Source organism: Pseudoalteromonas sp. QJM3NY_22, assembly GCF_056173065.1.
In genome coordinates this window covers 2,534,099-2,591,769 of sequence record NZ_CM149655.1, presented here as the reverse complement: position 1 = coordinate 2,591,769, position 57,671 = coordinate 2,534,099, and the positions used below count along the sequence as shown (strand labels likewise).

Below are 57,671 nucleotides of genomic sequence, written 5' to 3'. Positions count from 1 at the left end.
CATGGTATTTTCCCAAAGTTGAATACCACGGCGCTTTTTATTTTTCGCGTGTATTTTATTTAGTCGTAACAATAGTAATGCTAAATTTTAATAAAGTAAGGAATAGCAACCAAAATAGCGCCTACAATCAACAGCATGCTCACACTGCTCATAAAATACGGAAATACCAATAGCGATAAACCAATACAAAGTGGCACTACGGCTTTTTTTCTTCGCCCGTAAGTAAGGTAGCCAATACCAATGCCGCCAAACAAAACACTCCACGCAATTATTGATGCACTATCCATTTGTAAATTACCTATTGTGAAATACTGATTTAAATTACGACCGACATAGCCAGCTTCTCAATACCATGTGAAGGAGTCCATCTTTTAAATTCCACGAAGCCATGCTTTTTATATAAATTTATTGCAGGAGTATTAGCAACCGCAGTCTCCACTATTGCATGAGATAAATCACCCATTGCTAAAACATAACTTATTAGCTTACTTGCGATACCTTTTTTAAAATGATTAGGATCAACGGTTAAACTAAAAATATCTAAACACTCGTTGTTTGTATCTACTTCAATAACGGCTGCTAAACATTCATTTTCGCTGTAGCCATAAAAAGTTGTTTCTGACTTTTTTATACCTCTTGAATTCAAGTATTACGCGCTAAAGGAGGAAAGTTATGCGCGCCGATCAGTTTAGCCTCCATAGCATAGGATTTTTGAAAGACAGCAAAAATTTTATTTGCAGTATCGTTATTCTTATTATTAAGTTTGTTTATCATTGTCTTCTTTTTTAGAAAATAAAGTATGAATACCATATGCCGTAATAAAACCTCCGGCACCAATTGTGAAAAAAAGAAATAAATAAAACTTTTTCGGGTTATTTTCTAAAGATGCCACTGCCGGCTCATTGTATCTCTTATGAATGACACCACTTTCGTAATTAAAATAGCTGCGTAAAAGAATAAACAAACCTAAAACAATACACAGGAGCGCTCAGGGCGCGAGCATACTTTGTTAAAAATGTTAACCAAAAAGAAGTTCTTCTCTAAAAGCATCATCATAACAAGCTCTTACACACTTACTTCTTATTGACCCCTTGCTTTTCGTATGCTGCTTTATCATGTTCCTAACGACGCGTCTAAATAGTGCCATATGTTGCGCACTTAATGGCTCATGTATTTGACAGGCATCTTCTTTAAATACGACATCCAGTATCCAGTGTTGCTGATTTTCTATCAGCCAATGTTGTCTTATTGCTTTACTTATCAATATATTGTCTGTCAACGATGTTAGGTAGTAATGTGTGTCAATACTCGTTCTATTACCCTTCGTTCGCTCTCGCTGCACCGCAACGATTGTTCTAACTGATGGCCAGCTCTCTTTAATTTCACTCGGTAATAAACGCGCATCAAGACAATCTATCGTGCGTACTTCTTTTCGCCCATGCCCTTCATCTTGTGTTACATGACTAAGTATCTCTGAGTTTTCAGATTCATACTGGTGTGTAAATGCATCTTGAATCGCGCTATAAAGTTTCTTTTGATTACCCTTTGCTTGCACTAGATAATCTGCATGTCTGCTAATTAGCTGTTTTAGCGTTTCTTTTTGGCAGTGCAAAGCATCAAGTGTAATGACGGTGTTATTGATATCGAGTATTTTCAATAAATCCCGAACTGCCGGTATTTCATTCGTCTTACTGCCAACTGTTTGGTGGAATAATGTGAGACCTGCTTCACAATCAAATGCTGAGACGAGATGTAATTTATCAGCAATGTGTTTACTTGCTCCGCGAATAGTTTTGCCATCGAAGGCAATGACAGGATGCGCTGACTTAACGCGGTTTTGATTGACCCAGCTATACATCGCGAGTAGTAATGAGTCAGTATCAACGGTTCTAAAAATCCGAGCAATACTATGTCGAGTGGGTATGCCATTTTTGAAAGAACGAAATCCTCTTAACCAATTAAGCTTACTTTCGCCATAGACTTCAATGTCTTGCCAGTTTTCACACCCTGATGTAACGGCAGTAATAATAAGAAAAAGCACATCAACTAAGTTATGGTGCTGATTTATATGTGAACGATTATCTTTGACGAGTTCTAAATGTGAGAAGAGTGACATAATAAGTTTAAGGTGATGAAATTTATGGTATTAGATCATAAAATTTGTTTATTTACAAAGTGTGATCCCGCCCTGCAGGAGCGCTTTACTTATTTTCTTAGTGTTATTTTCAGCTATTACTATTTGTTGCGCAGATTTCGGCTCGTTACGATTTGGTTTAGCTAATTCATCTTTAAGTCGTTTGTAGTTTTCGGGATATTTATGCGCATCAATACTTTCAAGTGCTTCGTTTAATTCACTAAGTGAATAAGTAGAGTAATCAATATTTATAAGAATGCGTCCTTAAGTTTTTATTATATAGAGTTGGTGTTTGATTTAATGACTGTAAGCAGAACTTCAAACGATTTAATCAGAGTCCAGATTATTTAATAATTCTACTGATTAACTGTAGTGTTAACAACTGGGGTCTGTTGATCTCTGCGGATAAAAATTTGTTCAAACTAGGGTCTATTTAAGTACGGCGCGAGATTTGTAACCTTGTGGGTGAAGTAAAAGCCGAGCAACAATGAGTAAATAGCCCCTTAGTAAATGAATAAACAATTCATATTTAATTACCTATCTGCAATTGTTGTAGCAAACGCTAATAACTCACGCCTTAACCATTGGTGCGCTGGCGCATGGTGCAGCAGTGGGCTCCATATCATTTTCACTTCAATAGGCACTATTTGAAATGGTACAGGGCTGATTACTAAATCAGTATGAGAGGTTAATAACTTAGCTTGCCTGCGCGGTAGGGTGGCAATAAGTTGCTCTGATTGGCAAAGCAGGCTTGCGACCATGTAGTGGCGAGTAAAAACACGTATTTTACGGGTTTGTTCTAGTTGCCAAAGCGCTTCATCTACCCAGCCTAATTTTTGCTTTCCTGATTTATTAGTAACAGCGGCTTCAGGCCCCCAGCCGGCACGATTTACCCAAACATGCTCTTTTTTTAAGTAGTCGTCTAACCCTGATTGTTGTAAAAATGTATTTTTAGGATGCGTTAAACAACAGTAATTATCGCGCCAAACACTGGCTTGATGAAACGAGCGTGGCAGGCCATTAAAGCGATTTATTGCTAAATCTATAGTGCCTTTTTCCATGTCTTGCAGGTTTACGTCGCTTGGACTTAACACATCAAAATTAATACCGGGGTTTTTACTAAGCTGCGCCGTTATAAAAGGGGCTATTAGGGTCAACTCTATGTAGTCGTTTGCCATTATTCTAAACGTAACTTCAGCAGTTGTAGGGTTAAATTGCTCACTAGGCTGCGTAATAGCTTCAGCCATTTTTAAGAGCGCCTCAACTTCAGGCTTTAATGCAAGTGCCTTTGCCGTTGGCGTCATAGAGCCTGCAGCACGCACCAGCAGTGGGTCGTCAAATAAATCGCGCAAACGTTTTAATGCGTTACTCATAGCCGGTTGCGTAAGCGCGAGCTTATTCGCAGCTTTTGACACACTTTTTTCATCGATAAGTACATTTAAGTAAACTAACAAGTTGAGGTCAACGTTTCTTATATTCATATGGGCGTGCTGGCCTTTCAGGGTTGAAATTTGTTCAATCTAGGGACTATTTAATCGCGGCGCGAGGTTTGCCACCTAGTGGGCTAAGTAAAAATCGAGCAAAGCTTCCGCGTCCTGCTCACGCCCTTACCTACATCCCTGTCTCTTATACACAAGTCTTTGAATATCGTTAAGTCTGTGATCTAATCGATCATCATCACTCATAGATTTATCATATGCACACAAACACTTCTGAAGAATGGGCTCAATTAATTTTTGGTAACGCTAATTTAGGAGATCCGAGACGCACCCGACGATTAGCTCTACTAGCAAGCGATATGGCTGAGAATGCAGACAGCTCAATTGTTAAGGCTTCTGATACACCCGCAAAAATTGAAGCCGCTTATCGTTTCATTAGAAATGAGAAAATATCCCCTCAAGCGATTGCCGATTCAGGATTCTCACAAACGAGTGAAGCGGTAAAGCAGTTGCCTTTGGTTCTCGCTATCCAAGATACGACAGGATTGACATTTAAACACAGTGTTTGCAAAGAATTAGGCGATGTGAACTGTGCAAATACATTAGGAAAACCATCAAAAACAAGAACGCTATATGCGCATTCAACTTTAGCAATTGATGCAGATACGGAGCACGTTATTGGTTTACTCGACCAGTCCTATTGGTTTAGGAAATCAAAGGTTAAAGGGACTAAAGATCAACAACAGCAACGCCCTTACGAAGAGAAAGAAAGCTATCGCTGGCAACAAACATTAATGGATATAAAAAAACGTACAGGTGAATTATCAAATATACTTAACATCTGCGACAGAGAAGCTGACATTTATGAGTACATGACTTACCAAAAAGATGAAGGGCATCGATTTTTAGTCAGAGCAAAAGAAAATAGAAAATTAATAGAGCCTCAATGCAATCTCAATCAGTTAATAGAAACAGCGCAGGGTCAGTGTTGTTACACTATTAATATAGCGCAACGTGCGGGAAGAAAAGCGCGTCAGGCCCGAATTACATTGAGCTATCAACCTATAACACTCGCCAAGCCTAAGCGAGTACAAGGGCAAGAATCACCGACATTGAGCGTCAATGTCATTGTCTGTCAGGAAAAAGAAAGTACGCAAAAAAATCCATTATGTTGGATTTTATATACGACAGAGCCCGTAAATACAGCAGAAGATGCCCAGAAATTAGTAAGATACTATGAACTTCGCTGGCGTGTAGAGGAGTTTCATAAAACATGGAAAACAGATGGAACCGAAGTAGAAGATTTACGTTTGCAGCACAGTGATAATATTTTACGAATTGCGATCATTAAAGCGTTTATTACTGTCAGGTTATTACAGCTGCAAAATATGGCGCAAAGGAGTGAATTAGACAAAGAAGTGAGATGTACAACTTGTGTTAAAGAGATGACGTGGAAATTACTATGGGCAAAGGTTGAAAAGGATGTGTTGCCGGATAAAGTACCGTCTCTCCATTGGCTATACTATAGTTTAGCGAAATTGGGAGGGTGGTATGACAGTAAAAGAAATGGTCGAGTTGGCGTAAAAGCACTCTGGAAGGGGTGGTTGAAATTAGCAGAAATGGTCGAATCTGCCGAATTGTTAATATCAATTCAGCAGACAGAAAAGTTGTGATCAAGAGACAGACCTACATCCATGTAGGCAACAAAGAGTTAATCGTCCCTAGAAAGAACCCTATGGGCAGTCTGTATTTGGCCTTTATGCAGCGTTAAAGTACATTTATGGGGAGTCACCACACTACATGTACTTTGCCTTGCTTAAAAACCAAATACACGGCTGAAAAATTAACCTCGAAAGGTCAATACGCCCAATAAATTCTATTTATATGCTTTATTAATTATCTAAATTAAAGCCTGCTTGCTAAGGTGTAAACAATTAATAAAAATAACCGCCATAACTGGCATCAATATAAGTGCTGTATTTATGCAAAATAGGCTAACAAATCAATCTAATAATACGCTGAAAAACGTTATTGCCAGCAAGCTTGCACGATCTGTTTTTGCTGGATTTGAGGCGATGTTTTCGCAATTTTTAAATATTACACTGGGTGCGCAAAGCCGTTTTGAACAACGAAAGTATCACAGTGTGCAAAGTGCTATGCGTGAGCGTTTACAGGTTTACGAGCGCGAAGTAAAAAACGTGAGTGAAGCCGTGAGAGTTATCGCTTATGCTGAGCTTACTTGCCCGCAAACGTGGCAGTTAGCTAAAAATATTTACGGCGATATGGTACAAAATCACGAAAATAAACCAATAGCGCATACCTTTTTTAATTCAACATTTGGTGCAATTTGGGACGATAAAAAAATTCGTACAGTGCATTTGTTCGTATTAAAAGCAAAGTATCGTAGTGAGCCACGCTCTTACGAAAGCTTAGTGAGTAGGGTATCGCTACATAATGGGTTTAATAACGCCGTTAAAACGCTTATCACTAATCAAGTATTTAGAGTGCCATTTAGTCAGTTAGAGCATGATGTAGCCATATTACAAAGTACGTTAATGCAAGGCGCTAAGCAGCAATGCAAACAGGTGTACGAACTTATAAATTTAAACGACGGGTATATTGAATACGCCAACTCATTATTTTTTAGAAACAAAGCCTGCTATTTAATTGGGCGCTGCATTGCTAAAAATGGCGACAATATGCCTTTTGCTATCGCTATTTTAAATACCGATGAGGGACTAAAGCTTGATGCTGTAATGATGGGCGCCGATCAATTAAGTTTATTATTTGGTTTTGCACGCACCTATTTTATGGTTGATACCGATAAGCCCGCACGTTATGTAGATTACTTAAGTGTATTAATGCCACACAAACAACGCTTTGAGTTATTTAACGCCATTGGTTTTATAAAGCACGCTAAAACTGAGTTTTATCGGCACAAGGTTGATACGACTAAAAATAGCCCAGCCAACTTTAAGTATGTTAAAGCGCCAGGTACGCCGGGTATGGTAATGCTGGTATTTACTATTGAAGGGCTAGATTACGTTTATAAAGTAATTAAAGACAAATTTAGTGCGCCAAAAACAGCCACCAAAGCACAAGTGAAAGGAAAGTATAACTTTGTAAAACAAGCCGATAGGGTTGGGCGTTTGGTAGACACACACGAATTTAGATATTTAGCGTTTGATTTAAGCCGTTTTAGTGATGAACTTCTTGAGCAGATGAAAAGCCAAATTGGCAGCAGCATAGTTATATCTGGCAAGGCACTCATTTTAAAGCATCTTGAATTCAAGTATTAAGTGCAATCATTATGCAGCCACCAGAACTTCTGATTGCCCCGTAAATAACTCATGAGGGGTTTTATACCCTCTTGTTTTTCTTGGCCGATGGTTGAGCTTATCAACTGCCGCCTGTATTTCTGCTTCACTTAGCGACATAAAGTCAGTTCCCTTGGGGAAGAAGCGTCTAAGTAAGCCGTTGGTATTCTCATTTATGCCCCGCTCCCATGATGAATATGGGTGAGCGAAATACACATCCGCTTCTAATTTTTGTGCAATATGCTCATGGTGAGCAAACTCTTTTCCATTATCTAAAGTCACGGTAATAACCTTACCTTTATAGGGTGTCATACACTTGATCAGCGCATCGGCTGTTATTTTCGCATGCTTGCTTTCAATTCTGTGAACGACTGTATATAACGTTTTACGTTCAACCATTGTAACAAGGGCATTTTTACGCCCTTTGCCTATCACTGTATCGCCCTCCCAATCACCAATCCTAGACTTTGAATCCACAATACTTGGGCGTTCATCAATACTGACTCGATTAACTATCTGTCCACGTTTATCGTAGCTTCCATAGCGTTTTTTATACTTTTTACATGCACGAGTGAGTGTCTTATGTAGTTCACCACCACGAGCCTTGTCTCTGTAAATATATTGATAAATCGTTTCATGATGCAAAACGACCTTTTTCTCTAAAGCTAAGCGGCCTGCCACCTGCTCTGGCGAAAGTCCGTCAACCAACAATTTATTAATCCAGTCAGTAACATCATCTGTTAACTTACTTGCTTTGAAAGATGACTTGCGTCTTTGCTCTGCAAAATTATTGGCTTGGTTAGGTCGATAGCCTTTAAGCCCTTTATTGCGTTTTAACTCTCTAGAGATAGATGACGGTGAACGAGTGAGTTCATCAGCTATCTGTTTTTGGTTATTTCCTGCTTTTATTAACGCGTAAATCTGGTATCTTTCTGCTTGTGTCAGCTGTTTATATTTCATTAAAGCAATTTCCTTTGGCGAGAGAATGGCCGAATTATAACAGCTGGCCATCTAATCTGAGAAATTGCACTTATTATCCGAATTTAGGCATGTTTATGTTGAGCGTAAAATGACCCCACTTAATTTATATATTAACCAATGCGATAACAAAACCTTAGAGAGCGTGATGCATGACTACGGTAAAGCAATTAAAGAATTAGCGGGCGCTAATATATTTCCGGGCGACATGCTAATGAAAAACTTTGGCGTAACGCGATGGGGGCGAGTGGTGTTTTACGACTTTGACGAAATTTGCCCGCTTACCGATTGTAACTTTAGAGACGTGCCACAAACCCAAAATGCACTCGAAGAGCTAAGTAGTAACTCGTATTTTGATATAGCTGAAAACGATATATTTCCGAGCCAATTTAAGGTGTTTTTTAGTGCCAACGATATTGCGTTTAACTATTTTAATAATGAGCACAGTAACTTGTTTTTAGCGACGTTTTGGCAGAGTTGTCAGCAACAAATACATAATGGTTATCTACCCGATGTTTATCCTTACAAACAAAGTTGGCGCTTTTGAGGTTGTTTGAATCTGTGTTCATCCCCATCTATATGTTATTACAGTTTTTAAACTTGGAGTAATAATGAAATATATTTCTCATGAAGATGGCAATCTTGCATTTAGTGAAACCGAAAAGCCGGTTTTAAAGAGCCATGAAGTACTTGTTAAAGTTGCAGCAATAGGTGTAAACCGTGCAGACAGTATGCAGCGCCAAGGTAAATACCCGGCCCCTGCGGGAGATAGCCCGATTTTAGGTTTAGAATGTGCGGGTACAGTTACTGAGCTTGGAAAAGATGTAGATAAAAGCTGGCTAAACAAGCGTATTTTTACGTTGTGCTCAGGTGGTGCTTATAGCGAATATGTAGCAGTTGATGCAAAACAGCTTATGGAATTACCCGATGATGTAACAATGGCTGAGGGCGCTGCAATAAGCGAAGTGTATTTAACGGCATTTGGCGCATTATTTGAGCTTGGTAAATTACAAAAAGGGCAAACAGCGCTTATTCATGCAGGTGCTAGTGGCGTAGGCGGTGCAGCAATTCAAATGGCTAAAAGCGCAGGTGCTACCGTGGTTATTACCGCTGGTACGGATGATAAATGCCAACACACAAAAGAGCTCGGTGCCGATCATACAATTAACTACAAAACTACTGACTTTGTAGAATATATGAAAGCTAATGAGTTAACAGCAAATGCAATTGTAGATCCTGTTTCGGGTAGTTACTTAAATAAAAATGCCGCTATTGCAGCCATGGATTGCCAAATTGTAATGCTTGCATTTTTAGATGGACGCTTTGCAGAAGTTGATTTTGCCGCCCTTTTACAAAAGCGTATTTCGTTTCATGCCTCAACACTTAGAAATCGCAGTATTGATTTTAAACGCCAAGTACGCGACGACTTTGTAGCGCGTTTTTACAATGATATTGCCACTAAAAAGTACGACTTTAACCTGTATAAAACATTGCCTTGGAGCGACGCAAACGAAGCTCATGCTATTTTAGAGCGTAATGCAAACGCAGGAAAAGTGGTTTTACTTGTAGAGTAACTCTTTAATTTTAGAGTTTAGCCCATATACTAAGCCCTATAAAAAACACTTAAGGTTTAATAATGAATCCAATACTAGCAATACTTAAAGAGCACAATGTAAGCGACGAAAAAGTAAAAGCATTGTTTGAAGCGTTTACTCAAAACCCAATGATGGCAATGGCGCTTGTTCAAGAGCTTGGTATTCCGCCAGAAAAGCTACAGCAACTAATGGCAGTCGTAATGACTCAACCGCATCTGATTAAAGAAGCGACTGACGAACTTGGTTTGGATTTTGAAAAAGTAAAAGAAGCGAAAGAAAAACTAAATCAACAGTAATTGATAATCTAATTTTCAGATTGATCATATAGCAAGGTAAGCAACTACCTTACTATACCCGACGTAAACCTCACACTTTTTGTTACACTCTATATTGAACTACTCAGTATTTAGTTAGTCATAATAATACTTAATTAACGCAGGGAAATAATTATGAAACCGCTTTATAAGTTTTGGAAAAACAACCGCTCACTTATCGTATTTATTGCACTAATGAGCGTATTTAGAAGCGCTGTAGCCGATTGGTACGAAGTGCCAACAGGCTCAATGAAACCAACAATTCAAGAAGGTGACAGAATACTTACCGATAAAATGGCCTACGATATTCGTGTCCCATTTACGCATATAAAACTACTTAAACTAGCGGACCCACAACCCGGTGATATTATTGTTTTTGACTCACAAGCTGCCGATAACCGTTTAATTAAACGTGTAATTGGTGTGCCAGGGGATACGGTTGCGCTTGAAAATAATGAACTCATTATTAATGGTAAAAAACTTAATTATGCAGATCAGCAAAGCAACATAGACTCGCTTGATAAAATCGAAGATTTAAACGGATTAGCGCATTCTATAAGAGTGGCAAATATTCCTTCACGTTTATCGGGCTTTGACGCAATTACAATTCCTGATGATTATTATTTAGCAATGGGCGATAACCGCGACAATAGCGCTGACTCGCGTGTAATAGGTTTAATTCCGCGTAATGAGTTATTAGGAAAAGCAGAGCGCGTTATAGTGTCTCTTGATTACGATAACTATTACCTACCAAGAAAAGACCGCGTATTGAAAAAGCTCAATTAAATAAGATAATTAATTTTATAGTTAAAATATAACTGCCTATTTAGGCAGTTTACTTATATATTTTTTTACAAGCTTGGTAAGAACACTACGCTCTTGTTCGGTATTTAATACCTTACAAAAATCGCCACTGACTGCAGCGCCACAAGCACCTGCTTCAAACCACTGAGATATATTATCTAAATTCACACCACCAACAGGAAATACCTTAATAATATCAGCGTTATATTCAATTGCATTTGCTACATCGGTAGGTGTTAGTGCGCCCATTAATACGGGTAACCCGTGCTGGTGGGCAAGTTCGACAATCGGTTTGTTGTTTTAAGCGCAGTATGGCGACTAATTTGTGTTGCTTTATTTGGCTACTTACTTTTGTTCTGTTGGTATCTAAAATTTGGGTCATAATTACAATTCACTTTATTTAATGCAAAGGCGTTTGTATAAACGGCTAGGCTTAATATATGACTAAACATTAATTTTGCCCATAAAAAAACCGCTGACATATCAGCGGTTTTTATTGTATGAGTAATATTACATTACGCGCATACCAGGCTCTGAGCCGTCATCTGGGTTAAGAATATAAATTTCTTTTCCGCCAGGGCCCGCTGCTAATACCATGCCTTCAGACATACCAAAGCGCATTTTACGAGGCTTAAGATTAGCAACCATAACGGTTAGCTTACCTTCGATATCCTCAGGTGCATAAGCCGATTTAATACCCGCAAACACTTGACGAGTTTCGCCGCCTAAATCAAGTGTTAGCTTAAGTAGTTTATCTGCGCCTTCTACGTGCTCTGCTTTAGCAATCTTAGCTACGCGTAGGTCTACTTTTGCAAAATCATCGAACTCAATCTCGTCGCTAATTAGCTCTTTCGCAAGTGGGCTGTTAGGGTCAATTGTTACTTTTGGTGCTAAGCTTTCTTTAGATTCTTCAACCATTTTGTTCACTTTATCCATTTCAACACGTTGCATTAACGGTTTAAATTTATTGATAGGGTGGCTTACTAGTGCATTTTGAACGCCGTCCCATGCAAGGTCGTCATTTAAAAACGCTTGTACGTTATCAGCCATTCCTGGTAACACGGGTTTCAAGTAAGTAATTAAAACGCGGAACAAGTTAAGACCAAGAGAACACACTTCGTGTGCTTCTTGTTGCTTAGTTTCGTCTTTAATTAATACCCAAGGTGCTGCGCCATCAATAAATTGGTTTGCTTTGTCGGCAAGCGCCATTATTTCGCGAATTGCGCGGCTGTAATCGCGGTTCTCGTAGTGTGTTGTAATGCTCGGTGCAGCAGCTTGAAACTCTGCTAAAAGCTCTGGTTGCATAATAGTGTTGCTTAGCTTGCCATCAAACTTTTTAGTAATAAAGCCAGCACAACGGCTCGCTATGTTGACTACTTTACCTACTAGGTCTGAATTTACGCGCTGTGCAAAGTCTTCTAGGTTTAAATCAAGGTCAACAATACCGCTGCTTAATTTTGCTGCGTAGTAGTAACGTAAGTACTCTGGGTTTAAGTTATCTAAATAAGTACGCGCTTTAATAAACGTACCCTTTGATTTAGACATTTTTTCGCCATTCACAGTTACAAAACCATGAGCGAATACGTTAGTTGGCTTTCTAAAATTAGCGCCTTCTAGCATTGCTGGCCAAAATAAGCTGTGGAAGTAGATAATGTCTTTACCAATAAAGTGATAAAGCTCTGCGTCTGAACCTTCAGCCCAAAACGCATCAAAGTCGAGGCCTTTTTCGTCACATAGGTTTTTAAAGCTCGCCATGTAACCAATAGGTGCATCTAGCCAAACGTAAAAATATTTGCCTGGTGCATTTGGGATTTCAAAACCAAAATAAGGTGCGTCACGGCTAATATCCCACTGTTGCAGGCCATCGGTAAACCATTCGTCTAGCTTATTAGCCATTTCTTGTTGAATAGTTCCCGAGTGTAACCACTCCTTTAGCATGCCTTCAAAAGCTGGCAGGTCAAAAAAGTAATGCTCAGAATCTTTAAGTACAGGCTCAGCACCTGACATTACAGAACGCGGGTTAATAAGTTCGGTAGGGCTGTATGTAGCACCACACGAATCACAGCTATCGCCGTTTTGGTTTTCAGACTTACACGTCGGGCAAGTACCTGTTACAAAGCGGTCTGGTAAGAAAATACCTTTTTCAGGGTCGAATAATTGCGAAATAGTGTGCTTTTTAATATGACCGGCATCGTTTAGGCGGTTATAAATAAGTTCACTTAATTCTTTGTTTTCTTGGCTGTGCGTGCTGTGGTAGTTATCAAATTTGATATTAAAGTCAGCAAAGTCGCGTTGGCGCTCTATGCTCACTTGTTTTACCATTTCTTCAGGCGTGATCCCTTGCTTTTGCGCATTAAGCATAATTGGCGTGCCGTGGGCATCGTCTGCGCAAACATAATAAGCTTCGTGGCCTTGTAGTTTTTGAAAACGTGACCAAATATCAGTTTGAATATATTCCAATAAATGACCTAGGTGAGTAGGGCCATTTGCATAAGGTAATGCGCTGGTAATCAGGATCTTTCGCTGCGTCATAATCATTCCGAATTGAGGATAAAACGCCGTTTTTATTATACAAACGGCAATTATCATTAATTTATCTACAAGCTATCTGCTTAGAGTGCGCACAGCTTATGGATTTTTATTAATTGACTGGTGTTAATGCCCTGAATGTTACATAATTCCGTGGCACTTTTCATCAAAGAAACGCTATTTAATTGCTATGTTTGGACTGTCGAAACTATTCTCTTCTAAATCGGTGCAAAAACAACCGATTATAACTGCCTTAGCGGCATATCGTAGTGCGGCTTTTGCCGTCGGTATTGACGAAAGCTTTATCGATACTATTACTCAAAATGACGATAAATCACTACACATTAAATTAACTCTGCCATTTGCTGGGCAATCAGAAATGCCTTTAGTTGAGCAACACGTAAGTGAAAGCTTAAATGTGCCTATAACAATTAGCGCCAAGGTTATCATTAAAGAGGCGGCTAAGTTTAAAGCGATTAAACATATTGTACTTATTTCCTCAGGCAAAGGTGGGGTAGGTAAGTTGACTACTGCTGTTAACTTGGCAGGCGCGCTTAAAAATGAAGGCGCAAAGGTGGGTATTTTAGATGCTGATATTTATGGCCCATCTATCCCAATGCTTTTAGGATTAGTGGGCGCAGAGCCCGTCACTAAAGATAACAAACAGCTACAGCCTTTTGATGCAAATGGCATTAAAGCGCAGTCAATTGGCTTTTTAGTTCCAAGCGATGATGCCACGGTATGGCGTGGACCAATGGCGTCAGGCGCGCTGAGCCAGTTACTTAACGAAACCGATTGGGGCGAGCTTGACTACTTAATTGTTGATATGCCACCTGGCACCGGTGATATTCAACTTACAATGAGCCAAAAAGTACCAGCGAGCGGTACTGTTATTGTCACTACACCGCAAGACTTAGCCCTTGCCGATGCGCAAAAAGGCATTGCTATGTTTAATAAAGTAAACGTACCGGTGCTTGGCTTAATAGAAAATATGAGCCACTACATTTGCAGCCACTGCGGTGAGGCAAATCACGTATTTGGTAAAGACGGTGCACAAAAGTTGGCGCACAAGCACGGCGTGCCTGTACTTAGCCATATTCCACTTGCAATAGATATACGTGAGTATTCTGAGCAAGGTAAACTTATTGCAAACGATAACGACGCAACAATAAGCAAAACATACAGCGCAGCAGCGAGGCTAATAGCCAGCACGCTCTATTATCAACAGCATCACAATGCGATTGAAATTGTGATTACAGAAGATTAATAAATAATGAGACTTTCAGACACACATATTAAAGAGTACTTAAGCGATGGCCGCATTGTTATTGAGCCTGCGCCAACGAGCGAGATGATTTCAGGCGTGACTGCCGATTTACGCTTGGGAAATAAATTTAGAACTTTTAATGCGCATAACGCCGCATACGTCGATTTAAGTGGTCCAAAAGATCAGTTAAATAAGGCCATGGAATCAATCATGAGTGAAGAAATAGTGTTTGATGAAGGTGAAGCATTCTTTTTACACCCAGGTGAACTTGCACTAGCTATTACCCATGAAAAAGTAACTCTACCAGCAGATATAGTAGGTTGGTTAGATGGACGCTCATCGCTTGCGCGTTTGGGGTTAATGGTGCATGTAACCGCGCACCGAATAGACCCAGGCTGGAGCGGTAATATTGTTTTAGAGTTTTACAACTCAGGTAAATTACCACTGGCACTACGCCCGCTGATGAAAATTGGTGCTATGAGCTTTGAAATGTTATCGGGCCCGTGTGAAAACCCATACAATATTCGTAAAGATGCAAAATATAAAGATCAAAGCAGCGCAGTAGCAAGTCGTATTAGTGACGATAAATAATCACCAAATATAGACATTACTCGTCTATTTTATGAAGCGCGTAACCCAGTAGTTCAAAATAGTGGTTAAGTGCTTCATTTGCTTTATTGATATGCCCACTAGTTGGGTATATTAAATTACTACTTTTTAAGCCCCCCACTAAAAAGCTATTTTTTATATATGTGTGGCCTTCAATACAGGCTTCAAAACACCGTGCTGCAAGCTCTTCTGGCATGCTCATATAATTCATATAGTGGGCTTTATCGTGTTCTATACACGTTTGTACAAAGTTATTTGCATCAATACCATCTTCATCTAAAAATACATGTTTATAAAAACTGTTCAAAGCATTATTAAGTGGATGCGATAAATTTGGCGTGTTTGAAAGCCACAATTTTGAGGCAAAGCCAAAGCGGGGTTTTGCTGCAAATAAATGCTCGCTTATATGATGGTCAAACGCATGGAACCATTCGTGAGCAAGTGCACCACCGCCTGCATTTTTTGCAAGAGCAAGTGTTTGAGAGGCTGCATTATAATGAGCTTGCACGCCTTTTTGACCACCATGGCCAAATGCAAAGTTAAGCTTGCCGCGCAGGCCAATTGCTTTAGGTGGTAAATGCAGTATTTGCGCAAGATCCGCCAGCGCATCGTAAATTAAATTGGCGCTAATGTAGCGCTCTTCTTTAGTTACCCATTTACCAACGACCATTGACCTAAAGCCGAAGGTATCTCTTATATCGCTAAAGTTGACTTGGTCGTCAAAGCGATAGTCGGGTCCTTGGCGAGTAAAGCCACGTTTTAGTCTGTTAGGGTAGTTATGCATTGCAAGTTTCATATAGTAACGAATTTAATCTAAGTAACGTGCTTTTACGTGCTCAGGCATGTGTTGGGTTTGTTTTTGTATTAATTCATTTAGCGCATTATAAAGTGGTGCGGGATTTAGCTGCTCTATTAAAAACAAACTATGCGCTACAGCTTCAAGTGTGGATAGGCTGTCGGCCCGAGGAGCTTTACGAATAGCATAACGATTTTTAGGTAGCAGTTTAAAACTGACCGTTTTAAATTTATTAAGTAATGTGGTGAGCTGCAAAATTTTGTAGGCTTTTTTCCATGTACCATCAACCACGATTAAATGGGTGATGTTTTTTACATTTGGCTGCTCAGTGTTATCGTCTAAATTTACAGCGTGTTCGTTAGGGTAGAGTAAAACAGTTGAGCTTATTGGCAGTGTTTTTAGTATGGAAAAGTCATCATTATTTTCGCCTTTGATTATTTGGCAATCAGTTAGGCATAAATTGAGTAGTTTAGCGGTATTTTTTGCTATTTTCTCTTCACTTGGGTGCTGTAGAATAATAACCGTAACTTTGTTGTTTATATTTGTAATTGCGTTGCAAATACAGGTGTTTAGTGAAAAGTTACAATGATTACAAAGTGTGCGTGCCATTTAATAAACTTTTTGTTGCCAGTATGCTCCTCGCAATTATACATTTATAAGGTAATTAAGTTGGTTTTTTTTACGCATCAATATAAAGTAGTACTATTAAACTGTAACTTACATGGATTGTTTTAAGGGCTTAAAATATGACAGAAATAAATATTGATACATCAGCACTAGAGAGTATGGAATCGTTATTGGGTGAGCAGTTTGCTGATACACTTGATTTTTGCTGCTCAGAGTTTGAACGTTTAGGCTCAGAAGTTTTAGCAACCATTGGTAAAGATAAAGAAGCAGCTATTCGCCACTCCCATAGCTTAAAATCGAATGCGGCGCAGTTTGGAGCTTCAAGCCTTGCTGAAGTATCGCGTGTTATTGAACAAAATTTAAACCTAGATAACTTAGCTGAAGCTATCGACGCATCTAATAGCTTAATGGCTCAAGTAACAGGCTCTCAAGCTAAGCTAAATGAATGGTTAGCATCTCGTTAATTATTGAAGCTGAAACGTGAATTTATTTCAGTATTAAGCACCTAAATTGACTGGCATTTTACGCCTTTACTAGGTTAGTCTAAAGGCTCACTAGGGCGTGTTGATCTTTCGGGATTGAATTTGCAACGAGTGTCTGGTTTTTAGGTTAGGCAGAGCCTATGCAGTGTGGTTTTTCCACATAAATAGGCGATAACAACACATAAAATCCAAACACGCATTGCCCAGAGGGTTCTTCCTAGGGGCTATTTTCTCTTTGTTACTCAATTTTTACTTAGCCCACTAGGTTACAAATCTCGCGCCGCGATTAAATCGCCCCTAGGTTGAACAAATTTAATCCATAAAGTCAATACGCCCTAAAGAGGTAAAAATGTCTGATATTAAAAAGAGTCACAAATTAGAAGGTGTATGTTATGACATTCGTGGGCCGGTTTTAGCACAAGCTAAAAAAATGGAAGACGAAGGTCAAAAAGTATTAAAATTGAATATAGGTAATCCGGCTGCTTTTGGTTTTGATATGCCAGAAGATATGCACCGCGATATTATCCGCAACTTATATTCAGCCCAAGGTTACTGTGACTCTAAAGGCCTCTATTCAGCCCGTGTGGCTATTTATCAGCACTACCAACAACGTGGATTACATAATTTAGATGTAGATAACATTTATATTGGTAATGGCGTAAGCGAACTTATTCAAATGATCACCCAAGCGCTATTAAATAATGGCGATGAAGTGCTTATTCCAGCTCCAGATTATCCACTTTGGACTGCTTCTGTCACGTTATCGGGTGGTAATCCGGTGCATTATTTATGTGATGAAGAGCAAGATTGGTTTCCGGACATTGCAGATATAAAAAGCAAAATAACATCTAAAACTAAAGCGCTGGTATTAATCAATCCTAATAATCCGACAGGTGCGGTTTACAGTGACGATTTGCTAATGCAATTAATTGATATAGCGCGTGAACATAAACTACTGCTATTGAGCGATGAAATTTACGAAAAGATTTTATACGATGATATAACGCATACTTCAATCGGCTCACTTTGTGATGATGTACCAATCATTACTTTTAACGGTTTAGCTAAAACTTACCGTGCAGCGGGGCTGAGAATGGGGTGGATGGTGCTAAGCGGTCGTACCTCAGTTATGGATGATTTACGCAAAGGTCTTGAAATACTTTCATCTATGCGTTTGTGCGCAAATGTACCTGCGCAATATGCAATTCAACAAGCGTTGGGCGGCGTGCAATCAATTGATAATTTGATTAACCCAGGCGGGCGCTTATACGAGCAGCGCGATATAGCATGGCGCGGGTTAAACGCTATTGAAGGCATTAGTTGTAAAAAACCTAAAGGCGCGCTTTATGCGTTTGCCAAAGTAGATACAGCACTTTTTAACGTTAAAGATGATGAAAAGATGATGTACGATTTGCTAAAAGCCGAAAAAATATTACTTGTACATGGCAGGGCGTTTAATTGGCCCGAGCCGGATCATTTTAGGTTGGTATTTTTACCAAGCAAAGATGATTTATCCGATGCGATGTTAAAAATGAAGCGCTTTTTTAAAGACTATCGCCAAGTATAGCTATTAAAAAAATAAAAAAACGAGCCAAATTTGGCTCGTTTTTTACTTTAGTCATGAATATATTAGGGCGTGTTGATCTTTGCGGTATAAAAAACAAACAGCATAAGGATAAGGTATAATTGAATTCGCTAAAAAACGTTACACCGAACCCTCATGCCAAGATTAATGTTAACAGACGCGACATGGAATGTCTTATCAAAAGTAATGCACTTAAGTGGTCGAATTTATAATAAGCCTGAGCATAGAAAAACGCTCGAAGGCATACTCTATAGGATGCGTACCGGTATTCCTTGGCGAGATTTACCGTCTTATTTCGGCTCGTGGAGTGCTATTTATAGACGATTTAATTTATGGTCCAAAAAAGATATTTTGAATGAATTATTTCGAGTGTTATCCCACTATGCTGATATGGATTGGATCTTTATTGATGGCAGTATTGTCAGGGCTCACCAGCATAGTTGCGGTGCAAGAACCGCTGACAATGAATCAATCGGTAAGAGTCGAGGTGGTAATTCGACTAAAATTCATCTTGCAGTAGATAGCGGAGGATTGCCTGTTTATTATGAATTATCCTGTGGAAATACGCATGATATCGTCCATGCAGAGTCATTTGTAGCCAATTGCCCAACGAGTAATGTTGTTGTCGCAGATAAAGGCTACGATAGTGAAAAACTAAGAGAGTTTATTCGTGACAATAGCGCTACACCCGTTATTCCACGCAAGGATAACAGTTTAGTGGGTAATGAAGATATTGACTGGTGCATGTACAAATATAGGCACTTAGTTGAGAATGCCTTTGGTCGGATCAAACAATATAGAGGGATAGCCACACGGTATGAAAAGCTTGAGCGGAATTATCATTCCATGCTCGCTTTAGCATTCACTATGATGTGGCTACCAATATGGGCTGATTAATATATATACTACAAAGATCAACAGCCCCTAGCTAATACGCTTTATCTACACGCACCGTGTTGTCGTTCAAGTAAACTAATCTTACATTATCGCCTTTACTAAAACGCATTAATTGGTCTTCATCTTGAACAACCATAAACTGGTCGCCGTTTTCAACTTGTATTAATAACTCTACAAAATGATTTTGCTGATAATGACTTTGCTGCTGCCTGTTATGTGCAACACTGCCGCCAATTACCGAGCCTAATATTGTTGCTACTGTGCGGCCGCTACCGCCACCAAACTGGTTGCCTACAACACCGCCGAGTAATGCACCGCCGAAGGTTTTCCAGCCGTTGTTTTTATCTTGAATGATTTCTTGTTCGGTAATATTGCGGACCGATTTTACGTCACCAAATAAAACTTGCTGCACAGGGACTGCTTTATTGCGCTCGTATTTAGCAAACGTAGGCGCACTTATTATAAGTAAGGCGCACATAATTACAGTAATTGCTTTCATAACTTGCTCCTTTTATACCAACCTGCATAAATCTCTGATCAATTTAACGAATTAAATTGCGCTATAACGTCGTTAAAAAATTTTTATTTAGAACAACTAGATACAAAAATTTTTGCCTAGGGCGTGTTGATCTTTGCGGTATAAAAAACAAACAGCATAAGGATAAGGTATAATTGAATTCGCTAAAAAACGTTACACCGAACCCTCATGCCAAGATTAATGTTAACAGACGCGACATGGAATGTCTTATCAAAAGTAATGCACTTAAGTGGTCGAATTTATAATAAGCCTGAGCATAGAAAAACGCTCGAAGGCATACTCTATAAGATGCGTACCGGTATTCCTTGGCGAGATTTACCGTCTTATTTCGGCTCGTGGAGTGCTATTTATAGACGATTTAATTTATGGTCCAAAAAAGATATTTTGAATGAATTATTTCGAGTGTTATCCCACTATGCTGATATGGATTGGATCTTTATTGATGGCAGTATTGTCAGGGCTCACCAGCATAGTTGCGGTGCAAGAACCGCTGACAATGAATCAATCGGTAAGAGTCGAGGTGGTAATTCGACTAAAATTCATCTTGCAGTAGATAGCGGAGGATTGCCTGTTTATTATGAATTATCCTGTGGAAATACGCATGATATCGTCCATGCAGAGTCACTTGTAGCCAATTGCCCAACGAGTAATGTTGTTGTCGCAGATAAAGGCTACGATAGTGAAAAACTAAGAGAGTTTATTCGTGACAATAGCGCTACACCCGTTATTCCACGCAAGGATAACAGTTTAGTGGGTAATGAAGATATTGACTGGTGCATGTACAAATATAGGCACTTAGTTGAGAATGCCTTTGGTCGGATCAAACAATATAGAGGGATAGCCACACGGTATGAAAAGCTTGAGCGGAATTATCATTCCATGCTCGCTTTAGCATTCACTATGATGTGGCTACCAATATGGGCTGATTAATATATATACTACAAAGATCAACAGCCCCTAGTACTAGCGTAATTTTCTTGACGTTAAATAGACCCCATATATAAGCCGATTGGTATTAGCTACCAGCCAAAGGTTGATTTTTCTTTCGTTTTACGAATTTCAGTTTCGTCTGCCCATTCAACTAGGCCGCTTTCCATATCCATTAGACGCATCGTAAATTTATAGTATACGTCTGATTTATCAGCATTTGATTTAACGATACTTGATAAATTTCCGTATAACATATATTGCGCGCCAATTTGTTTACCAAATGCAACGGCTGTAGCAGGGTTAACAAGGGCATCTTCGTTTTGAAACGTTAATTGCTCACGTACTGACTCAACACGAGTCATATCTACAAAACGGAACTTACCGCTGCGTAGCATTTGTGTTGAGATTGAATCGGTGATTGATTCAGTATCAATGTGTTCACTGGTTTTGTTTTTAATACGCTCAACAAATACTACAGGGCGTTTATTAGCGGTCATTGTGCCAACAACGGGTGAGCTGAGTAATGAATCGGTCATTTGGCTCGCTACTTTTTGTAAGTCAGTAGAGCCAAAATTAATATCGGTTGTTTCTACTGCTTGTGCATCGCCATAACTTACTACGGCTTTATTAGCACAGCCACTTAATACTAAAGCGCTCAAGCCAACTAAAGCGTAAGTTGATGCTGTTTTAAATTTGTTACTGATGATCATGGTTGTTTCCTTTAATCTTTAAATTCTTGTGATTCGGTAGACACTTCTCTTACTGCTAAAGAAAAGGTAACTGCATCAGAGCTTGGTGCTAAGCCCGGTAATTGTGTTTTTGCAAAACCAAATAAGGTGAGTGCTTGCCAAGGTGAGTGGTTGCCTTTAATAACAAAGCCGTCTTTATCAAACCAATTAAATTGATACTGTAAATACTGTGATTTTTTATACTGACTCGAAAGTGTCACTACCACATCGGTTAACTGGTTTGTTTGACGGGTCTTTATGTCAGTTATAGTCAGCTTTTTACTTAAAGCTGGGTTATCAACACGTAATTGCTCATTAAACTGGCTTTTATTTTGTTCAACAGAAATACCGGATGTAATCGGTTTACTTGAACATGCACTTAGCATTAGTACTGCTAATAATGGCGCTATGTATTTCATGATGGCTCCTAAAGTTGAACTACGTGGTAATTAAAGTAGTTATTGATAGAGGTTAAGTAAATTAACGTTAACCCTTGCTTACTAATGGTGAAATTTATAGGCGCTTGTGTGCCTATATGCAGAGAATGCTCACCAGTATTTAGGTTTTGCCTTGCAACACTTATTTGATTTGGAAGCGTAAGCCAACTGCGTGTATCAGCTTGCTCAGATGCCAAATTATAAATATTGGCAATTATGTTACCTACATCACCGGCGCTGCGAGCAAACTCTGCACGCACTTTTTCTTTTGCCACTAACCTAAGTACTTGACGGGCTACTTTTGCAGGTATTTGATCTTCTAATGTTTTGGCTGCAAGTGCTTCAATGTGTACCAGTGGACTAAGCGTTAAGCTTTGTGCATCAATGTTTATGGTGTTAAGACGGCGCACATAGGCGTTATCTTTATATACCGGCATTGCTAGGCTATAAAAGCGTGCATCGCCACGTGATGAATAAATTGGTAAGCGCAGTTTAAATTCATCTTGTTTTGGTACTAAGCCTTGTTCAAATAAAACAATCACTTCGCCTTGTGATGAAGAAATAGTTGGCGCATCACTAAAACGTTTTTTGAATTCACTTAAGTCTTGCGCAAACCCTTGTTTTTTAGCAAGGCGTATTACGTCCTGTTGTAAATAAATATTGTTAGGTTGTATAGCGAGTGCTTTTTTATAATCAATATAAGCATCGTCGTATTGTTTAGCACTTTGGTAAAGCAAAGCAGATAAGTAAAACGTGTAGGCATTTTGAAAGCCATTTTTTACATCCCTGGTTACATTGTTCATACTCGGGTAGTGCTGTTGCGCTTCTTTTATTGTTGAGTCTACTTCAGTTTGATTTTCTGCAAGTGCATCAACTTGTACTTTATTAGCTCTACGAATTTCTACTAAAGCGCCTTCAATATCATTTTTATATACATAGTTAAGTGCTTTATAGCTATGAAGCATGCTCATTTCGTAAGTAGGTGGAACATAGGTAATGGCTGAGTCGTTAGTAAATAACGCATTACTTTGTTCAAGCCCTGCACTTACCTGTATTTTGGCGGCTTCACGTTTTTTTTGCATTTGCGTATACACATTCTCGAATTTGCTTTGTGCATCATTTTCTATATTCGCTAAGTCGTTTAAACGAGCTTGCTCGAGTTGGTTGAGTAAGTAGCTGCTGTGCAGGGGGCTATTATTAGCAATAAGGGATTGCGCTTCTTCGATATTATTTTTCTCGATCGCATTTCTTATTGGTGTCATTTGCGTGGCATAGTCATTAAATAGGTCACTAAAACCTATTGTGCTACACCCACTTAAAATAAAACAAAAGCTTAAAGTTATACTTAGGCGCACTGCGCACTCCTCTTAATTTACCTACATACATTAACATATTATTTTGTAACTATTCACCATGGTAAATTATTTTCAAAGGATCTTTTTTAACTATTGACCGATCCCGCCAGTATGCCAAGCTAGGGCTATGACCTAATAGCCCTAGCTTCAATGAATTTAAACAGCATCAACATCGACGAAATCGTTGAGAAAACCAAAGCTCAATTACAAGAAGGTAAAACTCTCACGCCTGCGCTGAAGATGTCTATTGAACTCATTCTGGTTGTCGTTGTTATGTTAGCAAGTAAATTAGGACTTAACAGTAACAATAGCAGTATCCCGCCATCAAAAGACATCAACCGAAAAAAACAAAACAAAGAGAAATCAGCCAAGTCAGCGGGTGGTCAAAAAGGCCGTGCAGGTAAAACACTAACCCAAACACAGACGCCTGATGAGATCAAAATCATCCTAGTTGAACGTGATTTTTTACCGAAAGGTCACTACCGTGAAATTGGCTTTCAAAAACGACAGGTTGTCGATATAGATATCAGGAAAGTGGTCACTGAATACCAAGCACAAATTCTGGAAAATGAGCAAGGTAAGCGTTTTATTGGTGAATTTCCAGAAGACGTTAACAGTCCTATTCAATATGGGGTTGGTGTAAAAGCCCATGCAGTTTACCTATCCCAATATCAATTACTCCCTTACAACCGCATTGAAGAATATTTTTGTGATCAACTCGGTATTCCAATCAGTGCGGGTAGTTTATTTAACTTTAATGAACAAGCAGCGGCCTTGGTAAAGTCCTCCGGCGCAGAAGCCGCGCTCAAGAAAGCCCTGAAAACGACTTATCAAGCCTTACACGTTGATGAAACGGGGATTAATATAGGTGGTAAACGACGATGGCTTCATGGTGCATCAACGACGTGGTGGACGTATTTTTACCCGCATGAGAAAAGAGGGAAAATAGCGATGGATGACGCCGATATTTTACCTCACTTTACTGGGGTACTATGCCACGACCACTGGAAACCGTATTATCAATATACACAGTGCCAACATGCCTTGTGTAATGCACATCATATCCGAGAGTTAGAAAGGGCATGGGAGCAAGACGGTATGCAATGGGCAAAGGATTTGCAAACCCTACTGACTGAAATCAATAAACATCAAATAGATAACCCCGAGCTAGATGCAGACACAAAAGCTCACTATATAGAGAAATATCAACAAATATTGGCTCAAGGTGACATTAAATGCCCTCCACCGGATAGAAACAGCCGAGTAAAAGGCCAGCGAGGCAGATTGAAACGAACAAAGTCTAGAGCGTTGTTAGAGCGGTTAAGAGATTATCAAGATGATGTCTTACGGTTCATGACGGAAACAGCGGTGCCTTTTAGCAACAACCAAGGTGAGAATGATATTAGGATGACCAAGGTTCATCAAAAGATATCTGGGTGCTTCAGAAGCATGCAAGGTGCAGAGATGTTTTGTTTAATCAGAAGCTACCTCTCGACTTGCAGAAAACAGCATGTATCAGCAAGCCTAGCCCTTGAATTACTCTTCAAAAATCAGTTACCTGATATATTTATTGAAAATGTGGCTGAATAGTTACATTATTTTTAGCTAAATGTGTGAAATATTGTAAAAAATCGGTAACTATTCACCATGGTAAATTATTTTCAAAGGATCTTTTTTAACTATTGACCGATCCCGCCAGTATGCCAAGCTAGGGCTATGACCTAATAGCCCTAGCTTCAATGAATTTAAACAGCATCAACATCGACGAAATCGTTGAGAAAACCAAAGCTCAATTACAAGAAGGTAAAACTCTCACGCCTGCGCTGAAGATGTCTATTGAACTCATTCTGGTTGTCGTTGTTATGTTAGCAAGTAAATTAGGACTTAACAGTAACAATAGCAGTATCCCGCCATCAAAAGACATCAACCGAAAAAAACAAAACAAAGAGAAATCAGCCAAGTCAGCGGGTGGTCAAAAAGGCCGTGCAGGTAAAACACTAACCCAAACACAGACGCCTGATGAGATCAAAATCATCCTAGTTGAACGTGATTTTTTACCGAAAGGTCACTACCGTGAAATTGGCTTTCAAAAACGACAGGTTGTCGATATAGATATCAGGAAAGTGGTCACTGAATACCAAGCACAAATTCTGGAAAATGAGCAAGGTAAGCGTTTTATTGGTGAATTTCCAGAAGACGTTAACAGTCCTATTCAATATGGGGTTGGTGTAAAAGCCCATGCAGTTTACCTATCCCAATATCAATTACTCCCTTACAACCGCATTGAAGAATATTTTTGTGATCAACTCGGTATTCCAATCAGTGCGGGTAGTTTATTTAACTTTAATGAACAAGCAGCGGCCTTGGTAAAGTCCTCCGGCGCAGAAGCCGCGCTCAAGAAAGCCCTGAAAACGACTTATCAAGCCTTACACGTTGATGAAACGGGGATTAATATAGGTGGTAAACGACGATGGCTTCATGGTGCATCAACGACGTGGTGGACGTATTTTTACCCGCATGAGAAAAGAGGGAAAATAGCGATGGATGACGCCGATATTTTACCTCACTTTACTGGGGTACTATGCCACGACCACTGGAAACCGTATTATCAATATACACAGTGCCAACATGCCTTGTGTAATGCACATCATATCCGAGAGTTAGAAAGGGCATGGGAGCAAGACGGTATGCAATGGGCAAAGGATTTGCAAACCCTACTGACTGAAATCAATAAACATCAAATAGATAACCCCGAGCTAGATGCAGACACAAAAGCTCACTATATAGAGAAATATCAACAAATATTGGCTCAAGGTGACATTAAATGCCCTCCACCGGATAGAAACAGCCGAGTAAAAGGCCAGCGAGGCAGATTGAAACGAACAAAGTCTAGAGCGTTGTTAGAGCGGTTAAGAGATTATCAAGATGATGTCTTACGGTTCATGACGGAAACGGCGGTGCCTTTTAGCAACAACCAGGGTGAGAATGATATTAGGATGACCAAGGTTCATCAAAAGATATCTGGGTGCTTCAGAAGCATGCAAGGTGCAGAGATGTTTTGTTTAATCAGAAGCTACCTCTCGACTTGCAGAAAACAGCATGTATCAGCAAGCCTAGCCCTTGAATTACTCTTCAAAAATCAGTTACCTGATATATTTATTGAAAATGTGGCTGAATAGTTACAAAAATCGTAGAGTAAAATTGCCTGCTAATCTAGAAATATAAGATCACACTGGTGAACAAAACGTGAACTCTATTAATTTTTTATCAACTACACTGAAATAGTAATTTAGCTTTTACGGTCTAGCTATTTGTTATATCACTTAGAGGAAATAAAAAATGAAAAAGTTCACAGGTGCAGCAATGGCTGTAATGGTTGCAGGTTTAGTTGGTTGTAATGCAACAGAGGCAGAAACATCACCATCAAGTTCTGTTGCAAATAATGGCGCAACAACTGATTTAGTTCATTGTTACGATGCAAATGTGTGTGGCGGTCATAACGACTGTAAAACAGCTGAAAATGCATGTGCAGGTCAAGCATCATGTAAAGGGACTGGTTTTGTAGCTATGCCTGCAAAAGCGTGTGCTGACGTTGGCGGTAAAGTAAAAGATAAATGGGTTGGCAGTGTAGCTAAAGCTGATTTAGTACATTGTAATGATGTAAATGTGTGTGGCGGTCATAACGATTGTAAAACAGCTAATAACGCGTGCGCTGGACATGCATCGTGTAAAGGGACTGGTTTTGTATCAATGCCAGCAAAAGCATGTGGTGACATTGGTGGTTCTGTAGGTAGCTAATACCAATTTTATTAAAAATATGATCTTTTTATCGCATTAAATAGCACACTTATTGCGTTATTTTCTTAGCGCTATAATAGATCACTAATTTAATGCAATTGGTATAAAAATTTATCGAACGCATAAAATAAGCCTGAACGATGTATTTTATTATTCAGGCTTATTAAGGAAGTTTATGACAAATCGTTTTTTAGGTTTTGGTTTAGGACTAAGAGCCCCTCATTTTGAGCAAATTATTGCAGAGAAACCAGCTGTAGATTGGTTTGAAATTATTTCAGAAAACTATTTTGTAGCCGGTGGAAAACCTTGGCATTATTTAAATAAAATCAGATCTGATTACCCCATTGTGATGCATGGTGTATCAATGTCGATTGGTAGTACAGACGCAATCAACAAAGACTATTTAAATCAGTTAAAAAACACCATTGCAAGAGTAGAGCCGCAGTGGGTGTCTGATCATTTATGCTTCACTCAAGTTGGCGGCATAAATAGCCACGATTTACTGCCAATGCCTTACACCAATGAGGCGCTTGAACATTTAGCTAATAAAATATCGCAAGTTCAGGATTACCTAGGCCGAGAGATGATTTTTGAAAATGTGTCGAGTTATTTAACATACAACGCTTCACAAATGAGTGAGTGGGAATTTTTAGCGCAATTACATAAGCAAACTGGCTGTAAGTTTTTAATGGATGTAAACAATGTTTATGTAAGTGCACGTAATCACGACTTTAACGCAATGGATTATTTATCGGCTATTCCGAGTACTGCTATTGCGCAAATTCACTTAGCAGGACATCAAGACTTTGGTACGCATATTATAGATACTCATGATGAAGATGTCCCAGATGCGGTATGGGACTTATATGCTCAGTATGCAAAAACATTAGGTCCTGTAAGTACTATGATTGAACGCGATGATAATATTGGCTCCCTTGATGATTTAATAACTGAGCTTGAGCATGCTAAAACGCTAGTGAAACCGTTTTGGGATATTAGAGCATGAGCGATTTAGCGAAGCTGCAACAACAGTTTATGGATTTACTGCAAGGTGAAAGTTCGGATATTAGCGAGCAAATTGCGCAGCAAGGGCAGTTAAATACACAACAGCGACTCTCTATTTATCAAAACGCTTATAAAATTCGTTTAAGAGCTGTTGTAGAACAAGATCACGAACAGTTGGGCATTTACTTAGGTGATGATTTATTTGAGATGATGGTTGATGGTTATTTAGCTTTATATCCTTCAACTCATACGTCACTACGAATTTTTGCAGAGAAATTACCTGATTACTTAGCCACCAATACTCCTTTTAACGATTACCCCATACTTGCAGATATAGCCAAATTTGAACGACTATTGCTAAGCGCGTTTGATGCAAGCGATAAAACATTACTCAATGTATCAGAGCTTGAAAGTATTGAACCACAGCAATGGCCAAATTTACTATTAAAATTACATCCAAGTGTACAGTTAGTCGCGTTTAATACGTTGGCGGTTGAAAGTTGGCAGGCAATAAAAGAAAAGCAAACACCGCCAGAACCAATAGCCTCAGAACCTCGCTTTTGGGTTATTGCACGTGATATTGACAGGCGTACACAATATTTAAGCGTTGATGCACAAGAGCATCGCTTACTGAATCTATTAAAACAAAACACACCCTTTGCACAGTTATGCCAATCCTGTTTAAATGAGCTCCCTGGTGAGCAAATCGCTGGGTTTTTAATTACTAAAATTAATCAGTGGCTTGAACGTGGTTGGTTAATTAACGAGTAAGTTTAAACAACAATGTTTTTTGTTGCAAAGGAATTTTTTTGAAAGCCACCATATACACAATCATTGCTTTAATTGCGTTTGCCGCAAATTCTCTTTTTTGCAGAATGGCTTTAGCCGAAGGCTATATAGATGCTTGGAACTTTACAGTTATTCGCTTACTAAGTGGTGCAGCGTGTTTGGGCATTATAATGGCTATTTATACCCATAATTTAAAAGGTAAAGGCACATTTAACCCCGCTATTATAAGTGACAGAGGAAGCTGGCGAAGTAGTATTAGCCTTTTGGTTTATGCACTTTGTTTTTCGATTGCTTACGTAGAGCTTGATACAGGCACTGGCGCACTTATTTTGTTTTCCGCTGTGCAACTTACTATGATTGGCTGGGGTATATATCAAAAAGAGCAGTTGAGTGTGCTTCAGTGGTGCTCGTTTATAGTGGCGCTAGGTGGCTTTGTATATTTAATGCTACCATCTGCTGCAGTGCCTTCACTGTTTGGTGCATCACTTATGGCACTCAGCGGTATAGCATGGGGTATTTACAGTATTCGCGGTAAAGTGTGTGTATCGCCACTGCGTACTACTGGGTTTAACTTTATAAGAAGCTTAGTTGCTATCCCTGTTTTATTACTCGTAGGTATGAGTTATTTAAAAAATATCAGTATTGAAGGGGTGTTACTTGCGTGTGCCTCGGGGGCAATAGCGTCTGGAGTTGGTTACAGTGTTTGGTATGTGGCTATGCCACTGCTTAAAAGTACCCAAGCTGCTGTTGTGCAGTTGTGTGTGCCGGTACTTGCAGCCATTGCCGGGGTTTTGTTTTTATCTGAGCAGGTAACAATGGAGTTTGTAGTCGCAAGCTCCTTAATATTAGGGGCCGTGCTGGTGTTTATTTTAAATAAAAAGAAGGCTTAATATAACAGGCATTGATCAGACCCCTAGGCAACTTTTTGGATTTTATATAAATGCAACGCATGTCCACCAATGAGCCTTATTATCTTTTCCCTGAACTCATCAAAACCATCCAAGCTGATTTTGTCGCCTTGCTGGAGTAGATTAATTCCCTCAAAACACTGAAAGACCCAACGTAATGTTGGGTTAGATATTTCTTTATTGATTTGATTCGCTATCGTGGCTTTTTCTTTTTTCATATTCGCTCTCATTCGTCTTTGCGCGATTGAATAAACTAACAATGAAAGTGTCATCACCATCAACAGAGCATCTATTCTACTTGGCTTTTTGATAAATAATGATGAAACAAAAAACAAGGGGTCTTTTAAAAACCTAAACCCTTTTTCTACTTCAGATTGTGCTTTGTAATGCTTAAGTAAACCTACTGGTGAAAGGGCTTCTTTATCAATATTCGTTGCTAATACGAAGCATGACTTTTGTTCTACAATCTGTTTTATTGCGCTTTCGTTTTCTTCAATTTCTGCCGTGATTTGCCATTCAATATTTTTTACTGGCGCATCTTTTTTAGGTCGCCCTTTACCTTCATAGACTTTATGCTTAATAAATTGCTGAGTCGCTATTTGATGATGCTTCATCTTTTTCGCTAATTTATCTAATGCGCGTTGTGCGTCAGTTTGACAAGCGAAACGTTGAGCTTGTAAATGGAAGAGGTCTTTTTTGATGCCTGTGTGTGCTCGCTCAACTTGTCGAACAATGCTTTTTTGTGCTCGGCTATTAGCTGCTTTTGAATAAATAATCATCCATCTTTGCTTTATCCCCATATGCTCAATCTCTTCAACAACATATTGATAGTTATCATCAATATTAACCCATTGGTTGGCTGCTATGGCTGTACTTATAGAGGATTTTTCAAGAGAAATTGTTGAAGGTACTAGCGTGAGAAATTGAATTTTGGTTAAAAACTCAGCATTACTTTTATGATAAAGTTTACAGTCTGCCACAAGGTATTTAGGAGCTTGGCTTTTTTTGAACTCGTCAACAAGCGCCTTACTTCGCGCTTTAAAAATAGCGGTGTCTGCGCTGTTACCATCCCAGTTTTTACATGCAAGCGGGATCCCACCATCTTGGCTAACAATGATTTCTTGTACGACTTGTTTTAAATCAGGACGGTGAGCCTTGCTATAGCCATGAGTAATTTTAATGACGTTTTCATCACTATCTCCATCATCAAAAGCATATTCACCTGTCAGTGAGTGACTCGTTGTATCAAGTGATTCAAAGGTTTTATCAACTTGTTCTATTTCACATGCTTGTCCGGAGACTAATGAAAATAAGCTTTCACAGCCAAACTCGAAGCATTGATCGAGAGTTCTACCAAGTTTGTGACGATTAAAATGTGATGCTTGAACCCCTTCACGAAATAAATGTTCAAGAGGCAAGTTAGTAAAAAATTGAGGGCTGAGTGATAAAGGTCGATTGGCAAAACCGAGTCCATTCATGATCATGCCTTTTACAGCTTCACCGGGGGTGATTTCTTGTTTATCGTCTTGAGGTAAGTATTGATCTAAAAGGCTGACAATTTTTAAGTCTTCTATAACACCTGAAACAATACCGTGATGGTCTAACCGTTTGATTTTTAGATTCATATACACCTCAAAGTTGAGATGTTATTTTATCAAATTAAAGAGAATTAAGCGTTTAAATTAAATCGAAATTTTTGAAATTGGTCTGATCAATGTCTGATATAACCTAACCTTCTTTTAGGTGTGGGCTTACGTTTGTTACAAAGCGTGTATAAATAGCAGGTAAGTTATCAAGTATTGCCTGCTTGCCCTGTAGTTCACTGTTTTTTATACATTCAAAAAGTACTTGCTCGCTAAGTTTATTCACTAATAATTGTGATTGCTTAATATGGCTTATATGCCAAAGCTCAGGTGCGACGCCACCTAAATCATGCTGGTAAGGGCGATAAAAGCCAAATTTAACTAAGTTAGTATCAAGCCAATTACTTAAAGGCGCAAAAGGCCCACCTTGCAGGTATTCATCAGGTGTTAGCTGTAGCTTATAATCATCACTTACTGTGGCTTTATCAAACACATCTAAGTCAGTCCCTAAATGATGCCTGCTTGCCCCAGGTAGTGCAGAGTAGAGCATTATTGCTATACATTTATCAATCTCGCTTAGCTTAGTTAAATCTACAACTTCTTGCTGTTTATTATAAACAGGTCAACTACCTAAAAACTTATTATTCCAAATAATTGACTGACGTTCAAAGTCGCGAAAACTTGAGGCAATAGTAAGATCAAATCCCGCTTTTTGAGCTGCACTTTGCAGCGCTAAAAAGTCGTTAATAATAGCGCTGTGCAAGCGATGATTTTGTATATCAGTTAAATGTGTATCACTTTGCCCTGTAATACACATTATTGGTGTTGGTTGAGTGGCATCCATTATGTTAAAAGTTGCTCTAATATTTGCTCGTAAATGTTGGTAAGGGCTATTAAATCATCGGTACTTACGCATTCATCTACTTTATGAATAGTAGCGTTACGTGGCCCTAGTTCAATTACTTTAGCACCTGTTTGCGCAATAAAACGCCCGTCAGATGTGCCACCTGTGGTTTCTAGGTTTGTGGTTAAACCGGTTACCGATTTAATAGCATTGACTGTGGCATTAACAAGGGGGCCGTGCTCGGTAATAAAAGGCAAACCATTTACTATCCAACTTAATTCATAATTTAAGTTATGCTTTTGTAGAATGTCATTTACACGTTGTTGTAATTGCTCATGCGTTACTTGCGTACTAAATCTAAAGTTAAACTGTATTTCTAGTTCACCCGGGATCACATTACCAGCACCTGTGCCGCCATTAATATTTGAAATTTGAAAGCTGGTAGCAGGGAAGTATTCATTTCCGTTATCCCACACCGTTTGGCTAAGCTCAGTAAGTGCAGGGGTTGCTAGATGAATTGGGTTTTGTGCTAAATGTGGGTAGGCTACATGCCCTTGTACGCCCTTAACGGTTAAAAAAGCGGTGAGTGAGCCTCTTCGACCATTTTTAACAACATCACCTAGTACATCTCGTGATGAAGGTTCGCCAACTAGGCACATATCGATTTTTTCACCGCGTGCTTCTAGCGTATCAATTACACGAGTCGTCCCGTTTACAAATGGACCTTCTTCGTCAGAAGTAATTAAAAATGAAATTGAACCTTTATGATCTGGGTGCTTAGTAACAAAACGCTCGGTTGCTACAAGCATCGCAGCTAATGAGCCTTTCATATCGGCAGCGCCACGGCCATGTAAGAGACCGTCTTTTATTAATCCTGAAAACGGCGGATGTTGCCAATTTTTTTCAGGGCCTGTTGGCACCACATCGGTGTGACCTGCAAAACAAAAGTGCGGTGATTGTGTGCCTTTTCGAGCCCAAGTGTTAAGTGTGTCGGTAAAAAATAATGGCTCTATATTAAAACCAACCGCAGCAAGGCGATCGTTCATCATTTGTTGGCAGCCAGCGTCTTCGGGGGTTACTGACTCTCGTTGGATTAGCGCTTGAGCGAGTGCAATTACGTCAACAGTCATTATTTAAAAATCTCATCGTATTGAACTGCTTTAAAACCTAAATGGTAGCTGCCATTGTTTACGAGTACCGGGCGTTTGATCATTGCAGGTTGTTCAACTAACAGTGAAATAACACTCTCTTTAGTTAAGCTTTGTTTTTGCTCATCAGTTAATGCACGATAAGTAGTACCACGTTTATTAACAAGCTGTTCCCAATCAAGCTTATCAGCAAAGTCACTCACCATTTGCTCATTCACGCCATCTTTACGGTAGTCGTGAAAAGTAAATTCGACATTGTTATCGGTTAAATATTTTTTAGCTTTTTTAATCGTGTCACAATTGCTAATGCCGTATAAGGTAATCATAGATTTAATTCTTCTTAATAATAGTTAATAGAGTGTCTTCACCCGCTTGTACCAGTGAGTGAGAGTAATGAAATGTACCAAGGTTGTGGCCATTTAGTAAAATTAGGCTAGCAAGCATAGGAGTATCAAGCTCTCGTAAATCAAAATAAGCAAGGCGTTGGCCTTTGATTATTTTGCTACCATTGAGCTGTGCTATATGAGTGTGTGTAATTGGTTGCGATGTTGAAATGGTTAAGTTGATTAACACTTTTAACCCATTTTTTGCTTGTAATATAAACTCCGTGCCTGCATTTTTTACCTGTAATAAAGTGCCATCAAAGGGCGCTAGAATTTTATGGTTAGTTAGTTGCACTATAATACCTGGCCCAAGTGTGCCAAAGCGAAACAAAGGTTCTGGATGTTCATTTAGCTCCAGTACTTTGCCTGAAAAAGGGCTGGTAATATTAATGGCGTTACGAGGTATTTTGTTTTGCGCAATATATTCTACTTTTTGTGCTTTCATAATTTATTCAGCCACCACATTGTAGCCATCTTTTTTTAGTGCCGTAATAGCTTGAAGTGCAGTCTGCTTTTTTACAAGTATGTAATCGGTGTCGTAGGTTGAAATTGAAAATATAGATATTTTAGCACGTGCTAATACGCCCGAAATATTGGCCATTATCCCGGTCAGCGAAAAACCAAGTGGGCCAACAACTTCAAGTGCTTGCCAATTTGGCTCTGTGTCTAGGCTGTTTATTTCAAAGCTACTAGGGCATACAATTGAAAGTTCGTCGTGGGTTTTAGAAATAAAAAACAACGGGAGTTTTAACAGCGCCGCAGGTATGTCGGCATCTATATCTAAGCTATGTATAGATAAAACGGTGCTGTGTAATTGTAATGTTTGTTTTGACATTAAAAACCTGCGAAACAGCAATATCGGTAGGTTTATAGTATAGATTATTAGCTTTAAATTAAAGGTGTAACAGTAACTAACCTGATAGTAAGTGAGTTAATTCCCGAAGGTAGAAAAACTTACCCACAATTTCTGTGGATAAGTATGGGGGTTGCAGGGTATAAATAGCCTAACTAGTTAATTATTAAATAAATAATAGCTAGGCTATAAAAAGCACATGTGAGTGTTGATGTTTAATTAAGTGCTTCAGCTTGTGCTGCTTGAATGGCCGTTAGTGCAATGGTATACACAATATCATCAACTAATGCACCACGACTTAAGTCGTTAACAGGTTTGCGCATACCTTGTAGCATTGGACCAATACTTATTAAATCAGCGCTACGTTGTACTGCTTTATAGGTAGTGTTGCCTGTATTTAAATCAGGGAATATAAATACAGTCGCTTTACCTGCAACAGGGCTATTAGGTGCTTTTTTAAGTGCCACGTTTTCCATAATGGCTGCGTCGTATTGAAGTGGCCCATCAATGATTAAATCAGGACGCTTTTGCTGCGCTATTTTTGTGGCTTCGCGTACTTTTTCTACATCAGCGCCCGTGCCAGACGTACCCGTACTGTAACTGATCATAGCTACACGCGGCTCTATACCAAATGCAGCAGCAGAGTCGGCAGATTGAATCGCTATATCTGCAAGTTGTTCAGCATTAGGGTCTGGGTTAATCGCACAGTCACCATAAACTAACACTTGGTCAGGCAGCAGCATAAAAAATACGGATGATACTAACGATGATCCTGGCGCTGTCTTAATTAACTGCAGTGGTGGGCGAATTGTATTGGCAGTGGTGTTTACTGCACCCGACACTAAGCCATCTACCTTACCTTGCTCAAGCATCATTGTGCCAAGTACCACGTTATCTTGCAGTTGCTCTTGCGCGACTACGGCAGTTAGACCTTTGCTTTTACGAATTTCGACCATAGGCGCAATATAATCATTAATGATGCTTTTAGGCTCAATAATACTTACGTGTTCGTTAAGCTCAATCCCTTGTTGCTCTGCAATGCGCATTATTTCTTCGCGATCGCCAAGCAATATAGTTTTAGCAATGCCGCGTTGGCCACAAATAGCAGCCGCTTTAATAGTACGAGGTTCATTGCCTTCTGGTAGCACAACTGTTTTTCCGGCTTTACGGGCTTTGTCTGTTAACAAGTAACGAAATGCTGGAGGCGATAATTTACGTGTTTTACCTACGCTTTTTGCTAACGTGTCTAACCAGTCAGAATCAATATGTTCAGCGTTATGATCTTTTACTTTTTCAATTCGTTGGTCGTCGTCGTTTGGTACTTCCATATTAAAGTTATGCAGTAATAACGAGGTGCGCCATGTATCGCCATCAGTAGCGAGTATAGGCAAGCCAGTTTGCATAGCTTGCTCACACAAGGCCATAATACGTGGCTCTGGCTCAAAGCCACCGGTGAGTAATATAGCGCCAAGTTTAGTGCCGTTCATAGCTGATAAACACGCAGCAACAAGTATGTCTGAGCGATCGCCTGGTGTTACCAATAAGGCTCCAGGCGTAAAGTAATTTAAAATATTTGACACTGTACGCGCACAAAAAGTAATACGACGCAGGCGACGATGCAGCATATCGCCTTCGTTAATTATCGTTGCTTTTAAATACGCGCTTAAATCTTTTACGCGAGGTGCGACTAAGTCAAAATCCCAAGGGATTGCACCAAGTAGCATAAACGGGTTTTTTCTAAAAATAGGTAACGACGCTAAACGATTTAATTCGTTTTCAAGTTCTTCTGGTTTGTAGGTGTCAACTAAATCGGCGCGAGCGCGGCCCTCTTCATCAAGTGGCGCATTTACTTTATTAAAAATACAGCCAAGTACGCGAGGGTGATCAATTCCACCATAGTTACCCGCTGCGATTTCAAGGCGGTCTTCTATTTGTGTAATGCTGTAATTACCGGGGGTGAGTACAAATACAATGTCGGCGCCAAGTGTTTGTGCAATTTCACGATTTACACGTCCAGCGTAAGGTTGACGACGAGTAGGGACCATACCTTCAATGATGGCTACTTCATCGTCGTTTATTTTGCTTTCAAAACGCTCAACAATTTCCTCTAGTAGGTCGTCACCTTTGCCATCGCCAATCATTTGCTCTGAGTAATCGAGTGCAAAAGGTGTAGGTGGGTTAATCGGTGAGCCTTGGGTAACTATTTGCGTTGATTTTTCAGGGCCCGTTTCACCCGAGCGGGGCTGCGCAATTGGTTTAAAAAAGTTAACTTTAACTGTTTTTTGTTCAAGAGCACGCACTAAACCAACAGAGACAGAGGTTAGACCAACACCTGTAGAGACAGGAATTAACATAATACGACGCGCCATATTAAAGCTCCTTTGCTATGTTTGCAGCATCAAGTGCAATAACCCACTCTTCATTTGTGGGCATGACAACGGCTTTACTACGTGCCAGTGAAGAGCTAATAATGCCTTCTTGGCCAAAACGAGCATTAAGATTAGCTTGTTTATCGCAATCAAGTCCTAAAAAGGCAAGCTGTGAGATTACTTTTTCACGAATAATATCAGAGTTTTCGCCAATACCGCCGGTAAAAATAATCGCATCAAGGCGTTGTAGTGGTACCATATAAGCGGCGATTTGTTTTGAAAGACGGTAGCAAAACATATCAAGCGCGAGTATTGCTTTTTTATTACCGGCAACAGCCGCTTCTTCGATTGTGCGGCAATCATTAGAAAGCTCGCTGATACCTAATAAACCACTTTTTTGATTGAGCAAGTTATCTATTTGCTGTGCAGTGTAATCGAGCTGCGTGGTTAAAAAGTTAAACAGGCCTGGATCTATATCGCCACTACGGGTGCCCATCATTAGGCCCTCTAGTGGTGTTAGGCCCATACTGGTATCTACACTCTTACCATTTTTAATAGCACACACTGAACAACCATTACCTAAGTGGGCACTGATAAAGTTACTTTGCTCAATAGGTTGATTAAGTAGTTTTGCTGTTTGGCCTGCAACATAAAAGTGGCTTGTGCCATGAAACCCATAACGTCTAACGCCAAATTCTGTATATAGCTTATATGGCAGTGCATAAAGGTAAGCTACTTCATTCATCGTTTGGTGGAACGCAGTATCAAATACGGCTATTTGTGGTAAGCCTTCGAACGATGCCTGTGCAGATGCAATGCCTAACAAATTAGCATGTCCGTGAAGTGGCGCAAGTGTTGCTGCCTGTGTAATACCCGCAATGACCTTCTCGTCAATCAAAACAGATTGCGTAAAATGCTCGCCGCCGTGCACAACACGATGACCCACAGCAATAAGTTGCTCATCTAAGCTATGATCTTTTATTAGGCTTACTAACGTATCTATTGCCTCTGCATGGGCTTGACCTGCTACTAAGTTAATGACAGTTTTAGCGCCGTTGAATTTATATTTTATAGAAGGAGTTGTTGCACCTAAGCGCTCTGCTAGACCAGATATAATTTCGTGGCCCGTGTTTGCATCAATAATGGCAAATTTTAAGCTGGAGCTACCACAATTTAGTACTAAAACGTGTTGTGACTTAGGGGAGGTTGTTGGCATAAATTCATTTCCATAAACAAAATTTAGTAAGTGAACGTGAAACATTAATCGTTACACTCAGAGTGATAAATAAGGCTAAAACATTTAATTAAGCTAAACTAAAATGTAGCTGAATCAATGCGAAATATTTTACCCCAGTTATGGAATTTAGTTTAGTGTTTTGCACACTTTAACAGCAAATTTAAGCACTTTTACTGAGAAAGTAAAAGCCCTTAAAATTGTGTTACACTTTAGAGATAATCAATTTAGTATTGTGTTTTAATAGAGTCACTGTGAGGAGTCATGATGCAAAAAAGTGTGATGTCACAAGTACAAACAGGGCGGTTGTATGCAAAACAATGGCCAATGAGAAAAGAACTAGCACCTCTATTCATCGAGTTTAAGGTTATTAAAGCTACTGATCTTGCGATCACAGTTATGCCTATTTTAGCCATGCTTACGTTATTTTTTCAGCTGAATTACCTAGGTCCAGACTTCTTACCGCAAGCTATTGCGAGTGCTTTATTTTTTATCTCGTTACCGTTGCAAGGCTTATTGTGGCTAGGTAAACGCGCGCAAACACCTTTAGAGCCAGCCATGCAAAAGTGGTATCACGAGCTTTATACAAAAATGGTTGCCAACGGTTATCAAGCGCAGTTAAGCGAAAAAAAGCCTCGTTATTTGGAGCTTGCGAGTCTACTTAAAGACATGTTTGATAAAATGGATAAAGCGTTTACGAAAGAGCAATTTTAGACGTCGTTAAACTTACGCCTAAATAACCCCAAATTTGATTATGCAGTTTTTGTAAACTGTGTAATGTAAAATGACAAGGTGACAGTATGCTCGCCTTTTTCCTTGAGTGCTTCCCAATGTTCTGGCCTGAACTTCCATGCAAATGGCGTCATCATTATTAAGTTTTTAATATCAGTAAAGCTAAGCGCGACATGCTCTGTTAAAAGAGCTTGCTCTGATTTTTGAAACCCTTTTGGCGAAGATATTTCAGTATGTTCGTTTACTTTTGAATATATATACGACTTTAACTCTTTTAAATGACAAGGACCTGGGCTTGCAACCACTAACGTTGCACTTTGATTTGCAAGGCGCTCAAGCTCTTGCTCAAACAAAGGTGCAAATACGCTAACAAGTACATCAGCAAATTGGCTTTCAAAAGGCGCTTGGCTAATTGATGCCACACTAAAGTTGCAATTAGGGTAGCGCTTTGCTGCATATTTAACCGCAGATTTTGAAATGTCAACGCCGTACACAACTGCGTTTGTTTTACTTGCTATTGCTTGAGTATAAAACCCTTCACCGCATCCCAAATCAATAATAGTATTTGCACTTATATTACTGATTATGTCGCTAAGGTTTTGTTGCAAAAAGCCATAATAGCCACGCTCTAAAAATGCACGCCTAGCTTGTACCATTTCAAGCGAATCGCCTGGTTGTTTTGAGTTTTTTTGTTGCACAGGCAGTAAATTAACATAGCCCTCTTTAGCAACATCAAAGCTATGGTTGTTAGCACAACGAAGTGTTGAATCAGTTTTCAAAAGTGCGTGGTTACACAGTGGGCATTGATATTGTAGACTCATGAGTCTAGGTAGTCCTTATCGTAAAAAGTTTTTACCCAATGCGGGCGATAGGTGATCATAACTGTTATAGCCATACCGTTGAGCATTGCTTCAGGAAACCAAATTATGGCACTTAAATAAACGTAGTTATCTGCGAGTTCTTGCCAATTGTATTGCCCTATAGCTAAGTAAAATAAAGCACCTAGGCTTATTTTTATACAGGCTATAACCCCTGCAGTTATGAACGCACAAACAAATATATAAACAAAAAAATGACGAGGTAAATACTGGTAACTAATTATAAAGCCAAGGTAGCTTAGTAAAATAGGAATAAACGCACCAATAAGCAGTTGAACTGGTAACAGTTCAAGTTCAATTTGACCAAATGCAGTCAGTAGGGCTGTGGCAAGTAGGCTAGTTAAAATAGTCAATCGCCAGCCTAAAATTAATGTTGCAGCTGTAACGCCTAATATGTGTAAATCGAGGCCAGTTAAAATTCCTGCTTTTATTCGCCAAAGCACTGCAAACACTAACGCACATGCAAGCACGCCAGTTTGACGGGCTGGCGTATTAAGCAATGTTTTATATGTTTTTTTATCAAAGCTTAGTAGGGCAATAATAATTACAAGGGCCCAAAGTAGCCCTTGTATTGTTATGCTGAGCATAGTAATTACTTAAATGTTGACCATATAGGGGCATGATCTGAGGGTTTTTCAATGCCGCGCAGTTCGTAATCAATACCAGTATCTATACAGCGTGCTGCAAGCTCATTAGTTGCAAGTACTACATCTATTCGAAGTCCTCGGTTATCTACAAACCCCTTAGAGCGATAGTCAAACCATGAGTATTGATCGTCTGTTTCTGGGTTTTTTTCTCTAAAGGTGTCTTTAAAGCCCCAATTAAGTAATGTTGCAAGCCATTCACGCTCTACCGGTTGGAAAGAACATTTACCCGTTTTTAACCAACGTTTAGCATTTACTTCACCAATACCAATATCTAAATCGGTAGGTGATATGTTGATATCGCCCATAACAATTATATCTTGATCGGGTGTATGGTTTGTTTCAAGGTGAGTCATCAAGTCAATATAGAACTGGCGTTTATAAGGGAATTTAGTTTCGTGATTGATATTATCGCCTTGCGGGAAATAACCATTCATTACGGTTAAATCACGACCGTTTTCTTGCTCTACAGTAACGCTTATCATGCGTTTTTGCGATTCCTCTGTATCGGTAGCAAATCCTTTTAAGACCGATTTAGGCTCTTTCTTGCATAACATAGCCACACCATAATGTGCCTTTTGACCATGGTAATAAACGTGGTACCCCATTTTTTGCACATCTTCTAGTGGGAACGCCTCATCATGAACCTTAATCTCTTGCAGTCCAATCACGTCTGGTTGATGTTTATCGATAATTGCTTGTAATTGATGAAGACGAGCACGCAGACCATTGATATTGAAAGAAATTACTTTCATTGAATTTACCTTAAAATTGGTTCTATTTAATGCACTAAATTGTATCAGTATTTACGCGTACATAACATGACTGAAATGGATAAAATCGCTGCATAATTGTTGACCAAATGGTGTTTAAAGTTTAAACATTGTTAATGCTATATTAATTTGTTAAATAAATAAAAAATTCAATTGATATCTAAAAAGTAGGTTATATAATGCGCGAAATCACTCAATAAGCTCGTTCAAATAGGATCTCACATGAAAACACAACTAATTTTAGCTGCAGCACTTTTAGCATCAACTACGGTCTCGGCACAAAGTAATTCGTATTTTAGTAAAGATAATAAAATAGAATCTAAATTGTGTGTATTAAGTGCCAATGAAGGCTTTTCTGCCGCTCGTAAAGAAGCAGCCCAGCATGGTGTGTTTTTATCACGCTTTTCACAAAGTATTTTGTGTAATGGCGAAGATATTCGTGATATTGCTAAAAAAGGAACAACTACTGAAGTGATTAAAACTAAAGTTGAAGTGTTTGCTAAAGACACTCAACAAGAAACACAACTGTGTATGACTGCTTTGAAACAAGGTTTAGCGCCAGTTCGTCAAAAAATCGGTAATTTAAACTCTCTAAAGTGTAATGGTCAAAAAGTAACTGATTTTGTAAAACGTTATCAAAATGCGGCTATTTAATAACACAAAAATTTGAAAAGCATGCCCAGTATATTTATATATACTGGGCTTTTTTTTGCAAAAATTACAAAGCACTTTGCAAAGTTTTCAGATATAACTTATTGAAATTGTTTGTTAAATGCTCTTTTTATTTGTAACTATTTGATTTTAATTAGTTAATTAACATTGGCATCCGAATTGTATTAGCTAAAGTGACATTTATTTAATTACAAGGACACGTCTTATGAAAAAGTTAACATTAGCAACAACAATTTTAGCATCTTTGAGCCTCGCGGCTTGTTCTTCAAATCAAGGCCTTGAGAAAATAGACAGTGATTTTGCAAGCCTGGACAACGACAGCGATGGCTACATTTCAAAAGTCGAAGCGGATGATGATAGCATCTGGGAGCATTTTTCGAAAATTGATACCAATATGGATAATGAAATTAGCCGTAAAGAATTTAACGCCTACATGCAGCTAAATGCAGGTAAAGTGGCGACTGATAGTGACGTAAGTGAATCAGCGTTTAAAGCTGAAATAGCTAAGTTTGATAAAATTGAGAGTAGTTTTTCAAGTTTAGATAATGATAGCAACGGTTATATTTCGATTGCTGAAGGCAACGATGATGATATTTCAAATCATTTTGGTTATATGGATGAAAACCAAGATAAGCGCATCAGCAGAAGTGAGTTTAAGGGTTACATTAAAAAATACGGTAATGCTGTAGCCGAAGATGACGCACTAGAAGCAATTAAACGCAGCTAATATTTGTTGTTTTAAAGAGTAAATTAGAAGCCAGTGATAATCACTGGCTTTTTTGTGTTTAAAATCTAGTTATTTAGTAGATATATTTTCCTACTTTGGTGTTGTTCTGTCATAATAGATGGCTGTGTATTTTTATTTGTTAAGAGTGTGTATGGCGGGTCGGCGAATTAGTGATGAACAACTAGTTGAGATCATTGAAGCAGCTATTTTTGTTGCAGATAAGCCTGTTAGTAAGCGCCACCTTAAAGACGTAGTATTAATAGATTTAGCTATTTCTATGGCGCGAATAAACGACGCAATAGACACTATACAAGAACATTTTCAAACTCGTGGTATTCGTCTAGTCGAAGTTGGCAGTGGTTATCGCTTTCAGGCATGTAGTAGTTTAAGCCCTTGGTTAAATAATTTGTGGCAAGAACGTGCGCCTAAGTATTCACGTGCTTTACTGGAAACATTATCGCTTATTGCATACAGGCAGCCCATTACACGTGGCGAAATTGAGCAAGTAAGGGGAGTTACTACGGGTTCGAATATTATAAAAACCTTACTCGAAAGAGAGTGGGTTAAAGTGGTAGGGCATAAAGAGGTTCCGGGTAAACCGGCTTTATATGCAACTACAAAACAATTTTTAGATTATTTTTCGTTAACAGGTTTAGATAATTTACCAGCACTGCCAACAGAGCAGCAAAGTAAAATTAACCAGTTATTAAGTGATCCTTCTGTGAGAGAACCATCCGAATGAGTATACAAGGTGAAAAGTTACAAAAAGTCCTAGCCCGTGCAGGCGTAGGCTCGCGCCGTGAAATGGAAAAATACATTGATGCAAACCGCGTTAGTGTAAACGGTAAAGTGGCAAAGTTAGGCGACCGTGTTGAGGAAACAGACTTAATTCGTGTTGACGGACACACTGTGAAAATTGAAGAAAAAGCAGATAGAATTTGTCGTGTAATTATGTATAACAAACCAGAAGGTGAGCTAAGTACACGTAAAGATCCAGAAGGGCGTCGTACTGTATTTGACCGACTTCCTCGTATTGATGGCGATCGTTGGATTGCAGTAGGCCGCTTAGACGTTAATACATCAGGTTTGATGCTGTTTACTAATGATGGTGAGCTAGCAAACCGTTTAATGCACCCAAGTTATGAAGTAGAACGTGAATACTCTGCACGTGTATTTGGTGAAGTAACCAACGAAACGGTTAAAAACCTACTACGTGGTGTTGAGCTTGAAGATGGCCCAGCCAAATTCACGACTGTAACCCCAATGGGTGGCGAAGGTGTTAACCGATGGTTTAACGTAACGTTAAATGAAGGGCGTAACCGCGAAGTCCGCCGTTTATGGCAATCTCAAGATGCGGAAGTATCTCGTCTTATTCGTATTCGTTACGGTAAATTGGAGCTAGATAAGCGCGTACCGCAAGGTGGTTGGATGGAGTATGATCTAGAAACGGTAAACTATTTACGTAAAACTGTTAAATTAGGTCGGGAGACGCAGACTAAGCTTTCTGTTATGCCAGAAAAGCGCAAAGATAAACGCGCTAAAATCAACCAAATCCGTAAAGCAGTTAAAAAACACAATCAACGTGTTAAGCCGACTAAACGTAAATAGTCAATTAGTTATTTATTTAACACAAAAAAGCCGCTAATTGCGGCTTTTTTAATGTGCTTTTAAATAACACAGGACTTAGGCTGGGTTATTTTTTTACCTGAGCATCTAACGATTCGCCATTCACTTCACTAGAATCGTCACTCATTAGATATAAATAGGTAGGCATTAAATCCTCTGGTGTAGCAAGCGCGTCTCTATCTTCACCTGGATATGCAGCCGCTCGCATTGAAGTGCGCGTAGCACCTGGGTTAATACAGTTTACACGAATGTTTGTTTTACCTACTTCACATGCCCATGTTTGCATCATGCCTTCTACTGCAAATTTCGAAATGGCATAAGGTCCCCAAAATTCACGGCCTTTGCGACCAACACCTGATGATGTGAATACGATTGATGCATTATCAGATTTACGAAGAACCGGAAACAAGGCTTTAGTGATCATCGCTTGTGCAGTCACGTTTACTTTCATTATGTTTTCGAACGTAGATGAGCAAAAATGCTCAAGTGGGCCAAGCGAGCCTAAAATACCGGCATTATTAAGAAGCCCATCTAGGCGGCCAAACTGATATTCAATCGTTGCGGCAAGGTCGCGGTAGTTTTGCTTCGTTGCGCCTTTTAAATCCATAGGCACAATTGCAGGTTTAGGATAACCTGCATTAACAATTTCATCGTAAACACATTCAAGTTTATTAGTTGTTTTACCTAATAAAATAACCGTAGCACCATACTTTGCATATGTAATGGCTGCTACTCTACCAATGCCATCGCCGGCGCCTGTTATTAAAATAACTTTATCTTTGAGTGCGTTTTCAGCTGCTTGATAAGTGTGCATAAAAGTACCAAATTGTATGATTTTTTTAATTTTAACATAGCAAAACGTGAAGTAATCGAATTTATTGCAAAATTAGGTGGCGAAAATAGAAACTTTACGTTAAGTTTAACTGGTCTAATGTCTCATTAATAACCTGATTACATTGTTTTAACTTAATACACTGATTAAACACACTATAAAAATAAAATATGTGCGGAGCCAACAATATGAAAAAAATGCTACTTTCACTCTCGGTTACAGCTGCTTTAGCAGGTTGTGGCGGTGGAGAAACGTTAAAAGATGTTAAAAACGACACAGCCCCAGTTATTCCAACGGCAACAGTAAGTTTTGACCCTGCTAATGGAGTTATATCTGTTCCAAACGATTTGTTAATGAGTGGTACCCAAGACGGTACATTAAACATTCCTGGTGAATTAGATGATGATAACGTGTCTATTCCACGCACAGCTTATGCCAACCCACAATTGGCTCTAGGCGCACTTGACGGTTGGTCTTCGCAGGTTCCTTATAAAATTGATTTAACATTCCCACCGAGTGTGAGTTTAGATGAAGCGTCTGCTGGGGCTCCTGGTACGGTTAGAATTTTTGAAGTAATAATGGGGGCAAGCTTAACGGATGAAGAATGTTCGGTAGTAGCTGCAGGTACTGCTTGTAAATTAGTGGGCGAACTTACCTTTGGTGTTGACTTTGTTACTCAAGCTTCAGGTAATGCTGTTGCAATTGTTCCTCTAAAACCATTTAAAGCTGGTAGTTCATACATTAATGTATTAACAACAGGGCTTAAAGACTCATTGGGTCGCTCTATTGAGCCATCTTCAACTTATGGGTTAGTTAAACAAGAAGCGCCATTAATTACAGCAGCCCAACTTGGTTTGCAGGGCGCAGTTAATAGCTACGAAAATGTAGTTGTTAGTTCTGGAAATATTACGAAAGACGACATTATTTTCTCAGGTGCGATGACTATTCAATCAGCAGGACCTGTGCTGGGGACTATCAAGCAGTTGTTAGCAGTGAGCTTGCAACAGCCAAGTATGGCAACACCTGCTGTGCAAGTACCAGAACAACCAATGGTAAATGTACAACAAGTATTTGCTTCACAAGGTGTTGAAGTATCGCCTGCTTTTTCTGGTGTTCAATATCAAAAGGGTAGCATTATGCTTCCTATGTACCTAGGGACTCCAACAGGCACTGAGATAAGTGATTTAAACGATACATATTGGGAAGGTATGTGTGATAACGCGGTAGCAATACTTGGTTATAAAGCTGTTGCCGGTGATGCTTTTCCTGCAGAACCTATTAGTGAGAATGACGGGTTATGTTTTGCATTGAGTAGTGGACAGCTTCGAGATTTAGGTTTAGACAGCACGCGTCATTTAACTAAATATAATACCATTCCAAAAGTACAAAGCATGGCGAATGTGCCAGTACAACTAACAAAACCTATTTTACCAATTATTAACGGTGTTCGTGCGCAACTACAATTACCGGCTATTGAAATGCCAGAAAATGGCTGGCCTGTTGTAATTATGCAACATGGTATTACTACGCAAAAAGAAAGTATGCTAGCGTTAACTGCCCAACTTTCTATTCAAGGTTTTGCAACTGTAGCAATTGACCACCCAAGACATGGTGAACGCGGTATCGATGTTGATGGTGATGGAAGTGATGACTTTAATGCAACAACAGGTTCGGTACTTAGTTATATGGACTTGAGTTCATTACTTGTTGCGCGAGATAGCCTACGTCAATCAGCGGCTGATTTATTAGGCTTACGCTTGGGTTTAAACTTTATTAACGATACGACTATCAATAGTAAAGATGTTACCTACATCGGGCATTCGTTAGGGGCTATTGTAGCCCCGGCATTTATTGCTCAAGCTAATAGCCCAATGGCGCCTACTGTTGACCCACTGTTTAATGTAAATACAGTAGCACTTGCAAGTGGCGGCGGTGGCATAGCAAGCTTCTTACTTGAATCTGCTGCGTTTGGTCCATTTATTCAAGGTTCAGTACTTTCACAAGCTGGTACAACCGAAGCTGATGAACTTAATGTCTACCTACAAGGCGCTGCGCTTTCTAACTGTGGCTCATTAGTACCAGACATGGAAGCTTACTTGACATGTGGTTACAATGAATATGTTGCATCACTTACTACTGCGGGTGAAACGACTAAACTTACTAACATTCAAGGTGTATTTACACAGTTTGCATTTGCGGCACAAACAGCACTTGATAGTGGCAATCCAACTAACTACGCTGCCACGGTGAAAGCATTAGGTACTCCTGTTTATACTAATGTTGTTGTGGGTGATGGTGTTGATAACAAGCCCGACCAAGTGATACCGCCAATGGCAGCTAATAATCCTATTTCTGGCACAATTCCATTAGCTAACTTGATGGGTCTTGAAACAGTAAGTACTTCGCAAGCATTAAGTGAAACACCTTCGAGCTATTTAGTTAAATTTACTAAAGGGCATCATGGTTCTATATTAACGCCAGCTCAAGATGCTGCAAAGGCTTCAACTGTTGAAGGCAGTGCTGCTGCTAATGCAGAAATGCAGCTGCAAGTAGCTACTTATTTAGCTGCACGTGGACGTATGTTATTAGTTTCCAACCCTGAGGTTGTGACTGATTAATAACCAGTAAAATAATTAACCTTTAAAAGCCACTGAAAAGTGGCTTTTTTTTGTTTTAAAGCATGTTAAATTAGCTGAAATTTATAAATGGAGAAACCAGTTGGAATTTTTATACGAGTACGGTTTGTTTTTTGCTAAAACAGTTACTTTTGTTATCGCTATCGCAGTTATTCTAATGTTAATAGTTGGCGCTGCAGTTAAGCCAAAAGCTAAAAAAGGTGAAATACAAATAGATGATATATCAGAACAATTAGTAGAACTTAAAGAAAGTTTTTTGCAAAATACGCTCGGTAAAAAAGAGCTAAAGGCGCATCAAAAGGAGTTAAAAACGCAAAGTAAAAAAGCAGATAAAGACGAAGCTAAACCTCGTTTATATGTAATTGACTTTGTGGGCAGTATGGATGCACACGAGGTGGAAAGCTTACGAGAAGAAATAACAGCCATTATCTCTATTGCTGAGCCTAGTAAAGACAAGGTCCTTATTCGTTTAGAAAGTGGTGGCGGGGTTGTACATGGCTACGGACTTGCTGCTTCGCAACTACAGCGTATTAAAAATGCTGGCATACCCTTGAGTGTCTCAATTGATAAAGTGGCTGCCAGTGGAGGGTACATGATGGCATGTGTTGCCGATGAAATACTCGCTGCACCATTTGCAATTGTTGGCTCTATTGGGGTGATTGCTCAAATTCCTAACTTTAATAAAATATTGAAGAAAAATGATGTCGAATTTGAACAAATAACCGCTGGTGAGTTTAAGCGTACACTGACTTTATTTGGTGAGAATACGGATAAAGCTCGTGAAAAATTTCGCGAAGAAATTGAACAAACTCACGACTTATTTAAAACATTTGTGAGTACGCAACGTCCTAGTTTAGACATGAGTTTAGTCGCCACAGGCGAGCATTGGTTTGCAACTCAGGCTATTGAAAAAGGCTTGGTAGATGTTATAAAAACAAGTGATGATGCTTTATTAGAGCAGCAACATGAACGCCAAATCTATAAAATTAAATATAAAGTCAAAAAAGGACTGAGCGATAAGCTAGCGCTTGGCTTGAGTAGTGGCGTAAATAAAGTCGGGATAAACTTACTTTCTAAATTTAAGTCCCTAAATCCTTAGATTAGAATTTTTAACCTGAGAACAAGCTAATTATTTTTACTCGAAAAAAACCTTGATGGATTGCATCAAGGTTTTTTTATAGCTGTATAAATGTAGCTTATGAGTCAATTGATTTATGATAATCTTCTAAATCTTTAGCTGCGTTAGGGTCATTGAATACGCTTTCATCAAGTTCACCTTCAGACTTGGCAACAACACAGGTAACCATACAGTCACCAGTAACATTTACCGCAGTACGGGTCATATCTAGCAATCTATCTACGCCAATTATAATAGCAATCCCTTCTACAGGTAAGCCAACTTGGTTAAGTACCATTGCCAACATTATTAAGCCAACACCAGGAACACCAGCTGTGCCTACAGAGGCGAGCGTAGCTGTTAATATGACCATTAAATAGTCAGAAATCGTTAAGTCAACACTAAATACTTGTGCAATAAATACGGTTGCGACGCCTTGCATAATCGCTGTACCATCCATATTAATGGTTGCACCTAGGGGTATAGTAAATGAGGCAACAGAGTTGCTTGCACCTAACTTTTTAGTCGCAGTTTCAAGTGTAATAGGCATGGTTGCGCTAGAACTTGATGTACTAAATGCAAATAAACAGGTGTGCTTCATTTTAGCTAAGAAAATACGCGGGTTTAAGCCTGTTAGTATTTTTAATAGTAATGTGTAATTTACAAGCGCATGTAATAGCAGGGCCAAAACAACAACGCCAAAATATTTACCTAGGCTCACAATTAAATTGAGCTCTATTGTAGTGAACAGCTTTGCCATTAAAAAGAACACGCCATATGGTGCGATGTTCATTAATAAAGTAACTAATTTTAAAATAACTGTGTTTAAGTCTTCAAATACATCAGCAACGCGTTTGCCTGCTTTACCACTTAGTGCCATAGCAATACCAAATAGTAATGCAAATACAATGACTTGTAGCATGTTGCCTTTAGCCATTGCTTCAAATGGATTTGTTGGGAACATGTCTATAATAACTCTAGCTAGAGTAGGTGCTTCTTTTGCATCGTAACTCGCTTGAGAAGGTAAGCCAATTCCTTCCCCAGGATTAAATAATAAGGCTAGGGAGATTGCTACTGTAATAGCTATAGCTGTAGTTAGTAAATATAAACTAATAGATTTGCCACCTAAGCGTCCCAGTTTTTTTGGATCGCTAAGGCTGCAGGTTCCACAGACAAGTGAAACAAAAACGAGCGGAACAACTAACATTTTTAAGCTAGCGATGAATATTTGCCCACCCACATGAAAAAGGCCATCGACAAAAAATGCTTTAATTGGCAAAGAGAATAACCCAAGTGGTATTAGATAATCGTCTTCACCAGCTAAAATAGCCTGAAATATAAAGCCTACTACAACCCCTAACCCCATACCTATCATGATGCGAGTGGTTAAACTCATTGAACGGATTTTTGACATATACCCTAATCTACTTTTAATAAATTTTGTCATAGACTACCAGCCTATAAATATTTATACAGAAAAAGTTAGTATTTATTGAAAATTATTTTATACAAAAAAGTAATAAAAAACTGTGATTTTAAACTAGGTTATAGGTTAATATTAGGTAAATAACGTTTAGTTAATAATAACAACACTAGGGAGAGGTCAATGCCTTTAACGCGATTGCTCAGTATTATGTTACTTAGCTTTTTACTCATGGCTTGTGGCGGAGGTGGAACGCTTGAAAAAGATGGCACAGTGGGTAGTGATACTGATACCGACACAACTGTTTATACAGTAACCCTTCAAGGGTATTCTCAAACTAGTGACTCTGAATCAAATGCAGTAACTGCTGACGCGCCAATAGATTTACGTGTAACACTTAAACAAAATGATACCCCAGTTGCAGGTAGACGCATAACGTTCAGTTTAGCTGATGGTGTGGGTGAACTTAATCCAGAGTCGGCATTAACCCAAAGTGACGGTATTGCCACTGTTGAACTTTCTGCGGGAACAATTACTGGCGCGGGAGAAGTTACTGCGACGTATACTATTGATGGCGCAACGTATACAGACGTCTTTGATTTTCAGACTCAAACTGAAGTTATACCTAAAGTAGAGTTGGCCGTTAATTTACAAACATTAAATGGGGGAGAGGCCAGAAATGTAAATTTTTTAACACCTGCAATTGCACAAGCAATACTTCTGTTAGATGGTGAACCAGCTGCTTTTCAGCTAATACAATTTAATCTATCAGGCTTTGGAACAATAAATCCGTCTAATGGAACAGCAATGACCAATAATGAAGGCATTGCTAAAATAGATATACTTGCTGGCACTGAAGCTGGTGCAGGAACTGTTTCAGCTACTTATATTACTGAAGATGGCAGTAGTATAAACTCTAATGCTTATACTTACACTACAGCAGGCGACGCTCCTGTGCTGGGATTGTCGGAAGATTTTACGATTAATTTAAGCTTACTTTCGGCGACAACGCTGGCACAAACGAGCCAGATTAGTGCAAGTGAAAGTGGTTTAATTAAGGCGCTTGTTCTAGATTCTGATAGTCAACCGGCGGTTGGAGAAGTTGTTACCTTTAACTCATCGCTTGGTAGTTTATTGCCCAGTTCAGGGACTGCACTGACTGACTCAAAGGGCATAGCTACGCTTAATTTGACATCAGGAACAATTGAAGGGGCTGGTATTGTTACCGCTCAGTTTGAAGCGGTTGAATCTACATTGGGCTTTTATACCAGTGGGGATGCGATTGATCCGAATCAAAGCAGTGCCGATATAGCATTTACAATATTCCAAAACTGCCCAGCTGACTTCAAAACGACGAAGGATGTGAGTTTATGTGAAGAGACTGCCGGTATTTCTGGTGATTCAATCGGCATCCTTTATATTAAAGTTAATAAAAAAGATTCAACCATACCACTAACTCAAACTCTCGTTACGGCAACAACAACGATTGGCTCTATTTCACCTACAACGGGCACCGCAATCACCGATGTAAATGGTATTGCAATACTTGATATTATCCCTGGCAGAGATGTAGGGGCTGGAGAAATAACTGTTTCAGTATTGGGGAGCAGCATTACCAAAGCATTTCAGATAGCTGCTGTAGATATTGATATTACTATAACAAGCTCTTTAGCTGATGATGAATTTCTAGCCGCAGGTGCTACAGCACTAATTTCTATTGAAATTACTAAAGATGGTGAAGCCTATACAACCCCATTAAATGTAGAATTTTCATCAGGCTGTGTTGCAAGTGGTTTAGCTGTGATGGATGAAGCTGTTACCAGCATTGGTGGTTTCGCTCGTTCAACTTACCGACCTTTAACGTGTGTTGGCGGCGATATTATTACTGCAACAGTTGTTACTGGTGGTGATACTGTATCAGGTACGGCAACGATTAATGTATCTCCAGCTGATATTGGCTTCATCCAATTTATTGAAGTAACACAACCTGTTATTTCATTAAAAGGTACAGGTGGAGCTAACAGAAGTGAAATTTCAGAAGTTAGATTTAAACTAATTGATTCTAACGGTAATGCACTAGCTTCTAGAACTGTCAACTTTACATTATCCACTTCAGTAGGTGGAATTACGCTTAGTACCGCTTCGGCTATCACCAATAGTGCTGGTGAGATACAGACTACAGTTCAGTCTGGTGCAGTTGCGACGCCTGTGCGTGTTATTGCTTCAAGTAAAGATGATGTTGGTGGCGAAACTGTGGTTGTAACAGCGCCTTCGGATATTTTAGTTATAAGCACAGGGATTGCTGATCAAAATAGCTTTTCACTATCTCGCTCAGAGTTTAATACGCATGGTTTAAATGTTGATGGGACTTTAGTATCTGTTAATGCGCGCTTAGCCGATCATTTTAATAACCCGGTACCAGATGGCACTGCTGTAAGTTTTATTACTGAAGGTGGTGTTATCGAACCAAGCTGTACGACTACGAATGGCGTTTGTAGTGTTACTTGGACTAGTAGTAATCCACGCCCGTTTACCGATTCAATGTACGAAAATACAATTGCTCAAAAATGTGATGGTGGATTACCGTGTCCATTAGGTATTTTAAATAATGATCTAACATTAGATTTACCATTAGGGGGGCGTGCAACCGTTCATGCATATGCTATTGGTGAAGAGACTTTTTCAGACTTAAATGGTAATGGTTACTTTGATAGCGAAGACTTCTTTGATGATTTATTTGATATTCCAGAAGCTTTTATTGATAACAATGAAGATGGCACTTTTGGCGGTAAAGACTGTAACGATGGAACGGATCCTTGTTCACGTGATAACTCAACAGGCGATGAGTTTGAAGAGTTTGTAGATTTTGATGGTAATGGTTCTTGGACTACAGAGAACGGTTTATATAATGGTTTACTATGCCGTCAAGAAGACGAAACTGCTGGTATATGCAGCCGCCAAATGGTTAACGTATTTCAAAACCAAGAAATTGTAATGTCTGGTGATGCTGCTTTCTTTAGGTTAATAACTTATGCCAATGATTGTGCTGCTATTACAGGCGTAACAGCGACTGAGGTGCGTGTAAATAGTGACCCTACAGGGCCTTTAGTGCGTAGTTCAACAGGCCAGCTAATGTGTGGAGTTGATTCAATAGACTTAACAGAAGCGACAGGAACTAATAGTGTTGGATTAACTGTGTTCATAGCTGATGCCTATAATAACCCTTTACCCGTTGGGAGTGAGGTAAGTATCGCCTCTGAAAATGGTATTCTAACGGGCACTAACAGTTATATCTTTCCTAATACAACAAGTTTTGTGCCTGTAGGTATTTCCTTTGGTATAACAAGAGAGCCAGCCGATGGAAGAAATGATATAACTGATGGTTTTTTAACAATTAGTGTTGAAGCTACATCGGGTCTTATTTCGTCAACTTCAATTGCAGTTACTGACGACGCTAAGCTATAATTTTATGATGTTTTAAAAAAATGCCAACCTTTAGGTTGGCATTTTTGTTTGTGTTCTATATATTCCACAACAATTATTCTAAAAACACCTGTTTGTTTAAATTAGCAACAGAAATTGTTCGTTTATTCAGTAAATACTGAAAAGTTTGTATTAAAAGCTTGTAACAACTAGTGTTTGTAGATATACCTATAAATATTCGCGCCGCTTAGAGCGGTAAACACATTTTTAATATTTGGTTAGAAATAGGCAACTATGGGCAAATCGCTAGTAATTGTAGAGTCACCTGCTAAGGCTAAAACAATTAATAAATATTTAGGTAATGATTTCATCGTAAAGTCTAGTATTGGACATGTACGAGATTTACCTACTTCGGGTTCGAGCAAAGCTAAAGTGCCGGCAACTAAAACGCCAGCAGAAGTTCGTAAATTGCCACCTGAAGAAAAAGCAGCGTATAAAAAACAACGAGATTATACCAACTTAGTCGCACGTATGGGAATTGACCCTGAACAAGGCTGGGAACCGCATTACGAAATATTGCCGGGTAAAGAAAAAGTTGTCCAAGAATTACAAAAACTGGCAGAAAATGCAGATCAAATATATCTCGCAACGGATTTGGATAGAGAAGGGGAAGCGATTGCTTGGCACCTTCAAGAAATCATTGGTGGAGAGCCTGAAAAGTATAAACGCGTAGTTTTTAACGAAATTACTAAAAATGCGATTCAACAAGCGTTCGAAACGCCGGGTGAGTTAAATACCGATATGGTTTTTGCTCAGCAAACGCGACGCTTCTTAGATCGCGTTGTAGGCTTTATGGTGTCGCCATTACTTTGGGCAAAAGTCGCTCGCGGACTTTCTGCAGGTCGAGTTCAATCAGTTGCAGTGCGTTTATTGGTTGAACGTGAACGTGAAATTAAGGCATTTATACCAGAAGAGTTTTGGGATATTCATGCTGATGTTAAAAACACAGAGTCAGAGTTACGTTTAGAAGTAACCAAGCAAGACGACAAGCCATTTAAGCCAGTAAATGAAGCTCAGGCTAGCGCAGCAGTTAAAAGCCTTGAGAATGCCGAATATAAAGTTGTTAATGTTGAAGAAAAACCAAGTAAGAGTCGCCCAAGTGCGCCTTTAATTACTTCAACAATGCAACAAGCGGCGAGTACACGTTTAGGTTATGGCGTTAAAAAAACCATGATGCTTGCTCAGCGTTTGTATGAAGGTGGTTACATTACTTATATGCGTACCGATTCAACTAATCTGTCAAAAGATGCAGTTGCTATGTGTCGTGAATATGTAACCGAGCAATTTGGTGAAAAATATTTACCAAAAGATCCGATTAACTACAGTTCTAAAGGCAATGCACAAGAAGCGCATGAGGCTATTCGTCCATCAAGTGTAACAGTGCTTTCTGGTCACATTGAAGGCGTTGACGCTGATGCTAAAAAATTATACGAGCTTATTTGGCGTCAATTTGTTGCGTGTCAAATGGTGCCTGCAGAATATGATCTAACTACTTTGACTGTTGCAGCAAACGATTTTCAGCTCAAAGCAAAGGGTCGCGTATTACGCTTTGATGGTTGGACTAAAGTACAACCTGCAATTCGCAAAAAGAATGAAGAAGATCAATCATTACCACCGGTTACATTAGGTGAAACACTGACTCTTGTTGAACTTGATCCTAAGCAACATTTTACCAAGCCGCCTGCGCGTTTTAGTGAAGCGAGTTTGGTTAAAGAGCTTGAAAAACGAGGTATCGGTCGTCCTTCTACGTACGCATCTATTATTTCAACGATTCAAGACCGTGGTTATGTACGTGTTGAAAATCGCCGTTTCTTCGCTGAAAAAATGGGTGAAATTGTTACCGATCGTTTAGTTGAAAACTTTACAGATTTAATGAATTTTGACTTTACCGCTAAAATGGAAGGTCGGCTAGATGATATCGCGGAAGGCGAGCGCGTTTGGACTGAAGTACTTGATAAATTCTATGCTGATTTTTCAACGCAACTAACTGTCGCCAAAGATGAGCCAGAACAAGGTGGTATGCGTCTTAACGAGATGGTTGAAACAGATATTGAATGCCCTACGTGTAGCAGAAAAATGGGTATACGCACGGCCTCAACCGGTGTTTTCTTAGGGTGTACTGGTTATAGCCTTCCACCAAAAGAGCGTTGTACTACAACGATGAACTTGGTATCGGGTGATGAAGCTGTAGCTGCAGATGTTGAAGATGTAGAAACTGAAAAGTTAATGCAAATGAAGCGTTGTCCAATTTGTGAAACAGCAATGGACTCATACCTAATTGACGAAACTCGTAAATTGCACGTGTGTGGTAATAACCCCGCATGTAAAGGCCACGTAGTTGAGGAAGGTACCTTTAAAATTAAAGGCTATGATGGACCAATTATCGAATGTGATAAATGTGGTTCGGACATGGAGCTTAAATCGGGTCGCTTTGGTAAGTACTTTGGCTGTAATAACGAAGAATGTAAAAATACTCGTAAGCTACTTAAAAATGGCGAAGCAGCGCCGCCAAAAGAAGATCCTGTTCACATTACTGAATTAGAATGTGAAAAATCAGATGCGTATTTTGTTTTACGTGATGGCGCTGCGGGTATATTTTTAGCCGCAAATACTTTTCCTAAGTCACGTGAAACACGTGCACCTAAGGTAGAAGAGTTAAAACGCTTTAGAGACCGCATTTCGCCTAAGTTTTATTATTTAGCAGATGCACCAGCTAAAGATCCTGATGGTAATCTTGCTGTTGTACGCTATAGCCGTAAAAATAAATCTCAGTATGTTATGACTGAAGTTGACGGTAAAGCTACCGGCTGGACTGCTCATTATGAAGCGGGTAAATGGACCGAAGAAGCGAAGAAAAAAGCAGCACCTAAAAAGAAACCAGCGGCTAAAAAAGCCCCTGCTAAAGCAAAGGCTAAGCCAAAAGCAAAAAAAGAGGCTGAATAAGTAAGTAAATAATCGCTTATTCATCGCTTTTAAAAGCTAAAAAAACCGGAACGCACAGCTTGTGTCGATTCCGGTTTTTTTATCTATTTATATGTACTTCGCAATGGCTTTGTTAGCCGCACATATAATACCAACCTGCATAAATATTTGAACAATTTATCGAATTAAATCACTCTACACGTTGTTAAAAATTTTTATTTAGAACAATTAGATACAAAATTTTTGCTTAGTTCTAGCGCGATTTTCTTATCGTTAAATAGACCACATATACAAGCAGATTGGTATGAATACTATTAAATTTTTACAGAAGATATTTTCTTGTATCCTTCTGATTCAAGTTCATCATTTACACACTTTAATACGTATGCATTTAGATCTTCATTACTTACGTCGTCATCTTTAGCCCAGTTAACACACATTTCTGTGTATTCTTTTATTGTTTCGGCTGAGGCGTTTGTCGCATCGTCTGCTACTGCGTAAGTTGCAGATACTGCAAATAAAGGTGCTACGATTAATGCTAGCAATGCTTTGTTCATTCGTTTATTCCTAAAAAAATGGTGTGACGACTGAATTACGCTATTTAAATTGAAGCGTAAAACAATAGTGCCCAGTACAGAACAATTCTGTTGGTATGCTGATTTTTAAACGAAATTGAGATAAAAGATAACGAAATATTTTTATCGTGAAGATGAGTAATTCATTTATCGGTATTTTCACATCATTGTGTTGTTGTGAGTTATAGGCTAAGGTCGCTTTTTTAAATTAAAAGACCAAAAAATGTCATCACATACCCCTCAAAAAAAGCCACGCCAAGCGAATAAATTAGAGCATGCGTTAGAATCTTTTATCTTTAAAGGACGTTGGCTTCTGGCCCCATTTTTTGTTGGTTTACTCTTTGCAGTTGTATTGT

At 39.2% G+C, this 57,671-nt stretch carries 52 protein-coding genes and 4 pseudogenes (1 of these 56 cut by a window edge); 28 read left to right on the top strand and 28 right to left on the bottom strand.

Annotated features, from left to right (window positions below; genetic code table 11):
* Positions 1 to 80: 80 nt before the first annotated feature.
* The 5 genes and pseudogenes from AC0VZ4_RS11745 to AC0VZ4_RS11725 all read right to left on the bottom strand — a co-directional run bounded on the left by AC0VZ4_RS11745 (position 81) and on the right by AC0VZ4_RS11725 (position 3,615).
* Positions 81 to 287, bottom strand: a complete 207-nt coding sequence (locus tag AC0VZ4_RS11745; protein WP_007375422.1) for a hypothetical protein — start codon at positions 285 to 287, stop codon at positions 81 to 83.
* 29 nt (positions 288 to 316) lie between these two features.
* A pseudogene (locus AC0VZ4_RS11740) lies at positions 317 to 774 on the bottom strand (GNAT family N-acetyltransferase).
* Complete coding sequence (locus AC0VZ4_RS11735; protein ID WP_264299604.1) at positions 758 to 892, bottom strand: hypothetical protein; 135 nt, start codon at positions 890 to 892, stop codon at positions 758 to 760. The pseudogene AC0VZ4_RS11740 and the gene AC0VZ4_RS11735 overlap by 17 nt, the downstream one beginning before the upstream one ends.
* A gap of 126 nt (positions 893 to 1,018) precedes the next feature.
* Complete coding sequence (locus AC0VZ4_RS11730) at positions 1,019 to 2,116, bottom strand: ISAs1-like element ISPsesp1 family transposase (RefSeq protein WP_475439755.1); 1,098 nt, start codon at positions 2,114 to 2,116, stop codon at positions 1,019 to 1,021.
* A 551-nt stretch (positions 2,117 to 2,667) separates the two neighbouring features.
* A complete protein-coding gene (locus AC0VZ4_RS11725; RefSeq protein WP_475439754.1) occupies positions 2,668 to 3,615 on the bottom strand; it encodes a LysR family transcriptional regulator in 948 nt (315 codons plus the stop codon).
* 215 nt (positions 3,616 to 3,830) lie between these two features.
* Between AC0VZ4_RS11725 and AC0VZ4_RS11720 the strand changes: the two genes are divergently transcribed.
* A complete protein-coding gene (locus AC0VZ4_RS11720) occupies positions 3,831 to 5,246 on the top strand; it encodes an IS4 family transposase (RefSeq protein WP_475439634.1) in 1,416 nt (471 codons plus the stop codon).
* 309 nt (positions 5,247 to 5,555) lie between these two features.
* Positions 5,556 to 6,857: pseudogene (locus AC0VZ4_RS11715) on the top strand (isocitrate dehydrogenase kinase/phosphatase AceK regulatory subunit); the annotation flags it as partial.
* 24 nt (positions 6,858 to 6,881) lie between these two features.
* On the opposite strand, the gene AC0VZ4_RS11710 reads toward AC0VZ4_RS11715, so the two are convergent.
* The gene (locus tag AC0VZ4_RS11710) at positions 6,882 to 7,850 is read right to left on the bottom strand and encodes an IS30 family transposase (protein ID WP_475441477.1); all 969 of its coding nucleotides are present in this window, start codon (positions 7,848 to 7,850) and stop codon (positions 6,882 to 6,884) included.
* 85 nt (positions 7,851 to 7,935) lie between these two features.
* On the opposite strand from AC0VZ4_RS11710, the pseudogene AC0VZ4_RS11705 reads away from it, so the two are divergent.
* The 4 genes and pseudogenes from AC0VZ4_RS11705 to lepB all read left to right on the top strand — a co-directional run.
* A pseudogene (locus AC0VZ4_RS11705) lies at positions 7,936 to 8,415 on the top strand (isocitrate dehydrogenase kinase/phosphatase-domain containing protein); the annotation flags it as partial.
* 64 nt (positions 8,416 to 8,479) lie between these two features.
* Positions 8,480 to 9,442, top strand: coding sequence for a zinc-binding dehydrogenase (locus AC0VZ4_RS11700; RefSeq protein ID WP_475439753.1), 963 nt, complete (start codon positions 8,480 to 8,482; stop codon positions 9,440 to 9,442).
* 62 nt (positions 9,443 to 9,504) lie between these two features.
* A complete protein-coding gene (locus AC0VZ4_RS11695) occupies positions 9,505 to 9,759 on the top strand; it encodes a DUF2999 family protein (protein WP_002963210.1) in 255 nt (84 codons plus the stop codon).
* A 153-nt stretch (positions 9,760 to 9,912) separates the two neighbouring features.
* Positions 9,913 to 10,563, top strand: a complete 651-nt coding sequence (gene lepB / locus AC0VZ4_RS11690) for a signal peptidase I (RefSeq protein ID WP_475439752.1) — start codon at positions 9,913 to 9,915, stop codon at positions 10,561 to 10,563.
* Between the two features lie 36 nt (positions 10,564 to 10,599).
* Here the strand turns inward: lepB and AC0VZ4_RS11685 are convergent, their stop codons facing one another.
* Both AC0VZ4_RS11685 and metG read right to left on the bottom strand, forming a co-directional pair.
* A complete protein-coding gene (locus AC0VZ4_RS11685) occupies positions 10,600 to 10,830 on the bottom strand; it encodes a hypothetical protein (protein WP_475439751.1) in 231 nt (76 codons plus the stop codon).
* 261 nt (positions 10,831 to 11,091) lie between these two features.
* Positions 11,092 to 13,113, bottom strand: a complete 2,022-nt coding sequence (gene metG, locus AC0VZ4_RS11680) for a methionine--tRNA ligase (protein ID WP_475439750.1) — start codon at positions 13,111 to 13,113, stop codon at positions 11,092 to 11,094.
* Between the two features lie 187 nt (positions 13,114 to 13,300).
* Here metG and apbC point away from each other — a divergent pair, with 187 nt between their 5' ends.
* Positions 13,301 to 14,377, top strand: coding sequence for an iron-sulfur cluster carrier protein ApbC (gene apbC / locus AC0VZ4_RS11675; RefSeq protein ID WP_475439749.1), 1,077 nt, complete (start codon positions 13,301 to 13,303; stop codon positions 14,375 to 14,377).
* Positions 14,378 to 14,383: 6 nt separating this feature from the next.
* Positions 14,384 to 14,968 (top strand): dCTP deaminase, encoded by a 585-nt coding sequence (dcd, locus tag AC0VZ4_RS11670; RefSeq protein ID WP_475439748.1) that lies wholly within the window; start codon positions 14,384 to 14,386, stop codon positions 14,966 to 14,968.
* 16 nt (positions 14,969 to 14,984) lie between these two features.
* On the opposite strand, the gene AC0VZ4_RS11665 is transcribed toward dcd, so the two are convergent.
* Both AC0VZ4_RS11665 and AC0VZ4_RS11660 read right to left on the bottom strand, forming a co-directional pair.
* Complete coding sequence (locus tag AC0VZ4_RS11665) at positions 14,985 to 15,770, bottom strand: CLCA_X family protein (RefSeq protein ID WP_475441647.1); 786 nt, start codon at positions 15,768 to 15,770, stop codon at positions 14,985 to 14,987.
* 24 nt (positions 15,771 to 15,794) lie between these two features.
* Positions 15,795 to 16,391 carry a tRNA-uridine aminocarboxypropyltransferase gene (locus AC0VZ4_RS11660; RefSeq protein ID WP_475439747.1) on the bottom strand — a complete coding sequence of 199 codons (597 nt, stop codon included), beginning with the start codon at positions 16,389 to 16,391 and terminating at the stop codon, positions 15,795 to 15,797.
* Between the two features lie 137 nt (positions 16,392 to 16,528).
* On the opposite strand from AC0VZ4_RS11660, the gene AC0VZ4_RS11655 reads away from it, so the two are divergent.
* From AC0VZ4_RS11655 to AC0VZ4_RS11645, 3 genes are all read left to right on the top strand, one after another.
* Entirely contained in the window at positions 16,529 to 16,873 is a 345-nt protein-coding gene (locus AC0VZ4_RS11655; RefSeq protein WP_002959674.1) for an Hpt domain-containing protein, read from the top strand.
* A 367-nt stretch (positions 16,874 to 17,240) separates the two neighbouring features.
* Positions 17,241 to 18,458, top strand: coding sequence for a pyridoxal phosphate-dependent aminotransferase (locus AC0VZ4_RS11650; protein WP_033028407.1), 1,218 nt, complete (start codon positions 17,241 to 17,243; stop codon positions 18,456 to 18,458).
* 153 nt (positions 18,459 to 18,611) lie between these two features.
* On the top strand, positions 18,612 to 19,373 hold the full coding sequence (locus tag AC0VZ4_RS11645) for an IS5 family transposase (RefSeq protein ID WP_475439746.1): 762 nt from the start codon (positions 18,612 to 18,614) through the stop codon (positions 19,371 to 19,373).
* A gap of 31 nt (positions 19,374 to 19,404) precedes the next feature.
* On the opposite strand, the gene AC0VZ4_RS11640 is transcribed toward AC0VZ4_RS11645, so the two are convergent.
* Entirely contained in the window at positions 19,405 to 19,872 is a 468-nt protein-coding gene (locus AC0VZ4_RS11640) for an outer membrane lipoprotein (RefSeq protein ID WP_475439745.1), read from the bottom strand.
* A 207-nt stretch (positions 19,873 to 20,079) separates the two neighbouring features.
* Here AC0VZ4_RS11640 and AC0VZ4_RS11635 point away from each other — a divergent pair, with 207 nt between their 5' ends.
* Positions 20,080 to 20,841 (top strand): IS5 family transposase, encoded by a 762-nt coding sequence (locus tag AC0VZ4_RS11635; protein WP_475439610.1) that lies wholly within the window; start codon positions 20,080 to 20,082, stop codon positions 20,839 to 20,841.
* An 89-nt stretch (positions 20,842 to 20,930) separates the two neighbouring features.
* Here the strand turns inward: AC0VZ4_RS11635 and lpoB are convergent, their stop codons facing one another.
* The 3 genes from lpoB to AC0VZ4_RS11620 are packed head-to-tail and all read right to left on the bottom strand — an operon-like array spanning position 20,931 to position 23,361.
* Positions 20,931 to 21,551, bottom strand: coding sequence for a penicillin-binding protein activator LpoB (gene lpoB / locus AC0VZ4_RS11630; RefSeq protein WP_007375407.1), 621 nt, complete (start codon positions 21,549 to 21,551; stop codon positions 20,931 to 20,933).
* Positions 21,552 to 21,562: 11 nt separating this feature from the next.
* A complete protein-coding gene (locus tag AC0VZ4_RS11625) occupies positions 21,563 to 21,988 on the bottom strand; it encodes a YcfL family putative periplasmic lipoprotein (protein WP_007375406.1) in 426 nt (141 codons plus the stop codon).
* A gap of 8 nt (positions 21,989 to 21,996) precedes the next feature.
* Complete coding sequence (locus AC0VZ4_RS11620; RefSeq protein WP_475439744.1) at positions 21,997 to 23,361, bottom strand: COG3014 family protein; 1,365 nt, start codon at positions 23,359 to 23,361, stop codon at positions 21,997 to 21,999.
* Between the two features lie 150 nt (positions 23,362 to 23,511).
* Here AC0VZ4_RS11620 and tnpC (AC0VZ4_RS11615) point away from each other — a divergent pair, with 150 nt between their 5' ends.
* The 6 genes from tnpC (AC0VZ4_RS11615) (at position 23,512) to AC0VZ4_RS11590 (ending at position 29,843) form a co-directional block, all read left to right on the top strand.
* The gene (gene tnpC / locus AC0VZ4_RS11615; protein WP_475439674.1) at positions 23,512 to 24,951 is read left to right on the top strand and encodes an IS66 family transposase; all 1,440 of its coding nucleotides are present in this window, start codon (positions 23,512 to 23,514) and stop codon (positions 24,949 to 24,951) included.
* A gap of 149 nt (positions 24,952 to 25,100) precedes the next feature.
* The gene (gene tnpC, locus AC0VZ4_RS11610; protein WP_475439674.1) at positions 25,101 to 26,540 is read left to right on the top strand and encodes an IS66 family transposase; all 1,440 of its coding nucleotides are present in this window, start codon (positions 25,101 to 25,103) and stop codon (positions 26,538 to 26,540) included.
* 160 nt (positions 26,541 to 26,700) lie between these two features.
* Positions 26,701 to 27,159 carry a BufA2 family periplasmic bufferin-type metallophore gene (gene bufA2 / locus AC0VZ4_RS11605; RefSeq protein WP_007375404.1) on the top strand — a complete coding sequence of 153 codons (459 nt, stop codon included), beginning with the start codon at positions 26,701 to 26,703 and terminating at the stop codon, positions 27,157 to 27,159.
* Positions 27,160 to 27,334: 175 nt separating this feature from the next.
* Positions 27,335 to 28,165, top strand: a complete 831-nt coding sequence (gene bufB, locus AC0VZ4_RS11600; RefSeq protein WP_007375403.1) for an MNIO family bufferin maturase — start codon at positions 27,335 to 27,337, stop codon at positions 28,163 to 28,165.
* The gene (locus AC0VZ4_RS11595; RefSeq protein ID WP_337120262.1) at positions 28,162 to 28,935 is read left to right on the top strand and encodes a DNA-binding domain-containing protein; all 774 of its coding nucleotides are present in this window, start codon (positions 28,162 to 28,164) and stop codon (positions 28,933 to 28,935) included. The genes bufB and AC0VZ4_RS11595 overlap by 4 nt, the downstream gene beginning before the upstream one ends.
* Before the next feature lie 38 nt (positions 28,936 to 28,973).
* Positions 28,974 to 29,843: a DMT family transporter gene (locus AC0VZ4_RS11590; protein ID WP_096792952.1), complete on the top strand. Its 870-nt coding sequence runs from the start codon at positions 28,974 to 28,976 to the stop codon at positions 29,841 to 29,843.
* Between the two features lie 23 nt (positions 29,844 to 29,866).
* On the opposite strand, the gene AC0VZ4_RS11585 is transcribed toward AC0VZ4_RS11590, so the two are convergent.
* The 8 genes and pseudogenes from AC0VZ4_RS11585 to AC0VZ4_RS11550 form a co-directional block, all read right to left on the bottom strand.
* A complete protein-coding gene (locus tag AC0VZ4_RS11585; RefSeq protein ID WP_475439728.1) occupies positions 29,867 to 31,486 on the bottom strand; it encodes an IS1634 family transposase in 1,620 nt (539 codons plus the stop codon).
* A 103-nt stretch (positions 31,487 to 31,589) separates the two neighbouring features.
* A pseudogene (locus AC0VZ4_RS11580) lies at positions 31,590 to 32,288 on the bottom strand (M15 family metallopeptidase).
* The gene (gene dapE, locus AC0VZ4_RS11575; protein ID WP_033029497.1) at positions 32,288 to 33,418 is read right to left on the bottom strand and encodes a succinyl-diaminopimelate desuccinylase; all 1,131 of its coding nucleotides are present in this window, start codon (positions 33,416 to 33,418) and stop codon (positions 32,288 to 32,290) included. The pseudogene AC0VZ4_RS11580 and the gene dapE overlap by 1 nt, the downstream one beginning before the upstream one ends.
* Positions 33,418 to 33,762 carry an ArsC family reductase gene (locus AC0VZ4_RS11570; RefSeq protein ID WP_475439743.1) on the bottom strand — a complete coding sequence of 115 codons (345 nt, stop codon included), beginning with the start codon at positions 33,760 to 33,762 and terminating at the stop codon, positions 33,418 to 33,420. The genes dapE and AC0VZ4_RS11570 overlap by 1 nt, the downstream gene beginning before the upstream one ends.
* A 4-nt stretch (positions 33,763 to 33,766) precedes the next feature.
* Positions 33,767 to 34,264 (bottom strand): PTS glucose transporter subunit IIA, encoded by a 498-nt coding sequence (locus AC0VZ4_RS11565; RefSeq protein ID WP_007375397.1) that lies wholly within the window; start codon positions 34,262 to 34,264, stop codon positions 33,767 to 33,769.
* A 3-nt stretch (positions 34,265 to 34,267) separates the two neighbouring features.
* A complete protein-coding gene (locus AC0VZ4_RS11560; protein ID WP_007375396.1) occupies positions 34,268 to 34,654 on the bottom strand; it encodes an ACT domain-containing protein in 387 nt (128 codons plus the stop codon).
* Between the two features lie 233 nt (positions 34,655 to 34,887).
* Positions 34,888 to 37,041: a phosphate acetyltransferase gene (gene pta / locus AC0VZ4_RS11555; RefSeq protein WP_475439742.1), complete on the bottom strand. Its 2,154-nt coding sequence runs from the start codon at positions 37,039 to 37,041 to the stop codon at positions 34,888 to 34,890.
* Position 37,042: 1 nt separating this feature from the next.
* On the bottom strand, positions 37,043 to 38,257 hold the full coding sequence (locus AC0VZ4_RS11550; protein WP_475439741.1) for an acetate kinase: 1,215 nt from the start codon (positions 38,255 to 38,257) through the stop codon (positions 37,043 to 37,045).
* Positions 38,258 to 38,542: 285 nt separating this feature from the next.
* On the opposite strand from AC0VZ4_RS11550, the gene yfbV reads away from it, so the two are divergent.
* Complete coding sequence (yfbV, locus tag AC0VZ4_RS11545; protein ID WP_007375393.1) at positions 38,543 to 38,989, top strand: terminus macrodomain insulation protein YfbV; 447 nt, start codon at positions 38,543 to 38,545, stop codon at positions 38,987 to 38,989.
* A 38-nt stretch (positions 38,990 to 39,027) separates the two neighbouring features.
* Here yfbV and AC0VZ4_RS11540 read toward each other — a convergent pair whose 3' ends face one another.
* Genes AC0VZ4_RS11540 through xthA form a run of 3 tightly spaced genes read right to left on the bottom strand, consistent with a single transcriptional unit; the run spans position 39,028 to position 41,284 of the window.
* On the bottom strand, positions 39,028 to 39,828 hold the full coding sequence (locus AC0VZ4_RS11540; protein WP_007375392.1) for a putative RNA methyltransferase: 801 nt from the start codon (positions 39,826 to 39,828) through the stop codon (positions 39,028 to 39,030).
* Positions 39,825 to 40,472 carry an energy-coupling factor ABC transporter permease gene (locus AC0VZ4_RS11535; RefSeq protein WP_475439740.1) on the bottom strand — a complete coding sequence of 216 codons (648 nt, stop codon included), beginning with the start codon at positions 40,470 to 40,472 and terminating at the stop codon, positions 39,825 to 39,827. Before AC0VZ4_RS11535 ends, AC0VZ4_RS11540 begins: the two co-directional genes overlap by 4 nt.
* 5 nt (positions 40,473 to 40,477) lie before the next feature.
* Complete coding sequence (gene xthA / locus AC0VZ4_RS11530) at positions 40,478 to 41,284, bottom strand: exodeoxyribonuclease III (protein ID WP_475439739.1); 807 nt, start codon at positions 41,282 to 41,284, stop codon at positions 40,478 to 40,480.
* Between the two features lie 240 nt (positions 41,285 to 41,524).
* Between xthA and AC0VZ4_RS11525 the strand changes: the two genes are divergently transcribed.
* The 4 genes from AC0VZ4_RS11525 to rluB all read left to right on the top strand — a co-directional run bounded on the left by AC0VZ4_RS11525 (position 41,525) and on the right by rluB (position 44,309).
* Complete coding sequence (locus AC0VZ4_RS11525) at positions 41,525 to 41,956, top strand: hypothetical protein (RefSeq protein ID WP_008134083.1); 432 nt, start codon at positions 41,525 to 41,527, stop codon at positions 41,954 to 41,956.
* A 223-nt stretch (positions 41,957 to 42,179) separates the two neighbouring features.
* Entirely contained in the window at positions 42,180 to 42,701 is a 522-nt protein-coding gene (locus AC0VZ4_RS11520) for an EF-hand domain-containing protein (protein ID WP_475439738.1), read from the top strand.
* A 151-nt stretch (positions 42,702 to 42,852) separates the two neighbouring features.
* A complete protein-coding gene (gene scpB / locus AC0VZ4_RS11515; protein ID WP_007375387.1) occupies positions 42,853 to 43,443 on the top strand; it encodes an SMC-Scp complex subunit ScpB in 591 nt (196 codons plus the stop codon).
* The gene (gene rluB / locus AC0VZ4_RS11510) at positions 43,440 to 44,309 is read left to right on the top strand and encodes a 23S rRNA pseudouridine(2605) synthase RluB (RefSeq protein WP_002959716.1); all 870 of its coding nucleotides are present in this window, start codon (positions 43,440 to 43,442) and stop codon (positions 44,307 to 44,309) included. The genes scpB and rluB overlap by 4 nt, the downstream gene beginning before the upstream one ends.
* A gap of 85 nt (positions 44,310 to 44,394) precedes the next feature.
* Here rluB and AC0VZ4_RS11505 read toward each other — a convergent pair whose 3' ends face one another.
* Positions 44,395 to 45,141, bottom strand: coding sequence for a YciK family oxidoreductase (locus AC0VZ4_RS11505; protein ID WP_007375386.1), 747 nt, complete (start codon positions 45,139 to 45,141; stop codon positions 44,395 to 44,397).
* 206 nt (positions 45,142 to 45,347) lie between these two features.
* On the opposite strand from AC0VZ4_RS11505, the gene AC0VZ4_RS11500 reads away from it, so the two are divergent.
* Positions 45,348 to 47,777: a VolA/Pla-1 family phospholipase gene (locus AC0VZ4_RS11500; RefSeq protein WP_475439737.1), complete on the top strand. Its 2,430-nt coding sequence runs from the start codon at positions 45,348 to 45,350 to the stop codon at positions 47,775 to 47,777.
* Between the two features lie 100 nt (positions 47,778 to 47,877).
* Positions 47,878 to 48,894 carry a protease SohB gene (gene sohB / locus AC0VZ4_RS11495; RefSeq protein ID WP_475439736.1) on the top strand — a complete coding sequence of 339 codons (1,017 nt, stop codon included), beginning with the start codon at positions 47,878 to 47,880 and terminating at the stop codon, positions 48,892 to 48,894.
* A gap of 97 nt (positions 48,895 to 48,991) precedes the next feature.
* Here sohB and AC0VZ4_RS11490 read toward each other — a convergent pair whose 3' ends face one another.
* Positions 48,992 to 50,326 (bottom strand): dicarboxylate/amino acid:cation symporter, encoded by a 1,335-nt coding sequence (locus AC0VZ4_RS11490; RefSeq protein WP_475441646.1) that lies wholly within the window; start codon positions 50,324 to 50,326, stop codon positions 48,992 to 48,994.
* A gap of 192 nt (positions 50,327 to 50,518) precedes the next feature.
* Here AC0VZ4_RS11490 and AC0VZ4_RS11485 point away from each other — a divergent pair, with 192 nt between their 5' ends.
* On the top strand, positions 50,519 to 53,800 hold the full coding sequence (locus AC0VZ4_RS11485; RefSeq protein WP_475439735.1) for an Ig domain-containing protein: 3,282 nt from the start codon (positions 50,519 to 50,521) through the stop codon (positions 53,798 to 53,800).
* Positions 53,801 to 54,052: 252 nt separating this feature from the next.
* The gene (gene topA, locus AC0VZ4_RS11480; RefSeq protein ID WP_008134073.1) at positions 54,053 to 56,761 is read left to right on the top strand and encodes a type I DNA topoisomerase; all 2,709 of its coding nucleotides are present in this window, start codon (positions 54,053 to 54,055) and stop codon (positions 56,759 to 56,761) included.
* 293 nt (positions 56,762 to 57,054) lie between these two features.
* Here the strand turns inward: topA and AC0VZ4_RS11475 are convergent, their stop codons facing one another.
* On the bottom strand, positions 57,055 to 57,297 hold the full coding sequence (locus AC0VZ4_RS11475; RefSeq protein ID WP_007375379.1) for a hypothetical protein: 243 nt from the start codon (positions 57,295 to 57,297) through the stop codon (positions 57,055 to 57,057).
* 241 nt (positions 57,298 to 57,538) lie between these two features.
* Here AC0VZ4_RS11475 and AC0VZ4_RS11470 point away from each other — a divergent pair, with 241 nt between their 5' ends.
* Positions 57,539 to 57,671, top strand: partial view of a TIGR00645 family protein gene (locus AC0VZ4_RS11470; RefSeq protein WP_007375378.1) — the 5' end (the start) only. The gene runs 413 nt beyond the window's last position; only the first 133 of its 546 coding nucleotides appear in the window; the start codon lies at positions 57,539 to 57,541; the stop codon falls past the right edge of the window.

What these genes read in the sequence shown, in the direction of transcription:
- topA (WP_008134073.1), top strand. Translation starts at nt 54,053, where the DNA reads ATGGGCAAATCGCTAGTAATTGTAGAGTCACCTGCTAAGGCTAAAACA.
- AC0VZ4_RS11500 (WP_475439737.1), top strand. Translation starts at nt 45,348, where the DNA reads ATGAAAAAAATGCTACTTTCACTCTCGGTTACAGCTGCTTTAGCAGGT.
- AC0VZ4_RS11640 (WP_475439745.1), bottom strand. Translation starts at nt 19,872, where the DNA reads ATGAAAGCAATTACTGTAATTATGTGCGCCTTACTTATAATAAGTGCG.
- metG (WP_475439750.1), bottom strand. Translation starts at nt 13,113, where the DNA reads ATGACGCAGCGAAAGATCCTGATTACCAGCGCATTACCTTATGCAAAT.
- AC0VZ4_RS11535 (WP_475439740.1), bottom strand. Translation starts at nt 40,472, where the DNA reads ATGCTCAGCATAACAATACAAGGGCTACTTTGGGCCCTTGTAATTATT.
- lepB (WP_475439752.1), top strand. Translation starts at nt 9,913, where the DNA reads ATGAAACCGCTTTATAAGTTTTGGAAAAACAACCGCTCACTTATCGTA.
- AC0VZ4_RS11725 (WP_475439754.1), bottom strand. Translation starts at nt 3,615, where the DNA reads ATGAATATAAGAAACGTTGACCTCAACTTGTTAGTTTACTTAAATGTA.
- rluB (WP_002959716.1), top strand. Translation starts at nt 43,440, where the DNA reads ATGAGTATACAAGGTGAAAAGTTACAAAAAGTCCTAGCCCGTGCAGGC.
- AC0VZ4_RS11520 (WP_475439738.1), top strand. Translation starts at nt 42,180, where the DNA reads ATGAAAAAGTTAACATTAGCAACAACAATTTTAGCATCTTTGAGCCTC.
- dcd (WP_475439748.1), top strand. Translation starts at nt 14,384, where the DNA reads ATGAGACTTTCAGACACACATATTAAAGAGTACTTAAGCGATGGCCGC.
- AC0VZ4_RS11655 (WP_002959674.1), top strand. Translation starts at nt 16,529, where the DNA reads ATGACAGAAATAAATATTGATACATCAGCACTAGAGAGTATGGAATCG.
- scpB (WP_007375387.1), top strand. Translation starts at nt 42,853, where the DNA reads ATGGCGGGTCGGCGAATTAGTGATGAACAACTAGTTGAGATCATTGAA.
- AC0VZ4_RS11745 (WP_007375422.1), bottom strand. Translation starts at nt 287, where the DNA reads ATGGATAGTGCATCAATAATTGCGTGGAGTGTTTTGTTTGGCGGCATT.
- bufA2 (WP_007375404.1), top strand. Translation starts at nt 26,701, where the DNA reads ATGAAAAAGTTCACAGGTGCAGCAATGGCTGTAATGGTTGCAGGTTTA.
- AC0VZ4_RS11710 (WP_475441477.1), bottom strand. Translation starts at nt 7,850, where the DNA reads ATGAAATATAAACAGCTGACACAAGCAGAAAGATACCAGATTTACGCG.
- AC0VZ4_RS11700 (WP_475439753.1), top strand. Translation starts at nt 8,480, where the DNA reads ATGAAATATATTTCTCATGAAGATGGCAATCTTGCATTTAGTGAAACC.
- pta (WP_475439742.1), bottom strand. Translation starts at nt 37,041, where the DNA reads ATGGCGCGTCGTATTATGTTAATTCCTGTCTCTACAGGTGTTGGTCTA.
- AC0VZ4_RS11650 (WP_033028407.1), top strand. Translation starts at nt 17,241, where the DNA reads ATGTCTGATATTAAAAAGAGTCACAAATTAGAAGGTGTATGTTATGAC.
- AC0VZ4_RS11525 (WP_008134083.1), top strand. Translation starts at nt 41,525, where the DNA reads ATGAAAACACAACTAATTTTAGCTGCAGCACTTTTAGCATCAACTACG.
- apbC (WP_475439749.1), top strand. Translation starts at nt 13,301, where the DNA reads ATGTTTGGACTGTCGAAACTATTCTCTTCTAAATCGGTGCAAAAACAA.
- xthA (WP_475439739.1), bottom strand. Translation starts at nt 41,284, where the DNA reads ATGAAAGTAATTTCTTTCAATATCAATGGTCTGCGTGCTCGTCTTCAT.
- AC0VZ4_RS11490 (WP_475441646.1), bottom strand. Translation starts at nt 50,326, where the DNA reads ATGTCAAAAATCCGTTCAATGAGTTTAACCACTCGCATCATGATAGGT.
- AC0VZ4_RS11570 (WP_475439743.1), bottom strand. Translation starts at nt 33,762, where the DNA reads ATGATTACCTTATACGGCATTAGCAATTGTGACACGATTAAAAAAGCT.
- tnpC (WP_475439674.1), top strand. Translation starts at nt 23,512, where the DNA reads ATGAATTTAAACAGCATCAACATCGACGAAATCGTTGAGAAAACCAAA.
- lpoB (WP_007375407.1), bottom strand. Translation starts at nt 21,551, where the DNA reads ATGATCATCAGTAACAAATTTAAAACAGCATCAACTTACGCTTTAGTT.
- AC0VZ4_RS11660 (WP_475439747.1), bottom strand. Translation starts at nt 16,391, where the DNA reads ATGGCACGCACACTTTGTAATCATTGTAACTTTTCACTAAACACCTGT.
- AC0VZ4_RS11635 (WP_475439610.1), top strand. Translation starts at nt 20,080, where the DNA reads ATGCCAAGATTAATGTTAACAGACGCGACATGGAATGTCTTATCAAAA.
- AC0VZ4_RS11625 (WP_007375406.1), bottom strand. Translation starts at nt 21,988, where the DNA reads ATGAAATACATAGCGCCATTATTAGCAGTACTAATGCTAAGTGCATGT.
- yfbV (WP_007375393.1), top strand. Translation starts at nt 38,543, where the DNA reads ATGCAAAAAAGTGTGATGTCACAAGTACAAACAGGGCGGTTGTATGCA.
- AC0VZ4_RS11665 (WP_475441647.1), bottom strand. Translation starts at nt 15,770, where the DNA reads ATGCATAACTACCCTAACAGACTAAAACGTGGCTTTACTCGCCAAGGA.
- AC0VZ4_RS11730 (WP_475439755.1), bottom strand. Translation starts at nt 2,116, where the DNA reads ATGTCACTCTTCTCACATTTAGAACTCGTCAAAGATAATCGTTCACAT.
- AC0VZ4_RS11565 (WP_007375397.1), bottom strand. Translation starts at nt 34,264, where the DNA reads ATGAAAGCACAAAAAGTAGAATATATTGCGCAAAACAAAATACCTCGT.
- AC0VZ4_RS11485 (WP_475439735.1), top strand. Translation starts at nt 50,519, where the DNA reads ATGCCTTTAACGCGATTGCTCAGTATTATGTTACTTAGCTTTTTACTC.
- AC0VZ4_RS11685 (WP_475439751.1), bottom strand. Translation starts at nt 10,830, where the DNA reads ATGGGCGCACTAACACCTACCGATGTAGCAAATGCAATTGAATATAAC.
- AC0VZ4_RS11475 (WP_007375379.1), bottom strand. Translation starts at nt 57,297, where the DNA reads ATGAACAAAGCATTGCTAGCATTAATCGTAGCACCTTTATTTGCAGTA.
- AC0VZ4_RS11595 (WP_337120262.1), top strand. Translation starts at nt 28,162, where the DNA reads ATGAGCGATTTAGCGAAGCTGCAACAACAGTTTATGGATTTACTGCAA.
- AC0VZ4_RS11645 (WP_475439746.1), top strand. Translation starts at nt 18,612, where the DNA reads ATGCCAAGATTAATGTTAACAGACGCGACATGGAATGTCTTATCAAAA.
- AC0VZ4_RS11560 (WP_007375396.1), bottom strand. Translation starts at nt 34,654, where the DNA reads ATGTCAAAACAAACATTACAATTACACAGCACCGTTTTATCTATACAT.
- AC0VZ4_RS11720 (WP_475439634.1), top strand. Translation starts at nt 3,831, where the DNA reads ATGCACACAAACACTTCTGAAGAATGGGCTCAATTAATTTTTGGTAAC.
- AC0VZ4_RS11550 (WP_475439741.1), bottom strand. Translation starts at nt 38,257, where the DNA reads ATGCCAACAACCTCCCCTAAGTCACAACACGTTTTAGTACTAAATTGT.
- AC0VZ4_RS11695 (WP_002963210.1), top strand. Translation starts at nt 9,505, where the DNA reads ATGAATCCAATACTAGCAATACTTAAAGAGCACAATGTAAGCGACGAA.
- AC0VZ4_RS11585 (WP_475439728.1), bottom strand. Translation starts at nt 31,486, where the DNA reads ATGAATCTAAAAATCAAACGGTTAGACCATCACGGTATTGTTTCAGGT.
- tnpC (WP_475439674.1), top strand. Translation starts at nt 25,101, where the DNA reads ATGAATTTAAACAGCATCAACATCGACGAAATCGTTGAGAAAACCAAA.
- dapE (WP_033029497.1), bottom strand. Translation starts at nt 33,418, where the DNA reads ATGACTGTTGACGTAATTGCACTCGCTCAAGCGCTAATCCAACGAGAG.
- AC0VZ4_RS11540 (WP_007375392.1), bottom strand. Translation starts at nt 39,828, where the DNA reads ATGAGTCTACAATATCAATGCCCACTGTGTAACCACGCACTTTTGAAA.
- AC0VZ4_RS11505 (WP_007375386.1), bottom strand. Translation starts at nt 45,141, where the DNA reads ATGCACACTTATCAAGCAGCTGAAAACGCACTCAAAGATAAAGTTATT.
- bufB (WP_007375403.1), top strand. Translation starts at nt 27,335, where the DNA reads ATGACAAATCGTTTTTTAGGTTTTGGTTTAGGACTAAGAGCCCCTCAT.